Below are 56045 nucleotides of genomic sequence, written 5' to 3' on the forward strand. Positions count from 1 at the left end.
GTCGGCGTAGGTGTCGGTCATCGGCGACATCGCGACCCGGCTGCGCTCGGCTTGGGCCAGCGCGGCGGCGAGCTCGGCACGCACGTTGTCGGACAGCATTCGTGAATTCCCCTAACTTCATGGACCGGCGCAGTTGTCCACAGGCCGGGCAATTCTATAACGTGTTCTACATGACTGGACAGGAGTACGACGTTGTCGTCGTCGGCAGCGGTGCAGCCGGTATGGTCGCCGCCCTCACCGCAGCCCATCAGGGCCTTTCGACAGTAGTCGTTGAAAAGGCCCCACACTATGGAGGTTCCACTGCGCGGTCAGGTGGCGGCGTCTGGATCCCGAACAATGAGATTTTGCAGCGTGCGGGGGTAAAAGACACCCCGGAAGCGGCCCGCACCTACCTGCACAAGATCGTCGGCGACGTGGTGCCCGCAGAGAAGATCGACACCTACCTGCAGCGCGGCCCAGAGATGCTGTCGTTCGTCCTGAAGAACTCGCCGCTGAAGCTGTGCTGGGTACCGAACTACTCCGACTACTACCCCGAGGTCGAGGGCGGCCGCGCCGGCGGACGTTCCGTCGAGCCCAAGCCGTTCAACGCCAAGAAGCTCGGCGCCGACATGGACGGCCTGGAGCCGGCCTACGGCAAGGTGCCGCTGAACATGGTTGTGATGCAACAGGATTACGTCCGGCTCAACCAGCTCAAGCGCCACCCGCGCGGCGTGCTGCGCAGCCTCAAGGTCGGCATCCGCGCCACCTGGGCCGGCCTCACGGGCAAGAACCTGGTCGGCATGGGCCGCGCCCTGATCGCCCCGCTGCGCATCGGCCTGCAGCAGGCCGGCGTCCCGGTGCAGCTGAACACCGCGCTGACCGACCTGTACTACGAGAACGGCCGGGTTGCGGGCATCTATGTCCGTGACACCAACGCTCCGGAAAGCGCTGAGCCGCAACTGATCCTGGCCCGTCGTGCGGTGATCCTCGGCAGCGGTGGCTTCGAGAAGAACCAAGAGATGCGCACCAAGTACCAGCGCCAGCCGATCACCACCGACTGGACCGTCGGCGCCAAGGCCAACACCGGCGACGGCATCCTGGCCGCCGAAAAGCTCGGCGCCGCACTGGAAATCATGGAAGACGCCTGGTGGGGCCCGACGGTGCCGCTGCCCGACAACCCGTGGTTCGCCCTGTCCGAGCGCAACTCCCCCGGCTCCATCATCGTGAACATGAACGGCAAGCGGTTCATGAACGAATCCATGCCGTATGTCGAGGCCTGCCACCACATGTATGGCGGCCAGTACGGCCAGGGCGAGGGCCCCGGCGAAAACGTGCCGGCGTGGCTGCTCTTCGACCAGCAGTACCGCAACCGCTACATCTTCGCGGGTCTGCAGCCGGGACAACGCATTCCGAAGAAGTGGACCGAGGCCGGCGTCGTCGTCAAGGCCGACACCATCGAGGAACTGGCAGAGCTCACCAACCTGCCCGTCGACGAACTCAAGGCCACCATCGAACGCTTCAACGGCTTCGCGCGCAGCGGTGTCGACGAGGACTTCGGTCGCGGCAACAGCGCGTACGACCGGTACTACGGCGACCCGACCAACAAGCCGAACCCCAACCTGGGCGAGATCAAGCACGGCCCGTTCTATGCGGCCAAGATGGTGCCCGGCGATCTCGGCACCAAGGGCGGCATCGTCACCGACATCCACGGCCGCGCGCTGCGCGAGGACGGCTCGGTGATCGAGGGCCTGTACGCGTCTGGCAATGTCAGTGGTCCGGTGATGGGCCACACCTACCCCGGCCCCGGCGGGACCATCGGCCCCGCCATGACCTTCGGATACCTCGCGGCACTGCACGTGGCAGGAAAGGGCTGACATGCCGATCAATCTCGACGAGGCCATCGGGGCCGAACTCGCACCCGTCGAATTCTCGTGGAGCAGTAGCGATGTGCAGCTGTATCACCTCGGTCTGGGCGCCGGCGCCGATCCGATGAGCGAGCGCGAGCTGCGCTACCTGATCGACGACAAGCCGCAGGTGCTGCCGACCTTCGGCAACGTGGCGCAGAGCTTCCACGAGACCAAGGCGCCGACCGTCAAGTTCCCCGGCATCGACATCGAGCTGAGCCGGGTGCTGCACGCCAGCGAGGCCATCTACACCGACGCTCCCATCCCGCCGTCGGGCACGGGCCGCGCCGTCACCAAGTTCACCGAGATCTGGGACAAGGGCAAGGCCGCGGTCATCTGGTCGGAGACCACCGTGACCACCCTCGACGGCGCTCCGCTGTGGAAGCAGAAGCGGTCCATCTTCGCCCGCGGCGAGGGCGGCTTCGGCGGCGATCGTGGCCCGTCGACCTCGGCGGCCGAGCCCGACCGGGCACCGGACCTGCAGATCTCGCTGCCGACGCTGCCGCAGCAGGCTCTGCTGTACCGGCTCTGCGGTGACCGCAACCCGCTGCACTCGGACCCGGCATTCGCCAAGGCCGCCGGCTTCGACCGCCCGATCCTGCATGGCCTGTGCACCTACGGCATCGGCTGCAAGGCCATCGTCGACAACGTGCTCGACGGCGACGCCGGCCGCGTCCGGTCCTACGGCGCGCGCTTCGCGGGCACCGTGATCCCGGGTGAAACCTTGCAGGCCAACCTTTGGCGTGACGGTGAACGAATCACCGGCGTGCTGACGGCGCCGAGCCGAGACAACGTCGTCGTGCTTGCTGGAATCGAGCTCACCGCGTCCTGACCAGGACGTATTCGGAATCGGCCGCCTATTCGGCGGCCGATTCCGGCAAACCAGGGCCGGCGGTCGGGTCGCCGACGGCGCGTCAACCTCTATCCACAGCTGACGCTTAACCTGCTAGCTTTCGTAGTAGTCAGTAATTATCCAATTACTCGTGACTCAACTTCCGTGGGGGAAGCCGCCCGTCGGACGACTTGGAGACAAAGGAGCCACATCATCATGAGTACCCGCAAGATCACCATCGCCATCGGCGCAGCCGCCGCATTCGGCCTGATCGCGACACCGTTCGCAGTGGCCGACCCCGCCCAGCCCGCAGGGGTGACGTCCGCCCCCACCACGGTGGCGTTCGGCTCGGACGGCAAGCTCGTCGACGGGAACACCGTCGCGGAATGGCAGATCAGCAACCTCAAGCCCAGCACCGATGTGCTCTCGCAGCACCTCAACGGCACGCTGTGGGAAGCGACAGCGGAGTACAAGGCCGAGCGCGGCAACTCGCAGCCGTTCGTGCCGAACCTGAACGCCCGCACCGCGACCGGCGAGAACTACCGCGTGCTGTGGGGCGCTGCCACTCCGCAGGGCATCAACCCCGCCGGCCTCGCCGAAGGGCAAGAGTCCAAGGGCAAGATCTACTTCGACGTGACGGGCGCCGCCCCGACCAGCGTCGTGTACACCGACGGGGACCGCGAAGTGATCAAGTGGCAGGGCACTGAACCCGCCACCGGTACCGCGCCGGCCGCCGCCCCCGCTCGTGGCACTGCGCCGGTGACCACGCCGGCCCCGGCTGCCGCCCCCGCCGCCACTCCTGCTGCCGCCCCGGCGGCTGCTCCCGCCGGTCTCGGCAGCGCCGTGCCCGGCGCCACCCCGGCCGGTGCTGTTCCGGCCGCCACCGGCACGCAGCCTCCGGCCGGCACCACCACCGGTGCGGTCCCGGCGGCGACGCCGAACGGTGAGACGCCTGCCGCCACCCCGGCCGGCACCCCGGCTCCGGCTGGTACTCCGGCGGTTGCTCCGGCGCCGGCCGGCACCCCGGGCGCCGACGCTCCGGCTCCGGCCGGCGCCCAGGTTCCGGCGGGCACCCCGGCCGGTACCCCCGCGGGCACCCCGGCGACGGCTCCGGCCGCCGGCCCGGCTCCCGAGGCGGCTCCGGTTCCCACCGCCGCCGAAAGCGGCCCGGGCACCGCTGCCACCGCCGGTGGCGCCGTCTCGCAGGCTCCGCTGACCCCGGCGCCGGCTCCGGCACCGAGCCAGGCCATCGCCGGCCAGCCCGCCTCCAGCGCGGGTCAGGGCACCGCCACCCCGGCCGGTAACCAGCAGGCCGCTCCGGCTGCTCCTGCTGCGCCGGTCACCCCGACCCCGGCCCCGGCACCGGCCTCCTGACGGTCAACCATTGAATTGGGGCCAGTCGCGATCATCGCGACTGGCCCCAATTTCGTTGTCCGGCTCGTTATTTCAGCAACTACATCTGACGGCCGACGTCGCCGCCGCGCTGCGGCGGCGGAGCCACGGGGGCGACGGGCGCCGGCCCCGCGGTGTGCGAACCCGCGCTGGGACCGGCCACCGGCGGCGCCGCCGGAGCCGGAGCGGACGTGTGCCGACGGGAGTCGCGGGCGTCCTGCTGGGCCTCCCGGCGATCCTGCTGGGACTGCCGGTTGTCCTGCTGTTGCTGGCGCGCGTCCTGCTGGGATTGCCGGTCATTCTGCTGGTTCTCCCGGGCGTCCTGCTGCGCCTGACGCTGTTCGGGCGACATGGGGGCACCGCCGCCGGCCGGCCCCCCGGGCTGAGCCTCCGGGGGTTCCCCGCCGGGCATGCCGCCTTCCTTGCCGCCGCCCTTGCCCATGGCCTGCTGGATCATCTGACCGAACTGGCCCGCCTGCTGGCCCATCTGGCCCAGACCGCCACCCTGGCCGGCCATCTGGCCTGCCTGCTGACCCATCTGCCCGAGCTGGCCGAGCATCTGACCCATCTGGCCGACGCCCTCCCCGCCCTTGCTGTCGGCGTTGTCGTAAGCCGACTGGGCCATGCCGACCTTGCCGGAGAACATGCCCTCCTTGGCCTGCAACGAGGCCACATTGGCGGTCATGTCGGCTGCCATGGCCGGCAGGATCGCGGCGATGGTCGCGCTCATGGCGTCCTCGCCGGGCTGGATCATCGGCATGTCAGGCAGCTCGACGGAAGCCGTGTTCCAGCTGATGTTGTCCGGTGTCTGCATCATCGACATCAGATATCCCCCCTACTCACCAGTCGTCGTCGATGTCTTCGTCATAGGAACCGTGGTCCAGTGCCTCGGGTACCGCCAGCTGGGTGATGCGACCCCCGCCGCCACCTTCACGGTGCCCCATGCCGCCCATGGCGCCCATCGCGCCACCGGCACCTGCGGCGGCTGCGACCGGAGCCAAGCCACCGGCGCCCATGCCGCCCGCGGCACTGGCCGGCATCACGCCGGGCCCAGCCGGGCCGGGGCCGACCATCTTGGCCAGCAGCGGCGTCTGTACGGAGGCCGCACCCACACCGCCGCCGCCACCGCCGGGCATGCCGCCCTTCATCAGGCCCGCGCCATGAGCCGCGCCGGAACCGCCGGCCAGCGGATGGTTCGAGAACGCACCGAACGGCGAGGCGCCGAGGCCGGCCTTGCCCTGCCCGCCGCCCTGGAACAGGGACGTCAACTGCTGCAGTGGCTGCGAAAGTTGTTGCAGCGGTTGCATTGCCTGCTGCGGCAGCTGCCCGAGCATCTGCGGGAGCTGACCGGCCATCTGCATCATCTGGCCCATCATCTGGCCCATCTGGTCGCCGCCCTTGCCCGCCGACTCGGCGGTCTTCTGCGCGGTCTGCGCCACCTGCGGCGGCACGCCGGCCGTCGGGATGCTCGGCGGTGCGCCGACGAAGTTGGCCACCTCGGTGGCACTGGCCGTCACCGCGGCGATGTTCTGCGACAGGCCCATCTTGATGCGGCTCTGGATCAGCTCCTGCACGTTGGGGAACGGCGCCGCCGACAGGGCCATGCACTCCGCCTGCACTTCCTCGGCGGTGGCGTTGACCAGGTTCTTGGTCTTGATGACCGCGGCCACCATGGACTGCAGCTTGGCGGCGATGGCCGCCGCCTGCGCGCCGTTGGCCTCATGACCGCCGATGATGGTGCCGGCCTCACCCGCGGCCGCCAGCGACGCCGCGCCCTGCCACTGATCGGTCAGATTCATCAGCTGGCTGGTCTGCTGCGGCACCACGGATCCGCTGATCTTGGTGGCCAGCTTCGTGTAATGGGCGGCCGCTTCTTCGAGCTGTTCCTCATTGACGTTGGGCCACCCCGGCCCCGTGACCGTCTGCGATCCGAACGGACTGCTGTCCGGCTGAATCCCCATAGACACGGCCCCCTTCCCCAGACATACCGCGTCGGTTCGAGCCTACCGCCCCGACGGCTACCCACCCGACGCGAACTGACGGTCCGGATTCGGCTGATCCTGCCGGGCGAGCAACCGGGCATAGCCGGTTCCCATGGCCAGCAGCACCAGGCCCACGACGATGAACACCGCCACCCGGAACATGCCGTTCAGGGTCCCGAGATCGAACAGGAACAGCTTGGCCATCGCCGCGGCCACCAGCGCCAGGCCGCCGCCGATGGGCAGTGATCGCTGCGTCTTCGGCCGGCGGGCCGCGTACCCGAACAATGCCGCCGCGACCGCGATCCAGCCGATGGTCGCGACCATGTGACCCGCGAAGAACCCGCCCTTGACGCCGCCGATCAGCACGCCGGCGGTGACGGTCGCCGTGGTGGACGCGTAGGCGGCGACCACGACCGCGCCTGCCCACATCAGCCGCACCTCGTCGTCGTCACGCCTGCCGGTCCACGACCACACGACGGCCACCGCACTGGCCATCGCAAGGATGCTGGAGATGACGGTGGACACCGCGCTGTGGGTGTTCAGCTCCACCGCGCGGAACAGCAGGTCCGGCGGAGAGTAGCTGAGGTAGACGGCACCACCCACGGCACCGAATCCGGCAGCGACCCAGCGGGCGATCGCGTCACGACGCCCGGCGACGGCCACCACGACGGACATCGCGAGCAGCACCGCGCCGCCGGTCCTACCGTCGAAGGCCACCAATACCGCGACCAGCGCGCAGACGGCCGATGTCGCCGCCCAGATCCGCCGCACCACATCAGCGACGCCGGGCAGACGGTTGCCGGCCAGCACGACGGCCAGGAACAGGGCCGCCACCGCGGCGATGATCGACGCGGCGACCACCGGACGGACCACCGCCGAGATGAACAGCACCGGCACCGCGCCGCCCGCCGTGGCCAGGGCCAGCAGCGAGCGGTTGGCGGTCTTGGGCAACAGGGTCAACGCGCCCCCGACGGCCAGCACGGCTGCCGCCGCGCAGGCACCGGCGAGACCCGGATTCCGGTGGGTGCCGAATGACGCCGAGGCCAGTGCCACCAACAACGGAAAGGTGCAGACGGCGGTCCGGGCCACGAACATCGCGACCCAATCCTTGCCGATTTGCACCGGCAGCGACGCCGCGGACAGCGCCAGCATGAACCCGATCAGCAGCAGCGAGACGCCGTCGGCCACCACGGGCGCCAGCACGGCCAGCGGCACCAGCACCAACAGCGCGAGTTGCTGCGAATCCCAGCGCCGCGCCAGGGTCAGCCCGCCGCCGCCGATCACCGCCGCGAGCACCAAACCGACCGGCGCAGAAAGCCATTCGTAAATCGTGGTGACCGCGACGACGTCGATGTACGCCGCGGCGATGCCGGTGGCGGCCAGGGCGACCGCGCCCACCGTGCCGCCGGGCCGCGTCTTCAGGCGAGTCGCCCCGACCACCAGACCGGCCGCCAGGACCGCCCCTGCGCCGACCCGGAACTCGGGCCGCAACAGCCCGGCCTGCGCGGCGAGCACCAGCAGCAGGGCGACGCCGATCAACGTCACCGCGACGCCGGCGGCCGCCAGCGCCTTGCCGATCCAGCTGTCCGAGCGCTCGGGCCGCGGCGGCTGCTGCTGGGGCTGCGGCGGCGCGGCCTGAGCCGGCTGCCAATACTGCTGCGGCGCGGCGTATCCGACGGGCTGCGCGGCCGGCTGCTGGTACGCCATCGACCGATCGAGCTCGGTGAGGCAGGCCGAGACCCATGCCAGGTGATGGGAGATCGCTGCGACATCCTGCGAGAGCCGGGCAACCATCGCCCGCTGCGGTTCGGTCATGCAGGTCATCATCGCGCCGAGCCACGCGAGTTCGGATGAGTAGGACTACCCCTATTGACGCAGAACTGCCCCTCTCCTGTCGAAAAGGGGCAGTTCGCGAGCGGGGTGATTCAGCCCAGGATCAGGCCTGACGTCGGAACACCGGTGCCGGCGGTGACGAGCACGTGCTCGACATCGGGCACCTGGTTGACCGACGTGCCGCGCAGCTGGCGGACGCCCTCGGCGATGCCGTTCATGCCGTGGATGTAGGCCTCACCGAGCTGACCACCGTGCGTGTTGATCGGCAGCTTGCCACCGAGCTCGATCGCACCGTTCGCGATGAAGTCCTTCGCCTCACCCTTGCCGCAGAAACCGAGCTCCTCGAGCTGGATCAGCGTGTACGGGGTGAAGTGGTCGTAGATCACCGCGGTCTGAATGTCATTGGGCGTCAAGCCACTCTGACCCCACAACTGCTTGCCGACCAGGCCCATCTCGGGCAGACCGAGCTCGTCACGGTAGTACGAGTACATGGTGAACTGATCCTCACCAGCAGCCTGTGCCGCCGCCTCGACGACGACCGGGCGCTGCTTGAGGTCCTTGGCGCGCTCGGGCGTGGTGACGACGATCGCCACGCCGCCGTCGGTCTCCTGGCAGCAGTCCAGCAGGCGCAGCGGCTCGGCGATCCACCGCGAGTTCTGGTGGTCCTCGATGGTGATCGGCTTGCCGTAGAAGTGCGCCTTCGGATTGGTCGCCGCGTGCTTGCGGTCGGCCACCGACACAGCACCGAAATCGGCACTCGTGGCGCCGTATTCGTGCATGTAGCGCTGCGCGACCATGGCCACCGAGGCGGCCGGCGTGCTCAGCCCGTGCGGGTAGGACCAGCTGTACTCGACACCGCGGGAGTCGGCGTTGACGGTCAGACCCGTCATCACCTGGCCGAAGCGGAACTCCGAACGCTCGTTGAAAGCGCGGTATGCCACAACGACTTCGGCGATACCGGACGCCACCGCCAGCACGGCCTGCTGCACGGTCGCCGCCGCGGCGCCGCCGCCGTAGCCGATCTGGCTGAAGAACTTCAGCTCCCCGATGCCGGTGGAGCGGGCCACCGCGGTCTCCAGGTTGGAGTCCATGGTGAAGGTCACCAGACCGTCGACGTCCTCGGGCGACAGGCCCGCATCGTTCAGTGCGTCGGTGACCGCCTCGGCGGCCAGCCGCAGTTCACTGCGGCCGGAGTTCTTGGAGAAGTCCGTCGCGCCGATACCGGCGATGACGGCCTTGCCGGAGATGCTCACTGCGCGGCTCCCATCGTCAGCGCGGAGGTGGCGATGACGTGATCACCAAGGCTGTTGCTGCCCACCACTTTCAGCGTCACCAGGTCGCCTTCGACAGCGGTCACCTCACCACGGAAGGTGATGGTGTCGTAGGCGTACCACGGCACCCCGAGGCGCAGCTTGATCGACTTGATGATGGCGTTCGGGCCCGCCCAGTCGGTGACGTAACGCCCCACCAGACCGGTGTCGGTCAGGATGTTGACGAAGATGTCCTTGGAGCCCTTGGCCTGCGCCTTGTCCCGGTCGTGGTGCACGTCCTGGTAGTCCCGCGTGGCGATCGCCGTCGAGACGATGAACGTCGGGTCGCCGTAGATCGAGAGTTCGGGCAGCTTGGTGCCCACGGCGGTGTTCACAGCGGCGGCGGTCACTTGGCGGCCTCCCAGGCGTACAGACTCCAGGCCGGACTGACATCGCTGTCCGGGAAGTCGAGGAACGTTGCGCTGACCGGCATTCCGATCTTCACGTCGTCATGCTCGACGCCGCGCAGCTCACCGAGCATGCGCACACCCTCTTCGAGTTCGACGAGCGCGATGATGAACGGCAGGCTGCGGCCGGGCACCTTCGGCGCGTGGTGCACGACGTAGCTGAACACCGTGCCCCGGCCCGACGAGACGACATAGTCGATCGGGGCATCCTTGTCCTGCCAGATCGCGGGCACCGGCGGGTGCTGCAGCGAGCCGTCGGGCCGCTTCTGAATCCGCAGTTCGTGCGCATTGACGCCGTCCCAGAAGAACTGGGTGTCGCGCGACGACGACGGGCGCATCAGCTTGTCGGGGTCCAGATCGGCTGGGATGGAACCAGTTTCGGCTGCTTCTTTACCTTGCTTGTTGGCCGGCAGGAACTTCATGATGCGCCAGTCCATGTCGGCGACTTCCTCGTCACCGACATGCCAGCGGATCTTCTGGTTCACGAAGTAGCCCTCGCCCAGCGCCGTCTGCTTCGGACCGACCACGTCGGTGACCTCGGCACTGATGCTGACGCGTTCGCCTGGCTGCAGGTAGCGGTGATAGGTCTGGTCGCAGTTGGTGGCGACGACGCCGACGTACCCGGCGTCGTCGAACAACTTCATGATCCGGGCCAGCGGATCGTCGTCGGACCGGGTGCGGCCCAGGCCCATCATGGTCCAGACCTGGATCATGGCGGGCGGCGCCACGATGCCGGGGTGCCCGGCGGCCTTGGCGGCCTCCTCGTCGACGTAGATCGGGTTCTTGTCGCCGATCGCGTCGACCCAGTGGTGAATCATGGGCTGGTTCACCGGATCCCGGCTCAGGGTCGGCTTGCTGCGCCCGGATGCGACGATCTCGTCGATACCGGCCTGAAGATCAGTCATCGATCGCCCTCCTACCGCGAGACCCGCGGCACCTTGAGGCCCGATGCGGCGATCATCTCGCGCATGACCTCGTTGACCCCGCCACCGAACGTGATGACCAAGTTGCGCTTGGCCATGGTGTCCAGCCACTGCAGCACCTTGGCGGTGTGCTGGTCGGCAGGGTTGCCGAAGCGTCCCACGACCTCTTCCGCCAGCCGGCTCACTTCCTGAATGCGCTCGGTGGAAAAGACTTTCGTCGCGGCCGCATCGGCGACGGCGATGTTCTCACCGGACGAGGCGACCTGCCAGTTGAGCAGTTCGTTGAGCCGCATGATCGTCTTGATCTGCCCCAGCAGCCGCTTGGCCTCCGGATTGTCCAGCGGGACAACGCCATCGGAGCCGGGCTGGGAGGCCCAGCCGTGCACCTGCTCGTAGATGCCCGCCACGCGACCGGCCGGTCCCAGGCCGACACGCTCGTGGTTGAGCTGAGTGGTGATGAGCTTCCAGCCACCGTTCTCCTCGCCGACCAGCATGTCGGCGGGCACCCGCACATCGTTGTAGTACGTCGTGTTGGTGTGGTGGGCGCCGTCGGACAGGATGATCGGGGTCCAGGAGTAGCCCGGGTCCTTGGTGTCGACGATCAGGATCGAGATGCCCTTGTGCTTCGCCGCGGTCGGGTCGGTGCGACAGGCCAGCCACACGTAGTCGGCGTCGTGGGCACCGGTGGTCCACATCTTCTGGCCGTTGACGATGTACTCGTCACCGTGCCGCACGGCGGTGGTCCGCAGCGATGCGAGGTCGGTGCCGGCCTCGGGCTCGGAGTAACCGATCGCGAAATGCACCTCGCCGGAGAGGATTCCGGGCAGGAACTTCTTCTTCTGTTCCTCGGTGCCCAGCAGCTGCAGGGTGGGTCCCACGGTCTGCAGCGTGACCATCGGCAGTGGGATGTCGGCGCGGTTGGCCTCGTTGATGAAGATCTGCTGCTCGATGGGCCCGAAGCCCAGGCCGCCGTACTCCTTGGGCCAGCCCACACCGAGCTTGCCGTCGCTGCCCATGCGCTTGATGACGGCGCGGTAGGCCTCGTTGTGCCGGTCGGTCTCCATCGCCGCCGCCTCTTCGGGCGTGATCAGCGTCGAAAAGTACTCGCGCAGTTCGGATTGCAGCTTGCGCTGTTCCGCGGTCAGGTCGATAAACATCAGGCTCCCACCAGATCGAGACGGTGCGACGGACCACCGAGCAGGCGGTTCAGGTCCTTGATCGAGGAGTAGTAGCGGTCCATCGGGTAGGTGATGTCCATGCCCATGCCGCCGTGCAGGTGATGGCACAGCCGCATGGCCGGCGGGGCCTGCGAGGTCAGCCAGTAGCCCAGGATCGCCAGGTCCTCGGATGCGTCGAGTCCCTCGGACAACCGCCACACCACCGAGGTGGAGACGAGATCGATTGTCCGCGAGGCGATGTAGACCTCGGACAGCTGCGCTGCCACCGTCTGGAAGGTGGACAGCGGCCGGCCGAACTGCTCGCGCGTCGCGGTGTAGTCGGCGGTCAGCCGCAGTGCACCGGCGACCAGACCGGCGCCGAACGCGCCGATCATGGCCAGCGCCAGCTCGTTCACCCGCGCCACCGTGGCGCCGGCCAGCACGTCGTCGTCGGCCACTGCCACGTCGGTGAAGGTGACGACGTATTCGTCCGAACCGTTGGCGGTCGGGGTCTTCTCGACCGTCACACCGGCGGCCTTCGGCGACACGACGACCACACCGCTGTCGGTGGTGACGAGCAGCCACTGCGCCGTCTCTGCATACGGCACACCGATTTTGGTGCCGTTGAGCTTGCCGCCGGCGTAGCTGGTCGACGGCTTCTCCGGCAGCTGGTTGCCGGCTTCGTTCAGGGCGGCAGACAACACCGCGCCCTGCGCGACACCCGCGAGGTACCGGTCCTGCTGCGCTTCGGTGGCCAGGTCGACCAGCGGGACCAGGGCGAGCCCGATGGTGGCGAGGGCCGGCCCCGTGGTGCCGCGCCGACCGATCTCGGTCAGTGCGGTGGCCGCCTCCGGCAGCCCCAGCCCGTCACCGCCCAAGCGGTCCGGCACCGCGAGTGCCACGACGCCACCGGAAACCAGTGCTTCCCAAGTGTTTTCCCGCTCGAGCACAGATGTCACCACATCGGCGACAGCCTGCTGCTCAGGGCTCGGTGTGAAATCCACCCGAATCCTCCTTGATTCGTGTTACCGGACTACTGCAGTCAGTCGCCGTCAGTGCTGGACGGGGCACTTACCCGTGTAGTCAACCTGCCAGTGCTTGATGCCGTTGAGCCAGCCCGACATGAGCCGCTCGGGCTCGCCGATCGAGGTCAGGTCCGGCATGTGGTCGGCGATGGCGTTGAACATCAGGTTGATGGTCATGCGCGCCAGGTTCGCGCCGATGCAGTAGTGCGCGCCGGTGCCGCCGAAGCCGACGTGCTGGTTCGGCGACCGCATGATGTTGAAGGTGTGCGGGTCCTCGAACACCTCTTCGTCGAAGTTGGCCGAACGGTAGGACATGACGACCCGCTCGCCCTTCTTGATCTTCACGCCACCGAGCTCGGTGTCCTCCAGAGCGGTGCGCTGGAACGCGGTGACCGGCGTGGCCCAACGGACGATCTCGTCGGCGGCCGACTCCGGGCGCTCCTTCTTGTAGAGCTCCCACTGATCGGGGTTCTGGGAGAAGGCGATCATGCCGTGCGTGATCGAGTTGCGGGTGGTCTCGTTACCGGCGACGGCCAGCATCACCACGAAGAAGCCGAACTCGTCGTCGGACAGCTTCTCGCCGTCGATGTCGGCTTCGATCAGCTGCGTGACGATGTCGTCGGTCGGGTTCTTGGCCCGCTCGGCGGCCATGTTCATGGCGTAGGTGATCAGCTCGAACGAGGATGCGGCCGGGTCGATGTGGGCGTACTCCGGGTCCTCGCCGGCGGTCATCTCGTTGGACCAGTTGAAGAGCTTGTCGCGGTCTTCCTGCGGCACGCCGAGCAGTCCGGCGATGGCCTGCAGCGGCAGCTCGCAGGACACCTGCTCGACGAAGTCACCGGTGCCCGACGCGGCGGCGGTCTCGGCGATCTTCTGTGCCCGCTCGTTCAGCTCGGCCTGCAGTCGGCCGATGGCACGCGGGGTGAAACCACGGGAGATGATCTTGCGCAGGCGGGTGTGCTGCGGGGCGTCCATGTTCAGCAGCACCGCGCGCTGCACGTCGACGGCCTCACGCGTCATGGCCTGCGGCCACACCGGAATCGCGCCATCGGGTGCGCTGCCGAAGATATCGTTGCGCTTCGACACCTCTTTGACGTCGTCGTAGCGGGTGACGATCCAGTAGCCCTTGTCACCGAAGCCGCCGGTGCCGCCGGGCACGTCCACCCAGTGGATGGGCTCCGACTTGCGCAGCGCGGCGAGTTCCTCGACAGGCAGCCGCTCCAGGTTGAGGTTCGCGTCCAACAGGTCCAGATCGGACGGGATGGGGCAGGGCATGGTGTCTCCTTGGGGAATCCAACGCCTCAGAACAGGGTTCCGAGACAAATCCTTCTAGTTCGGCGTTGCGACCATTGAAACACGCCTTCACCGCAGATAAAAGGCACGTCCCGATGATTGCTTGTCAGAGTAATGAAACGTGTTCTAGCCTGAGCTCATGGGTAATCCTGTCATCGTTGAAGCCACTCGCAGCCCCATCGGCAAGCGGGGAGGCTGGCTGTCCGGCCTGCATGCGACCGAACTTCTGGGCGCCACGCAGAAGGCTCTCGTCGAGAAGGCCGGGCTGGATGCCGGCGACGTCGAGCAGCTCATCGGCGGCTGCGTCACGCAGTACGGCGAGCAGGGCAACAACATCACCCGCCAGTCCTGGCTGGTCGCCGGATTGCCCGAGCACGTCGGCGCCACCACCATCGACTGCCAGTGCGGCAGTGCCCAGCAGGCCAACCACCTCATCGCGGGTCTGATCGCCACCGGCGCCATCGACATCGGCATCGCCTGCGGCATCGAGGCCATGAGCCGGGTGCCCCTGGGCGCCAACGGCGGTGGCGCGCGCGCCGCATCGTGGGACATCGACCTGCCCAACCAGTTCGAGGCCGCCGAGCGCATCGCCAAGCGCCGTGGCATCACGCGCGACGACATCGACGCGCTGGGCTTCGCCTCGCAGGCCAAGGCCAAGCAGGCCTGGGCCGAGGGCCGCTTCGACCGCGAGATTTCGCCCATCGAGGCGCCGGTCATCGACGAGAACAAGCAGCCGACCGCCGAGCTGAACCTGGTCAGCCGGGACCAGGGCCTGCGCGACACCACCCTGGAGGGCCTGGCCGCGCTGAAGCCGGTCATCGAAGGCGGCATCCACACCGCCGGCACCTCGTCGCAGATTTCCGACGGTGCCGCCGCGGTGCTCTGGATGGACGAGGACAAGGCCAAGGCCCTCGGCTTCAAGCCCCGCGCCCGGATCATCGCGCAGGCCAACGTCGGCGCCGAGACCTACTACCACCTGGACGGCCCGGTGCAGTCCACCGCCAAGGTGCTCGAGAAGGCGCGCATGTCGATGGCCGACATCGACCTGGTCGAGATCAACGAGGCGTTCGCATCCGTCGTGCTGTCCTGGGCTCAGGTGCACAAAGCCGACATGGATAGGGTCAACGTCAACGGCGGCGCCATCGCGCTGGGCCACCCGGTCGGTTCCACCGGCTCGCGGCTCATCACGACGGCGCTGCACGAGCTGGAACGGACCGGCAAGTCGACGGCGCTGATCACGATGTGCGCCGGCGGTGCGCTGTCCACCGGCACGATCATCGAGCGCATCTAGAGCGAGGAGCAGGGTCGCCACCATGGCCGACGGGGAAATGAGCGACAGGCAGCTGAAGATCCTGAATTCCAAGGGAATGCAGGTCGGCTTCAAGTGGATGTCGCGGATCAACACCTGGGCATTCCGGGCCACCGACGGCCGGATCGGCGCCAAGTGGCGGCTGGGCTCCAAGCCCGTCGCCACGCCCCCGCCCGTCGGGATCCTGACCACGATCGGCCGCAAATCCGGCGAGCCGCGCGACAGCCCGCTGCTGTACCTGCGTGAAGGCGACCGGATCGTCGTCGTCGCCTCGCAGGGCGGTCGCGACACCCATCCGATGTGGTACCTGAACCTGGTCGCCAACCCGAAGGTGACGTTCCAGGTGCGCGGCGAGAAGCTGCAGCGGATCGCCCGTGAGGCCACCGATGCCGAACGCGACGAGTACTGGCCCAAGCTCGACGCCATGTACCCGGACTTCGTCGACTACCGCTCGCACACCGACCGGAAGATTCCGATCATCCTGCTCGATCCGGCCTGAGCACCGACCGAAGAACTCCCCTGGACGCCCGTTGTCCAGGGGAGTTTTTCGTGGGCGGTGAACCGATCAGGCCCGGCGATCGCGCCAGCAAAGTTCTTCAGTTAATTGACGGAACGGACTAGACAGATTCATAGATGTGTACATAGTGTGGCCCTGCACACATCCAGGGCAACACTATGGAGCCGTCTATGTCATCAATGTTCCGTCGGGGGCTGTCGCACAGCCGGACATTCAAACGCGGAGCACGAGGCGCGGCCGTCCTGGTCGCGGCCGTGTTCATGTTCCTCACCTCGGCCTTCTCGGCCTGGGCCGCAACCAACATCACCATCACGTTCGTCCGGCACGGCGAATCGGCGGGCAACGCCTCGGGCCTCATCGACACCAAGATTCCGGGCCCCGACCTGACGGCGACGGGCCAGACACAGGCCCAGACCGTCGCCGGCGTCCTCGCCAACGACGGCCTGGCGCACGACGCCATCTTCGCCTCGGACATGGTGCGCACCCAGCAGACCGCCGCGCCGTACGCCACCGCGACCGGCATGCCGGTGACGGTGCTCAGCGGTCTCCATGAAGTGCAGGCCGGCATCTTCGAAGGCCAGTCGCAGGACTCCGGCTTCGCCCGCATCCTCTACGCGCTGATCCCGCTGTCGTGGGCCACCGGCAACCTCCTGATGCCGATGCCCGGTTCGCCCGACGCCAACGGCATGGTCTTCCAGGACCGATTCAACGGCGCGGTCGACGACATCTACAACAGCGGCGCACAGAACCCGGTGGCCTTCGCGCACGGCATGTCGATCATGGCGTGGACGCTGATGAACGTCGAGAACCCCGACCTCACGCTGATGCTGAAGCACCCGCTGGGCAACACCGAGATCGTCACCGTGACCGGCAACCCCGAAGACGGCTGGACCCTGGAGAACTGGGGCGGTATCGCCGTCACGCAGAACCCGGCGCTGCCCACCAAGCTGTTCGTCAACGTCCGCGACGCCGTCAAGGTGCCGCAGATGGCGCTCTACAACGTGGCGAAGGCGCTGCGGACCGGCAACATCTCCAACATCGCCAACGCCATTCGCGACGGCGTGTTCGATACCGCCAAGGCCGTCGTGAACCTCCCCGTCAACATGGTCAAGAGCGTCGTGAAGTCCGTCCAGACCGGCACCGTCTTCAAGGCGGCACCGCCGCCTTCGTCGGTGCAGGCCGTCACCCCGAATGCGGCCGCGGCCAAGGAATCCGACAGCACCGACAAGCCTGCGGTGACGCCGACGCTCGCCAAGCAGGTCTCCGCCCTGAAGCCGGCCACCACTGGCGCCAAGGACAAGACCGTCAAGACCACCAAGGTCGACGACACCCCGGCCGACACCACCAAGGCTGACGACGTCAAGGCCGGCGACACCAAGGCCGACGACGCGACCGCGGGCGGCACCAAAGCCGACGACAAGGGCACCGAAGGTCAGGGCACCAAGGTCAAGAAGGACAAGTCGAAGAAGGACAAGGCCACCAAGGCCGAGGCCGCCAAGTAGCAACAGCAAAGAGGCTCCCCCAGAACGAGTTTCGTTCTGGGGGAGTTTTTCTTTCCGAGACGGAATGAGTGGCTCGGCCGCGGTCGTTGTCGTTGATATGCCAACCGGAGTTGTGCTGGACCCCGACCGTAGTTCCCCCAATCATGTCGCTGCCGCGATCGATCAGGCCCGCCGCGCCTACAACGCCGGCGTGGGCCAGGTGTGGATCGCCCAGCAGTTCGACCACGACGCCATCTCGCTCGCCGGATACGTCGGCGCCGCGGTACCCGGCCTTGCCGTCGGCACCTTCGTCGTACCGATCAATCCGCGCCACCCGCTGACGCTCGCCTCGCAGGCCCTGACCGCCCAAGCGGCCACCGGCGGGAACTTCAGCCTCGGCCTGGGTTTGGGAGCGCACGGCCCCGAACAGGTGGCTTTCGGCACCGCATGGCCCAACACCATCGGCCGGCTGCGCGAACACCTGCAGGTGCTCCGGTCGATCATCGACACCGGCACCGTCGACTTCCACGGCGACGAATTCACCGCCGCCCCAGAGTTTCCGGTGACGGTCGCCGGCGGCACGCCCCTGCCGGTCTACGTCGCGGCCATGGGACCCAAGGCATTACGTGTGACAGGAGAATTGGCGGACGGCACGCTGCCCTATCTGGCCGGGCCGCGCACCATCGAGGAATTCATCGTGCCGACCATCTCCGAAGCGGCCAGCGCAGCCGGAAGGCCCGCGCCCAAAGTGATTGCCGCGGTACCCGTCCTGGTGACCGACGACGTCGACGAAGGCCGGACCACCGCCGCGGAGGCCCTCGAGTTCTACGCGACCATCCCGTCGTACGCGAAGGTGATCGAACGCGAAGGCGTCGACTCGGTCATCGATCTCGCGGCCGTCGGTACTGCCGCGCAGGTGTCGACTCAACTCCGCCGCTACTTCGCGGCAGGGGCGACCGATGTCGTGCTCAGTCCCCTCGTCCGCACGGGCATCGCAGCGCTCGAACCGATCTGGGATGTCGCCGCCGCGCTGTGAAGCAGACCAAAAAAGCGTCCCCGCAACATGATTGGTTGCGGGGACGCTTCAGCAATCGTGGCGGTTACGAGCCGTAGACCGGCACCGCGGGACGTGCCTTGGCCAGCAGATCCGCGACGACGGGGCCCAGCTCGGCCGGGTCCCACTTGGCACCCTTGTCGATCTCAGGGCCGTGCGCCCAGCCCTCGGCGATGCGAATCTTGCCGCCTTCGAGCTCGAACACCTTGCCCGTGACGTCACGCGACTCGACACTGCCCAGCCACACCACCAAGGGCGAGATGTTTTCGGGCGCCATGGCATCGAAGGCCTGGTCCTGAGTGGCCATCATGTCGGCGAAGACCGTCTCGGTCATGCGGGTCCGGGCCGACGGCGCGATGGCGTTGGCGGTGACGCCGTAGCGACCCATCTCGGTCGCGGCGACCAGCGTGAGTGCCGCGATGCCGGCCTTGGAGGCGCTGTAGGTGGCCTGGCCGACGCTGCCCTGCAGGCCGGCGCCCGAGCTGGTGTTGATGATGCGGGCATCGACGGTCTCGCCGGCCTTGGACTTGGCCCGCCAGTACGCGGCGGCGTGCTTCATGGTGGCGAAATGCCCCTTGAGGTGCACCGCGGTGACGGCGTCGAATTCGTCTTCGGTGGCGTTGGCGAGCATGCGGTCGCGGACGATGCCGGCGTTGTTCACCAGCACATCGAGCGTGCCGTACGTGTCGACGGCCTGCTGGATCAGGGCCTCGGCCTCCGCCCAGTTCGCGACGTTCGAGCCGTTGGCGACGGCCTCGCCGCCGGCGGCGACGATCTCGTCGACCACGTTCTGTGCGGCGCTGCCGCCACCGGCGGGCGAACCATCCAGGCCGACACCGATGTCGTTGACCACGACGCGGGCACCTTCCGCGGCGAACGCGAGCGCGTGCTCACGCCCGATTCCGCCACCGGCACCCGTCACGATGACCACGCGGCCGTCGAGCAATCCCATTTGATCTCTCCCTTTACTTGTTGGCGCTTGACGCTTCGAGGTAGTGCGGCGGCTCGCCGCCGCCGTGGACCTGCAGGGACGCGCCGCTGACGTACGACGCGGCCTCGGAGGCCAAAAATGCTGCGGCCCAGCCGATGTCGGTGGGCTTGGCCAGCCGCTTCAGCGGCACCGTCGCGGCCACGGCGGCGACCGACTCGGCGTCGCCGTAGAACAGCTCGGACTGCTCGGTCTCGACCATGCCGACGATGACGGAATTCACCCGGACCTTGGGCGACCATTCGACGGCGAGCGTCGTGGTCAGGCTGTCGATGCCGGCCTTGGCGGCACCGTACGCACCGGTGCCCGGAGTTGGTCGGTGGGCGCTGACGCTGGAGATGTTGACGATCACGCCGCCGGCGTCCTGCTGCTGCATCACCGCGTTGGCGTGCGTCGAAACCAGCAGCGGCGCAATCAGGTTGAGCTCGATGATCTTGGTGCTGAACTTGGCCGACGCGTCGGCGGCCAGCGCGAACGGCGAGCCACCGGCGTTGTTGACGACGACGTCCAGCCGGCCGTGCTTGGCGACGATGGCGTCGATCATGGCCTTGACCGCCGCGTCGTCACGAACGTCGCAGGCGTGGAACTCGTAGGGCAAGCCCTCGACCTCGCGCCGCGCGCAGGTGATCACGGTGGCGCCCTGCTCGGCGAACACCGCGCTGATGCCGGCGCCGACGCCGCGCACACCGCCGGTGACCAGCACCACGCGACCGGCCAATTGCAGATTGATTCCAGCAGTCACTGTGCTAGCGTACCAAGCAAGTGCTTGCTTAGGTACCCGTCCCCCAGGAAGTGACTGATGACCATCACCACCAAGACAGTCGAACCGGGCATCGTCTCGGTCACCGTGAACTACCCCCCGGTCAACGCCATCCCGTCGGCCGGTTGGTTCGAGCTGGCCGACCAGATCACCGCCGCCGGGCGCGACAAGAGCACCCACGTGGTGATCCTGCGGGCCGAGGGGCGCGGCTTCAACGCCGGCGTCGACATCAAGGAAATGCAGAACACCGAGGGCTTCGGCGCGCTGATCGACGCCAACCGCGGCTGCTACGAGGCGTTCCGCGCGGTGTACGAATGCCAGGTCCCGGTCGTCGCGGCCGTCAACGGCTTCTGCGTCGGTGGCGGCATCGGCCTGGTCGGCAACGCCGACGTCATCGTCGCGTCCGACGATGCGAAGTTCGGTCTCCCCGAGGTCGAGCGCGGCGCCCTGGGCGCGGCGACCCACCTGTCGCGCCTGGTCCCCCAGCACATGATGCGCCGGCTGTTCTTCACCGCCGCGACCGTGCCCGCCTCGACGCTGCAGCACTTCGGTTCGGTGCACGAGGTCGTCCCGCGCGAAGAACTCGACGAGGCCGCGCTGCGCGTCGCCCGCGACATCGCGAGCAAGGACACCCGCGTCATCCGCGCCGCCAAGGAGGCACTGAACTTCATCGACGTGCAGCCCGTCAACGCGCGCTACCGCATGGAGCAGGGCTTCACCTTCGAACTGAATCTGTCCGGCGTGTCCGACGAGCACCGCGACGAGTTCGCGGGGACCAACAAGGGGTCGAAATAATATGGCAGACAAGACAACAACTCTCGATGCGGCCGTAGCCGAGATCGAAAGCGGCATGACCATCGGCATCGGTGGCTGGGGTTCGCGCCGCAAGCCGATGGCGTTCGTGCGGGCGCTGCTGCGCACCGACGTGACCGACCTGACCGTCGTCACCTACGGCGGCCCGGATCTCGGATTGCTCTGTGCCGCAGGCAAGGTCAAGCGCGTCTACTACGGCTTCGTGTCGCTGGACTCGCCGCCGTTCTATGACCCGTGGTTCGCGCGCCGCCGCACCGAAGGCGCCATCGAGGCCCGCGAGATGGACGAGGGCATGCTGCGCTGTGGCCTGCAGGCTGCCGCACAACGTCTTCCGTTCCTGCCGATCCGTGCCGGCCTGGGCAGCGACGTCCGCGCCTTCTGGGGTGACGAACTCAAGACCGTCACCTCGCCGTACGAGACCGACGGTGCCCACGAGGAACTCATCGCCATGCCGGCGCTGAACCTCGACGCCGCCTTCGTGCACATGAACCTCGGTGACGTGAAGGGCAATGCCGCCTACACCGGCATCGATCCCTACTTCGACGACCTGTTCCTGATGTCGGCCAAGCGCCGCCACCTGTCGGTCGAGAAGATCGTCTCCACCGAAGAACTGGTGAAATCGGTTGTGCCGCAGCAGCAGATCATCAACCGCATGATGGTCGACACCGTGGTCGAGGCCCCCAATGGCGCCCACTTCACCACCAACGAGCCCGACTACCGGCGCGACGAGAAGTTCCAGCGCCACTACGCCGAGGCCGCCGGCTCGGACGAGACGTGGGCCGAGTTCGTGAAGACCTACCTGTCCGGAACCGAGGCCGACTACCAGGCCGCGGTCCGTAAGTTCGCCGAGGCCCAAGCAGCCCAGAAGGAGGCCGCCAAGTGAGTGACGCAACCCGCGCCGAGGTCTGTGCCGTCGCCTGTGCCGAATTGTTCCGTGACGCAGGGGAAATCATGGCCAGTCCCATGACGACCGTCGTGCAGATCGGCGCCCGCCTGGCCCGGCTGACCTTCTCCCCCGACATCGTGATCACCGACGGTGAGGCCCGCATGCTGGCCGACACCCCGGCGATCGGCGCCCCGTTCGCCGTCGAGGGCTGGATGCCGTTCAACCGCGTCTTCGAGACGCTGGCCTGGGGCCGTCGCCATGTGGTCATGGGCGCCAACCAGATCGACCGCTACGGCAACCAGAACCTGTCGGCCTTCGGCCCGATCCAGCAGCCGACGCGCCAGATGTTCGGTGTCCGCGGCGCGCCCGGCAACAGCATCAACCACGCCACGAGCTACTTCGTGGGTAACCACACCAAGCGCGTGTTCGCCGAGTCCGTCGACATCGTCTCCGGAATCGGCTGGGACAAGGTCGATCCGGCCAACCCGGCATACCGCTTCCTGAACGTATACCAGGTGGTCTCCAACCTGGGTGTGTTCGACTTCAACGGACCCGAGCACCAGATGCGCGCCGTGTCGCTGCACCCGGGTGTGACGGCCGACGAGGTCGCCGACAACACCTCGTTCGAGGTGCACGGCCTCGACGCCGCCGGCGAGACCCGCCTGCCGACCGCCGAGGAACTGCAGCTGCTGCGTGAGGTCATCGACCCGAAGTCGTTGCGGGACAAAGAGGTCAAGGCCTAAGTCATGGGCAAGCTCAGGACACCGCTGACCGAACTGGTCGGCATCGAGTACCCGATCGTGCAGACCGGCATGGGCTGGGTGGCCGGCGCGCGACTGGTCGCGGCCACCTCCAACGCCGGCGGGCTCGGCATTCTGGCGTCGGCGACGATGACGCTGGAAGAGCTGCAGACCGCCGTCACCAAGGTCAGGGCGGCCACCGACAAGCCCTTCGGCATCAACATGCGTGCCGACGCCGGCGATGCGGATGCCCGCTGCGACCTCCTGATCCGCGAAGGAGTCAAAGTCGCCTCCTTCGCCCTGGCCCCCAAGCCCGAGCTGATCGCCAAGCTGAAAGATGCGGGCGTCGTGGTGATCCCGTCGGTCGGCCTGGCCAAGCACGCCAAGAAGGTGGCGAGCTGGGGTGCCGACGCGGTGATCGTGCAGGGCGGCGAAGGCGGTGGCCACACCGGCCCGATCGCCACCACGCTGCTGCTGCCGTCGGTGCTCGACGCCGTCAAGGACACCGGTATGCCGGTGATCGCCGCGGGCGGTTTCTTCGACGGTCGTGGCCTGGCGGCCGCGCTGTCCTACGGCGCCGCCGGCGTCGCGATGGGCACGCGGTTCCTGCTGACCTCGGACTCGACCGTGCCGGACGCCGTCAAGCAGCGCTACCTGGAAGCCGCACTGGACGGCACCGTGGTGTCGACCCGCGTCGACGGCATGCCGCACCGGGTGCTGCGCACGGGTCTGGTCGAGAAGCTCGAAAGTGGTTCTCCGGTGCGCGGTTTCGTCGCCGCAGTCGGCAACGCGCAGAAGTTCAAGAAGATGTCGGGCATGACCTGGCGGTCGATGATCAAGGACGGCCTGGCCATGCGCCACGGCAAGGACCTGACCTGGTCACAGGTCGTCATGGCCGCCAACACCCCGATGCTGCTGAAAGCCGGTCTGGTGGAAGGCAACACCGAGGCGGGCGTGCTGGCCTCGGGCCAGGTGGCCGGCATCATCGACAGTCTGCCGTCGTGCGCCGAGCTGGTGCCGCGGATCGCCGACGAGGCCATCGCCCACCTGCAGGCTGCGACGAGCTACATCGTCTAACTACTGCACGACCAGTCGTAAGCCCCCAGATCTTTGTGGATTTGGGGGCTTACGCCTGTGCGCGGCAGCGAGGTTCGCGTCGAGGGTGCGTACAGATCGTCAGGTCCACTCTTGAGACGCGCTGGCGGCACAGTCGCGAGCCTCTGCCTGCTCGGCACTCGACAAGCAAATGCCTAGTGGCGTCGAGCGTGCGCTCACGCAGACAAAGTTCGAGTAGCGAGGATCCTGGGCGCACGATCAACGCGAGCAGCAACATTCGCCCGGCCTGTCAACCCGGGCCGTGGACGTTGGCTTCTCGCGACAACATATCGCCGGATCCGTGCCGAATCTTCGGCTGCCGGGGATGTCGAAACCCCTCCCCGAGCTCCGTAGCGTAGCCATCGACCCCAGCGGCAAGGTTCCTACCTGCTATAACAGGCTCGACAAACCGCACCAGAGAGGTAACCGGTCGAATGACTGCCATCGGTGGTGTGGCCTACATCGTCGTCACCTTGCTCCCCGTTCTGACCCTTGCCGCGATCAACGCCATAGTCCGCGCGATCGGTAGGCGCCGCGGACGGCCAGACCCCGCAAACGAGGACTCATGACCACGCTGACCGCCGCCCCGCCCGCCGTCCCCAACCCGACGTTCATGCGGTACGTCCAGAACCCGATCTGGAACTTCCTGTGCGACCACTACTTCCGGCTCGAGATCGACGGCTGGCACAAGGTGCCCTACGAGCCGTCGCTGCTGATCGGCATCCACTCCGGCGGCTCCCTGACCATGGACGCCTGGACCCTGGTGCACTCCTGGTACCGGCATTTCGACGGGCAGCGCATCCTGCACGGCACCGCGCACGACGTGCTGATGGGTGCCCCCGGCCTCGGTGACTACTTCCGTGCCGTCGGCGTCATACCCGCGTCGCGCGACGGGGTGACCAACGCGCTGGCTGCGGGCCGCGACGTCGTGGTGTGGCCGGGCGGTGAGCTCGACGCGATGCGCGCCTGGCGCGACCGCGACAAGGCGATCCTTGCCGGCCGCAAAGGCTTTGTGAAGCAGGCGATCCGGTCCGGTGTGCCGATCGTCCCCGTGGCCACCATCGGTGGGCACGACACCGTCTTCGTGCTGAACGAAGGCAAGTTCCTGGCCAAGTGGAGCGGCCTCGGAAAGCGGTTGCGCGGCGCCAACATGCCGATCATCGCCGGCTTCCCGTTCCCGCTGGCCGTCGAGGTGCTGCCGATGCACCTGCCGCTGCCCGCGAAAATCCGCACCGAGCTGCTCGACCCCATCTACGTCGACACCGACCCGGAGCGCGCGAACGATGCCGCCTACGTCGACAAGGTGTACGACGAGGTGCAGTTCGCCATCCAGTCCGGCATGGACCGGCTGGCCAAGCGCCGCAGCTTCCCTGTGCTGGGCTGACGCAGTGCGGCGGCGTCCTCGATAGGCGCCGCCGATCACGTGCTCGGAACTTCCACTTTGACGGCCGTTCCCCGCTGCGGAAACCTTATTGGGGCTGACATCGTCATCGATCGGAGTGGGCCCATGCGCACCGTCTACCTGCGCGTGCGCCGGGCCATGACCCCACCGACGGAAGACCACCGGCCCGCGTTACGGGTCGCGCTCGGGTTGGCCATCCCGGGTGTCGCGCTGCTGGCCGCGGGACGCCCCGACCTGATCATCTACGCGGTGTTCGGTGCGATCACCGGCATGTACGGCCGCACGGAAAGTCGCGGCCGGCGGTTCGCGCATCAGACCCAGGGTGGCGTGATCCTGGTCCTCGGCGTGGCCATCGGCGTGGCACTCGCCAATTCCCATGTGCCACCGGCGGTCCTGGTCATCGCCGCCGTGGCATTCGCATCCATCGGCTCGGTGGTGACCGACTACCTCGCGCTCAAGCCAGAGGGGCCGTTCTACGGTGTCTTCGCGCTGGGTGCCATTGCCACGGTGCCCGCGGGCCGCGTCGCGCCTTCGTCGGCGATATTGCTCTGTGCCGCAACGGCTTTGTTGTGCGTCCTGCTGGGTGTACTCGACGCGCCGCGAGCCGTGACGCCACCCGCCCGGCTTTCCCTGCCGAACCGGCGCGATGTGCTGATCCACTCCGGCCGCTACGCGCTCGCCATCACCGCCGCCGGTACCGCCGGCCTGGCGCTGGGCGTCGACCACGCCAACTGGGCCATCGCGGCCGCGGCCGGACCGTTGGCGGCCGCCGACGCCAGTGGTCGCATCAGGCGCGGAATCCACCGCCTGGGTGGCACTTTCATCGGCCTGGCCGTGGCGGCCGCACTGCTCGTGCCGGGGCCCAGCGAGTATGTGCTGGCGATCTGCGTCATGGTCCTGTTGTTCCCAACCGAACTGTTCATGGCGCACCACCACGCGGTCGCGCTGGGCTTCTTCACGCCGCTGATCATGCTGATGACCGACCTTGCCGCGCCCACCGAACCGCTGGTGTTGCTGACCGCTCGTGGCATCGACACGATCATCGGCGTCACCGCCGCGATCGCGGTGGCGATGCTGTTGCCGGGTGCCCGCGAGTAGCGCGAACCTGAGCTTGTGTGCCAGTCCCGCGGGGAATCTGGCACACAAGCTCAGGTTCGACTAGGCAGACTTCGTCACCGTCACCTTGACGTTCTTCATGATGGGCTGGTCGCTCTGCGAGCTGAAATCGCCGATGGCACAGAGCACATTCATCTCCGGCATGTAGCCGGCCGCGTTGCCGCGCGGGATGCCGTAGGGCACGGCCTTGTAGCGGCGCAGTGAGCGGACGCTGCCGTCGCGCGCGGTGGCGACGATGTCGACGTCGTCGAACTCCTTGATGCCGCGGTCGGCCATGTCGCGCTCGTTCATGAAGATGAGCGTGCGCAGGTTCTTGATGCCGCGGTACCGGTCGTTGTCGGAGTACACGGTGGTGTTCCACTGGTCGTGCGAGCGCAGCGTCGCCAGGATGAGCGTGCCTTCGCTGACAGTGTCGTCGGGCAGCTCGACGGCCGAGAACTCCGCGCGGCCCGACGGCGTCAGGAAGATCAGTTCCCGTGCGGGCTGCTTGATCCGGAAGCCGAGCGGCAACCGGACCCGGCGGTTGAAGTCCTCGAAACCGTTGAGCACCTTGGCCATCGTGTCGCGGATGCGGTCGTAGTCCTCGACGTACCAGTGCCACGGCGTCTGGCTGTTCGGCAGCGCGGCCGCGGCGATACCGGCGATGATCGCCGGCTCGGACAGCAGGTGCGGTGACGCCGGCTTCTTCATGCCGACCGACAGGTGCACCATGCTCATCGAGTCCTCGACCGACGTGGACTGGATGCCCTCCTTCTGCTGGTCCTTCTCGGTGCGGCCGAGGCACGGCAGGATCAGGGCCTGACGGCCGTGAATCACGTGGCTGCGGTTGAGTTTGGTGCTGACCTGGACGGTGAGGTCGCACTTCTGCAGGCCCTCGAAGGTGTACGCGGTATCCGGTGCGGCACTGGCGAAATTGCCGCCCATACCGATGAACACCTTGACGTCACCGCTGTGCATGCCCTCGATGGTGTGGACGGTGTCGAGCCCGTGCGCACGGGGCGGGTCGATGCCGCAGACCTCGGCCAGCCGGTCCAGGAACTCCTCGGTCGGCCGGTGGTCGATACCGCACGTGCGGTTGCCCTGCACGTTGCTGTGCCCGCGCACCGGCGACGGTCCGGCGCCCTCACGGCCCAGATTGCCTCGCAGCAGAAGCAGATTCACGATTTCCCGGACGCTGTCGACGCCGTGTTCGTGCTGGGTGACGCCGAGGCACCAGCTGATGATGCTGCGGTCCGCGTCGCGGTAAATCTTGGCGGCCCTGCGGATATCGCGCTGCGACACCCCGGACTTGTAGACGATCTCGTCCCACGACGTCGCCTCGACCGCGGCCCGATAGGCCTCGAACCCGGTGGTGTACCGCTCGATGAACTCGATGTCGAGCGCCTTCGGATCCGTTTCTGCTTGTTCCAGAACAGCTTTGGCGATGCCACGGATGAGGGCCATGTCGCCGCCGATCCGGGGCTGCAGGTTCAGCGTGCTCGTCTTGGTGGACTTGAAGGTCGCCATCCGCAGGAAGTCATGCGGGATGATGGTCTTGGTGGCGCCGGCCTCGACCAGCGGGTTGATGTGCACGATCTGCGCGCCGCGGCGATAGGCCTCCGACAGCGCGGTGAGCATGCGGGGCGCATTGGAGGCGGCGTTGACGCCGATGACGAACAGCGCGTCGGCGGTCTCCCAGTCCTCGAGGTCGACGGTGCCCTTGCCGGTGCCGAGGGCCGCCTGCATGGCGCGGCCACTGGCCTCGTGGCACATGTTGGAGCAGTCGGGCAGATTGTTGGTGCCCAGCTCGCGGGCCATCAGTTGATAGAGGAACGTCGCCTCGTTACCGAGCCGGCCCGACGTGTAGTACGACGCCTGGTTCGGGTCGTCGAGTTCCGCCAGCGCCCGGCCGACGAGGTCGAAGGCGTCGCGCCAGCTGATGGGCTTGTAGCGGTCGGTCTCGGCGTCGTACACCATCGGTTCGGTGAGTCGGCCGGTGTCTTCGAGCGCGAAGTCACTCCACCCCGCCAGTTCCGAAACCGTGTGCTGGGCAAAGAACTCCGGCCCGCAGCGCTTGTGCGTCATCTCCCACGTGACGTGCTTGATGCCGTTCTCGCAGATGTCGAGCTTGAGGCCCTTCATGTCGTCGGGCCAGGCGCAGCCCGGGCAGTCGAAGCCACCGTCCTCGTGGTTCATCTTCATGATCGCGTGCGGTCCGCTGATGGGTTCGCGCTCGCGGGCCAGGAACTTCGTGACGCTGATCGCCGCGCCCCAGCCGGCCGCGGGATGGTGGTAGGGATGGAACTCGGGCTCGCCGTGTCCCTCGGTATCGACTCGCTGCTCAATGCTCCGGTCGGTCATGCGATAAGTCTGCTCGGAAACCGACGCCTGAGTCCAAGGGCAATTTCCGTGAGCCTGATAGGCATCGCCTATCGACCGTGGTCGAATAGTCCATGCTGTTTCGCCAGCTCGAATACTTCGTGGCGCTCGCCCGCGAGAAGCACTTCGCGCGCGCCGCTGCCGCCTGCTACGTCTCGCAGCCGGCATTGTCCGAGGCCATCCGCAAGCTCGAGAACGAACTCAAGGTCCCACTGGTGCGGCGCGGGCAGAGCTTCGAGGGCCTCACGCCCGAAGGTGAACGGCTGGTGTTGTGGGCGCGCCGGATCCTGGCCGATCACGATGCCCTCATCCACGAGGTCACCGCGTTGCAGACGGGTCTGACGGGCGAGCTGCGGCTCGGCGTCATCCCGGCCGCGTCGGGCACGGTGGCCCTGCTGACCGATCCGTTCTGCCTCGAACACCCCTTGGTACGAGTGCAATTGGAGAGCAGCCTGCGCTCGGCGGGCATCGTCGAGCGCATCCGCCGCTTCGAACTCGACGCGGGCATCATCTACCCCGACGGCGTCGACACCACAGGCCTGACCGTCACACCGCTCTACGAAGAACGGCAGGTGCTGATCGCGGGCGCCGAACTGCTTGCCAGCCAGCCGAATCCGCTGACCTGGTCCGACGCCCTGGAACTCCCGCTGTGCCTGCTGAACACGGGGATGCGGGGCCGGCAGCTGCTCGACGATGTCCTGGCGGCGCACAGCCTGACGGCCACACCGCGGCTCGAAGCCGACTCGGTGGTGTCCCTGCTGGCGCAGGTCAGCGGTGGCCGCTGGGCGAGCATCGTCCCCCAGACCTGGCTGCACACGTTGCGCCCGCCGGACGGCGTGCGAGTGGTGCCGCTGGAGGAACCTCAGGTGACGGCGACGGTCGCGCTGGTCACCAGCGCTGCCGAACCCGGTTCGGTGCTGGCGCGAGCATTGGTCGCGACGGCGCACCGCGCGCCGATGAAGCCCGACTAGCGATACCACCCGGGAAGCTCGCTGGGCCGCAGATCGGTGGTGTCCCCCGGCCGGGTCAGCGTCAGCACGGCCCGCACGATCTCGGGGCGCGCGGCCAACGCGTCGGCGATGGCGTTGAGCCGTGCGGCGACGTTCGATTCGGCCGCGTCACCGACGAGGTCGACGGCGGCGACGAGGTAGATCCGGTTCGCCCCAACCCATTCCATGTGCAGATAGCTGACCCGCTCGATGTCGTGATGGTCCAGCAGGGCCAGCAGCGCGTTGTTGCGCGCAAGCGGCGTGACCGTCTCCCCCGTCAGGAAATCCATGTTGCGCTCGATGAGGAACAGCGCCACGCCCCCGAGCAGCAGACCGACCAGGATCGAGCCGATGGCGTCCCAGACCGCGTTGCCGGTGAGCTGGTGCGCCAAGATGCCGCACGTCGCGAGCACGATGCCGATGAGGGCCGAGAGGTCCTCGGCGAAGACGGCCCGCAGCATGGGGTTCGACGTGACGCGGATATAGCGCAACGGATGGATCCGCCGTTCGAGAGCGCCGGACTTCGTCTGCGAAAACGCTTGCAGGAAAGACGATCCCTCCAACAGGAACGAAACCGCGAGCACCGCATAGGCCCAGCCGTAGGACGTCGCCTCGGCTTCGCCTTTGAGGGACTGGATGCCGTGCCAGATCGACACCACGGCGCCGACGGTGAACAGGCCGAAAGCCGCGAACATCGACCAGATGTAGCCCGCGCGGCCGTAACCCAGCCGATGTTGGGCATCGGCCGGCTTGTCCGACTGGCGGGTGCCGATGAGCAGGAACACCTCATTACCGGTGTCCGCCCAGGAATGCGCGGACTCGGCGAGCATCGACGCGCTGCCCGTGACGACGGCGGCGACGGTCTTGGCCACCGCGATCAGGGCGTTGGCACCGAGTGCGACGACCACCGTGAGGAAGCTGTTGTCGTCCGATCCACTCATGCCCTGAACACTAGAGCCCGTCAGTAGGCGTCGCCGGGTTGCACGATGCGGACCGGTCCACGCCGCGGCGCCGGGGGTTGCGGCTCCTGCACCCATTCGGCGCCACTGGCCGCCATCAGCCGGCCGATCTCATCGATGTGCATGTCGGCCAGGTCCCACACGTCGGGCACCAGCTCGCGGTCGACGATGAAGCCGAAGTCCAGCCGGTCCAGATAGCTCACCACGGTGATGTTCAGTCCCTGTCCTTCGGTGACGATCGACACCGGGAACTGATGGACCAGCTGCGCGCCTGCGAAGTACAGCGGCTTGCGCGGACCGGGCACGTTCGAGATCACCAGGTTGAACGGCGTGGCCGCGATCCGGTGCGCCAGCCCGAAGCGGGACGCCAGCCGCATGGCGGACGTCGACAGCACCGGTGCCGACACCTGCGCCATGTCGCCGAGTTGGCTGGCGGGCACCAGGTCCAGCAGACGCTTGGCGTCGAGCATGGCCTCGCGGCAGCGGGCCACGCGCTCGAGCGGGTCCGCGCAGTCGGTCGGCAGTTCGGGGAAGATCGCGGACACCCGGTTGGTCCACGGGTCCTCCTCGTCGCCGGTACGGATCGACACCGGCACCATGGCGCGCAGCGGACCGTCGGGCAGCGCGTCGTGGGCGAGCAGGTAGCTGCGCAGGCCGCCGGCGCAGATCGCCATGACGATGTCGTTGACCGTGCCGCCGGTTGCGGTCTTGAGTTGCTTGACGTTTTCCAGCGACGCGGTGCGCATGGCGAACCGGCGATGCCCGGTGATGGGCTTGTTCCACGGCGTCGGCGGCGCCGCCGAGGTGGGCAGCGGAATCTTCGGGCCGTCTTCTTTGCCAAGGCGCGCAATGGCTTTGATGGCCGAACCGGCCTTGCTGGCGGCGCTGCCGATGCTGTCGATGCCGGCCGCGTCGGCGAGCTGGCCGACCAGCCGGGTCTGGAACCGCAATGCCTTGACCGGATGGCCTGCCAGGTTGATGACGGCGCGGCGGAGCAGATCGATATCGCTGGGTAGCGGCTCGGCTTCCCACGCCCGGCCGGGAGCGGGCGGCGTGGCGTTCGGATCGGTGTCGGTCAGGATGTTGAGCATCAACTGCCCGGCGGCGCCGTCGATGGTGGCGTGGTGATACTTCGTCAGCATCGCCCAGTTCCCGTCGTCCAGGCCATCGATGACGTAGACCTCCCACAGCGGCCGGCTCCGGTCCATCGGGCGGCCGACGATGCGCGACACCTGATCGGCCAGCTGATCGACCATTCCCGGTCGGGCCAAATGGATTTCGCGGATGTGGAAGTCCAGATCGAAGTTCGGGTCGTCCACCCAGTAGGGATGGTCGAGACCCAGCGGCACCTCGACCAGTCGCCGCCGCAGTGGTTCGAGCTCACCGATGAGCGACGCGTACTTGGCGTGCACGGCCGCGTAGGGGTCGAACTCCTCGCTGGGCCGCTCGAAGATCATCAGCCCGGTGACGTGACCGAACGTCGTCGGCGTCTCCAGGTAGAGGAAGGTGGCGTCCATGCCGCTGAGCTGCTTCACGAGTGTTCTTCTCCTTGTTGGGTTTCCAGCTCAGCTGGTGAGCAAGCCACCCTCGACGGGCAGGGTGATTCCGGTGACGTAGCTGCTGGCGTCGCTGGCCAGGAAGATCAGTGCGGCGCTGAGTTCCTCTGTGCGCCCGAGCCTTCCGGCCAGGGTCCGGGGCAGGACGGTGGTTTCGAAGTAGCCGTCCGCATACTGATCGGTCATCTCAGAGGCGAAGAATCCCGGCGCCAGGGCATTGACGCGGATGCCCTTGCGTCCCGTCCACTGCTGGGCGAGGTCGCGCGTCAGGCCGATCAGGCCCGCCTTCGATGACGCGTAGGCCGCCTGCGGGAGGCCCGCGGTGGTCAGGCCGAGAATGCTGCTGACGTTGATGATCGAGCTGCCCGGCTGCATGTGGGCGGCACATGCTTGCGCCATCCAGTAACACCCGTTCAGGTTCAGGTCGATGACGGACCGGAACTGCTCGGGCGTTTCGCGCGTCGCCGGGACGGCCGTGCCCACTCCCGCATTGTTCACCAGAATGTCGACCCGTCCGAAGGATTCGACCGCGGCTTGTACGAGGGCCTTGCAGTCGTCCGGATTGGTGACGTCGGTGCGCACGGCGACGGCCCGGCGACCAGCGGCTTCCACCAGCGCCTTGGTCTCGGCCAGCCGGTCTTCGCGGCGCGCACCGAGCACGACGTCGGCGCCGGCCTGCGCCAATGCCTGCGCGAATCCGACGCCGAGGCCGCTCGAGGCGCCGGTGACGACCGCGACGCGGCCATCGAGACGGAAGAGATCAAGGATCGAAGCTGCGTCGCTCTGGGTCACTCGTGCATCATATCCAGATATGTTGCACAGACGAGACTGATCGAGATATATCTCACTCAGACATCAGCCGCTACCATGATGCGGAGACGGCGAGATGAACAGGAGGTGTGCCATCAGCGAGACACCGTTGGGTCGCATGCTCGCGTCGACAGACCGGCGCCCCGACCCACTCGAGGCGTTCCGCATCGCGCGCCGCTGGTTCATCGAGGGTCGCCGCATCGAAATGCAGGAACTGGCAACCGAACTCGGCATCAACCGGGCCACGCTGTTCCGCTGGGTCGGCGGGCGTGACGAACTGATCGCGGAAATCCTGTGGTCGCTGGCCGAGCCCACACTCCAGGCGTCTATCGACGCGGCACCCGGGCACGGCGCCGCGCACATCGCGCGGGCCGTCGGCCACTTCGCCACCGTGATCGACGAGGCCGGCTTCTTCCAGGCGTTCCTGCGGCGCGAACCCGAACGCGCCCTGCGGATTCTGGCCACCCGTGCCGGGACATTGCAGGGCCGCCTCGTCGGCGCGATCGAAGAGCTACTCAACGACGAGATCGCGACGGGTCAACTGGACCCGCCGCTGCCCCCGCGCGACCTCGCGTTCCTCATCGTCCGCATCGTGGAGTCGTTCCTCTACGCCGACATCATCACCGGCGAACCGCTGGAGGTCGGCAAGGCCGAGCAGGCCATCGGCGCGCTGCTGGGCCACCGACCCGGGTAATCCCTACCGGCCGGGGCCCATGGGCCCGGGCACAGCCGGCACCGGCGGTGGATTGGGAATCGTCACGCTGGGCGGCGGCACCGTGACGGTGACGGTGCTGGTGCTGGCCCGCGTCGACGGGGTCGTCGGCGGCGTCGACGGACCGACCGGAACTCCCGGGATGATCTCCGTCGAAGTCACCGTCGTGCTCGTGCTGGAGGTGGGCTGCGACGGCGGTGGCGACTCGTCCGAACAGGCGCTTGCACCGAGAGCAACTGCTGCCACGGACACGACGACGATGGACCTCAACATGATTGCCGAATGCCCGTTCATTCGAACCGGTAAACCCGGACAGACACAAAACTGCCCCCTCCCGGAGGAAAGGGGCAGCTTCGTCGTGCGTGATATCAGAGGCGCTCGATGATGGTGACGTTGGCGGTGCCGCCGCCCTCGCACATCGTCTGCAGGCCGTAGCGGCCGCCCGTGCGCTCCAGCTCGTTGAGCATGGTGGCGAACAGCTTGGCACCGGTGGCGCCGAGCGGGTGGCCCAGCGCGATGCCGCCGCCGTTGGGGTTCACCTTCGCCAGGTCGACGTTGAGCTCCTTGGCCCACGCCAGTACGACGGATGCGAACGCCTCGTTGATCTCGACGACGTCGATGTCGTCCATGGTCAGGCCGGTCTTCTCCAGCGCGTACTTGGTCGCGGGGATCGGGCCGGTCAGCATCTTCACCGGGTCGTCGCCGCGGCAGCTGATGTGGTGGATGCGGGCCCGCGGCTTGAGGCCGTGCGCCTTGACCGCTGCCTCGGAGGCCAGCAGCGTTGCCGACGCGCCATCCGAAATCTGGCTGGCCAGCGCGGCGGTCAGCCGGCCGCCCTCGACCAGGACCTTCAGCGAGGCCAGCTTCTCGCGGGTGCTCTCGCGCGGGCCCTCGTCGACCTTGAAGCCGTCGACCGGGATGATCTCGTTGTCGAAGCGGCCCTCACGGATCGCGGTGAACGCCCGCTGGTGGCTGTTGAATGCGAACTCTTCCATGTCTTCGCGGGAGATGTCCCACTGCTCGGCGATCATCTCGGCGCCGCGGAACTGCGAAATCTCCTGGTCGCCATAGCGTTCCACCCAGCGCTTCGACTCGTTGGTCGGCGAGGTGAAGCCGAACTGCTCACCGACGATCATCGCCGAGCTGATCGGAATCTGGCTCATGTTCTGGATGCCGGCGGCCAAGATCAGGTCGGCGGTGCCGGACATGATGGCCTGCGCGCCAAAGGAAATGGCCTGCTGCGAGGAACCACACTGCCGGTCGACCGTGGTGCCGGGCACGCCCTCGTCGTAGCCGGCGGCGAGCCAGGTCAGGCGGCCGATGTTGCCGGCCTGCCCACCGATGGCGTCGACGCAGCCCACGATGACGTCGTCGAACGCGGCGGGGTCGACGTCGTTGCGCGCGAAGATCCCGCGGTACACCTCCACGCCGAGATCGATCGGGTGGTAACCGGAGAGGCCACCACCCTTCTTGCCGACGGCGGTGCGCACAGCGTCGATGACGTACGCCTCAGATGCGGCCATTTCTCATCTCCTTCTTTGGGTGAAACTCATTTGGCGGCAAGGCGTTATGGGGCTACCGCGACGCCGCCGAGCACGATGGTCAGGTAGTGCTGCCCGACGTCTTCCGCGGTCAACTTGCCGCCCGGCTGGTACCAGCGCACCGAGACCCAGGTGGTGTCACGGATGAAGCGGTAGACCAGATCGACGTTGAGGTCGGACCGGAAGACGCCTTCGGCCATGCCCTGCTTCAGAACGTCGACCCACATCTTGCGCTGCTGGCGGTTGCGTTCGTCGACGAAGGCGAACTGCGGCAGGACCCCGAGCCGCTTGGCCTCGTCCTGATAGATGACGACCTGCGCGTGCCGGTGCTCGATGGCATCGAACGACGCCATGAACAAACCCTTGAAACGCGCCAGCGGATCGGGCTCGGTGGCGATGATGTGCTCGTACCGGGTGAACAGCCAATCGAGGAAGTCACGCATGACCTCTTCGACCATCTGTTCCTTCGATTTGAAGTGATGGTAGAGACTGCCTGACAGGATTCCTGCCGAGTCTGCGATGTCCCGGACAGTGGTTGCCTTCAGCCCACGCTCAGCGAACATCGCCGCGGCGAGCTCGAGAAGCTCGTCGCGCCTGCTGGCCTGTGGGCTGGGCAATTCAGACACCATCGGGACAGCATAGCAACCAAGCGCTTGTTAGGTCGATATCCGCCCTGCTGGCGGCTCGATTCGCGGGCTCGCCCGCCCCTCGTGGGAGCGTAGACGGCGAACACGGTCTATACGCGACCCCGCCCGCGGTCGATATCATCTTGTCCGCTGCCACTGAAGGCGTTGACCCCTCGGGAGGAGAAATGACCGGTCAATCGAGTCCAGCGGGCGACAACCCGGGCGACCTGGCGCCGCCGGCATGCACCATCGAGCACCATCGCAGCGGGCAGGTCGCCGTGGTGGCGGTGACGGGAACCGTCGACATGCTCACCGCACCGCAGCTTGCCGCAGCGATCCGATCTGCAGCCCAGGACGACAGCCCCGCCGCCCTCCTTGTCGACTTGACCGAGGTGGGTTTCCTGGCCTCCGCCGGCATGGGAGCGCTGGCGGCCGCCAACGAAGAACTGGCGCCCGGTATCCGGTTCGTGCTGGTTGCGGACGGCCCCGCCACCCGCCGCCCCCTCGAGCTCGTCGGAATTGCCGAGATCGTCGAGCTTTTCGCCACCCGCGACGAAGCTCTCGCGGCTGTAGCGACATAAAGCCTTGCGCCAGTGGGTACTGACCAGTCCGACATGATCGATGCACAGCAGCCGGCGACCAGCTTCGCCAAGACCGGTATCGGCGCGGACCCCGCCAACGCCGCGCTGCTCCGCGACGAATTCGCAGCCTGGCTGGCCCGTACCTTCGACCTGGACCCGACCAAGAGGAACGACATCCTCCTGGCCGTCTACGAGGCGATGGCCAACGCGGCCGAGTCCGCGTACAGCGGCGCTCCCGCGCCCGGGGCCATGCACGTTCACGCCGGCTACGACCCCGCCCTGGCGACGCTGACCGTCGAGGTGAGCGACGACGGCGCCTGGCGAGCTCCCGATCCACAACTGCGCGGCGCGGCCCACGGGCGCGGCATTCCCCTGATTCATGCGCTCACCGACCGCGCCGAGATCACGGCCACCCCGACCGGAACCCGGGTGCTCCTGCTTTGGCACCTCGAGGCACCGGGTTAGTCCCGTGCGGACTCCGTCGCCGACGACGCGGGCTCGACCGAAACCAGTTCGGTGAGGCCACTGACCCGGAACACGCCCATCAGATGGGGGTGGGCGATGATCTCGATGCGGTCGGCGCGGCTGAACAACGCGGATATGGCCGTGCTGTCCAGGTACTGCACGGCGCTGAGGTCGACGGTCAACCGCCGGCCGCCGTCGCAGTCCGCGATGGCGGCCGTGAGACCGTCGTCGAACGCCCCGACATTGCTCATGTCGATTTCTCCGGCCACAGCCAGAACGGATGTCCCGTCATTGCTGCGTGTGCTGGTCAGCGTGAGCGCCGTGGACATCAAGTGATCCTCATGGTCAGGTGCACTGTCGTTCCGGCAGTGTTGCGGGTGATGACAAGGTCGTCCATGAGCTCGCGCATGAGTGCGATGCCCCGACCGCGATTGGTACCTACCGCAGCCGGCGCGGACTTCCACCGTCCGCTGTCGGCGACGGCGACCTGAACCTGATCGGCCGACGCCGTTGCGGACAGTCGAATCGTGCCGTCGGAACCGCGGCAATACCCGTGCTCGATGCCGTTGGTGATGGCTTCCCCGGCAGCGACGAGCACGTTCATGGCCTGCTGGGCGTCTATCCCGGCTCGAGAGAGCCAGTCGCGCAAGGTGGTACGAGCTTCGGCCAGATGGGCAGCATCGGCCGGGAACTCCAGTTCCAGGGCGGCCGGCTGGCGGTAGAGCAGGAGAACGACGTCATCCTGATAACCGTCGGGCGGCGCGAGGTTGGCCATCACGTGGTCTGCCAAATCGTCCAGCGTGGACCCTTGGGCGTCGCGAATGAGGCCACCAACAGTGCAAATCCCGTGCTCCAAAGGATGATTGCGACGTTCGACCAGCCCATCGGTGTAGAACGCCAGGGTGGCCCTCGCCGGCACAGTGATCGTCGCTTCGGGACGCTGCCAGTTGTGCCGGAGCCCGAGCGCGATGGTGTGGCCGCCATCGAGTGTTCGCTGCGCACCATCGGGCTCGATCAACACGGGCGGCGGATGCCCGGCACTGGAATAGACCAACTCCCCGGTATCCGGGTTGAGCACCGCGCACACCGCTGTCGTGCACTGGGCACCGGGCAGTCGAGCCGCGAAGCGGTCCAGGCCCGCCAACGCGACAGCGGGGCTGGGATTCTCGAACAGCAGTGCGCGGCAGGCACTGCGAATCTGTCCCATCACCGTGGCGGCGGCCAAACCATGACCGACACAGTCACCCACCACCATCGCAATGCGTCCGTCATCGAGCCTGAAGACGTCGTACCAATCACCGCCCACTTGCAGCGGCCGGCTCGCCGCCTGATAGCGGACCGCGAAACCCTTTGGCAGATCAGCGGGTCCGAGAATGGCATGCTGCAGCGCCAACGCCGTTTCGCGTTGTTGATCGACTCGATGCACGCGCTGCAAACCTTGGCCCAGGCGCCCCGCACGCACCGTCAACAGGGTCTGGTCCTCGAGCGTGAACGGTCGCTCTTCACTGAGCTCGATCCAGACGACAAGCACCCCGTCGGGGTGCTGCAACGCGATACCTGCCGAACCCGGCAGCGCAGCGTTCGGCGTCAAGAAATCCCCGTCGCGCAGTGACACGAGAATCTGACGGGTTTCAGTTGGCAGGTCTGACCACCGGGTGGAGTCACCGGCCGCCAAGATGTGCGGCTCACCGTAGGCGGTCCCCGCCGACGAACTGTAAGTCGGGAAGGTCACCGTCAGCACCCGACGTGCCCGCCACAGCCGGCGCAGTTCCTCCGCCGCGGCAAGCAGCGCTCCGTCGACGGTGTCCGCTTGCGCCAGTTCTCGGTTGAGCGCGTGCTCGCGACCGGCGGCCAGCGCGAGGGCGATGGCCGCGTGGCGGGCAAAGTCGTTGACCAGATCCAGGTAAACCTCGTCGAATGCCGGCTGATGCGGTCGGCGTGCCACCGCGATCACTCCGAGCACCGCATCGTCGGCGATCAGCGGCATGACGATCGCCGACCGTTCACCGACATCGGTGAACCCCTCGATCGGATACTGGAATGAGTCAGTGATCAGCGGCAGCCCCCGACGCGCAACACTTCCTGTCGTAGAGCCGTCCATCGGGACCTGCCGGCCGATCACCTCCGACGAGTACCGCCCCGCCGTAGCGGCGACGACCAAGGTGTCGGCGCCGCTGGTGGGGAGATCGGATTCGTTCGGCACCAGCAGGATCGCCTGCTCGGCGTCGGCCAGCTCGAGTGCGCGGTTCACGATGAGCTGCAGCGGCCTCGTCTGCGGATTACCGGACAGCAGCGCGGCGGTGATCTCGCGACTGGCTTTCATCCATTTGGCGGATTCACGTTCCCGCTCGAAAAGCCTGGCGTTGTCGATAGCGGCTGCCGCGGCCATCGCCAGCGCGCGGACGGCCGCCTCCTGGGACGGCGCGAACACCCGGTCAGGCCGGTCGTCGATCAGGTACAGGCTGCCGAAATCGCTGTCCCGAACGCGGATCGGCAGTCCCAACAGTGCGTGCATCGGCGGGTCGTGCGCCGGCAGCCGGGCAGCCAGCGGATGGGCTTGCAGATCGTCGATACGCAGACCTTCACCGACAGGGAGATCGGCCAGCTCGCGCGCCGTGTCAGCGTCGATGCCCGCGCCGACGAAAACGCCCAGGGTTCCGTCGGCGGCACGGGTCCCGAGTGCCCCGTACTTCGCTTCGGTGAGTTCCAAGGCGGCACTGACGATCCGCCGCAGTGTCACATCCAGATCCAGGTCGGAGCCCACGTCCACGATGAGCCGCACCAGTTGCTCCATGCGGTCCCGGGCGGCCACCAGTTCGTCGAGCTCGGCGTGGACGCGGCCCACAAGCTCGCGCCAACCTTCTCCGCTGAACGCCGCTTCGTCCTTACCGACCACGAGTATCAAGCTATCGGTACCGCGTCGCCGGCAATCCACTTCGGCCCGTCGGCGCGGCCATAGTCTGTCGGCGTGGGGGAAACAGGTTTCGGGATCGCCTTGCTCGGGCTTGTCGCCATGGCCGTCGCCGCGTTCCGTGACGATCCAGCCACGGCCGCCCGCATTTATTGGACCGGTGCGGCGATCACCACGGCGGCGGCAACCCTCATCGGCATCCCGCGCGGCTGGTCAGGAGCGCTCGAGGGGCTTCTCCTCTCCGTGTGCTTGATCCTGTTGTGCACGTACGTCCGGACGCCGTATCTCAAGGTCGGAGGGAAGACCCGAACCCTATTCAGCGCCGAGCCCGAGCCCTACGGCATGAACCTCAGCACGCCGAAGACGTGGTGGCTGCTCGTGGTCGTGGCGATGGTTTTCATATACCCGGTGCTCGCCCTCATCGACGACGGTGTGCGCGATTGGAAATTGGTCGCCTATGTCGCAGGCACGGTCCTCGTCGGCATGCGGTTCGGCTACCTCGACCGACTCCTCGGAAACCCGATTACGGCCGGTCAGTACATCCAGTTCGCTCTGATATCAATCCTGACGGTCGGCGTCTTCCCCGTCGGCTATCTGGCGATGTACTACGGCGGACGGCGCCTAATCGCAAAAAGTGTTGGCTACGGCCAACATTCGCGTCGACGAACATGAGCTTGTGTGCCACGAATCGGCGATTCTTCGCACACAAGCTCAGGTTCGGCGGTCTGTTAGTAGCGGTACGTCCCGTACTGCGAGCAGTAGTCGGGCAGGTCGGTGCCTACCGGCCGGTCCGCGTTCGAGCGGGACAGGTTGAACAGGTACCACGGGTCGTCATGCGGGTAGTTCGCGCGGACGCACGCGCGGACACGCTCAGGTAGCCGATGCAGCGCCGGGTCGATGTCCGACGACAGCCGGGACAGGTACTCCGCATCGAGTTGGCCGGTCTGCTCGAAGCGGTCGATGTTGCGATCGGCGACGAGGCGCTCGGGATTGAGTGCCGCCAGCCCCAAGAGCGCCACTACCCCGGCCGCCAGCACGGCGTGCGGCAGCCAACGCCCCGACATCCGCACACCCGCCACCGCGACGAGGAGGAACACCGCACCCAACCAGAGTTCGATGGTGATCACCATCAGCCGGTCGGTGCTGAAGCCGTACGCCTGCTGATAGAGCCACATGCGGTGGATCGCGGAGATGACGACGACAACTGAAGTGGCACAGAGGATTCCGGCGAGCACTCGAAGTACACGGCGGTCACCCGCAGAGACACGCCCCGCCACCCGGATCACGCCGCTCAGCACCAACAGCGTCAGCGCCGACACCCATAGCAACTGCCAGAAGCCCTGCCGCGCGTACTCAGCGTAGGTCAGCCCCTCGGTTTCCAGCACGTGGGTGTGACCACCGAACAACACCGCTGCCTGCACCGCGACGAACGCGATGAACAGCGCATCCAGTACGCCCAGCGGGACGGCCCACTCCCAGCGCGGCACCGGCTTCATCGGCTTGGGCGCGAGGACATCCAACCGCGGCGCGAACCGGGTCAGGTAAGCACCACCGAGGACGAACGCGGCGACCATGCCGAAGACGACGACACGGGCGACGACATCGACACCGTCAAAGCGCGGCACCAGCTTGCCCACCAGATGCGCGAAAGCCGCGTCCGCCGAGGCGAACAACGCGCCGAACACCAGAGTCAGCAGCACCGTGAGACCGACCACGGCCGCGACGCGAATCGGATTGGCGATACCCACCCGACCCGACAGCCCACGCCGCGTCCAACCGAGCACGCGGGCCGGCAGCGCCCACGCCAGGAACGGCGCGGTCAGGACCGCCGTCCAGGTACGTCCGCCGAACAGCGTGCACCACCCGACGATCCAGGCCGCCATGATGCACAGCACGCCCAGCCAGTCGGCGGCGAGTAAGGCGGGAACTGCCAGCAGCGCCAACGTCAGTGCGATACCGGCCCATTCGGTGCGCGTCGGTCGGCGCTCGGCGGTGCCGTAGACGACGGCGAAGACCACCACCCCGACGACCACGTAGCCGACGCTCAAAGACGACGGCCGCCACAGCGCAGTACCGAGCAGACCGGCCACCACGGCGAGCACAACCACACGGTGCGGCGCAGTCGCCAGCGGACTGATCGGCCACACCCGTCGCGGCAACATCGTCCAGCCGGGCTCACCGCGGCGCGGCAGTGCCGGCCCGATCAGCGGCGGGACCACCGGCGGCCCTGGATATCCCATCAACATCGTCATGCGGACCGCTCCTCTGATTCCGGAATGCTCACCCTGAAGCGGCATCCCACCGTCGTCTCCACCACATCGATGACCCCGCCGTGCAACTCGACGGCCCAGCGGGCGATCGCCAGTCCCAGACCGGTGCCGCCATCAGACGTGGCGCCGCGGGTGAACCGTTCGAATACCCGCTCGCGTTCAGCCGGCGCGATACCCGGACCCTGATCGGCCACCTCGAGCCGCAAGCCCGTCGCGTCGCGCGTCGCCCGCACCGTCACGCTGCCGCCGGGCGGGCTGTGCCGAATCGCGTTGTCCACCAGGTTGACAACCACCTGCCGCAGCCGCGCTGGATCAGCCAGCGCCGTCAGCCCGCGCGGTGACACCTCGACCGTGACCGACACGTCATCGGCGGAAACCGAGACGTGCTCGACGGCGGCACGTAGGAAGGCCTCGACGTCGAACCGGTTGATCCGCAAGGGAATTGCCCCGCCTTCGAGGCGCGACAGGTCCAGCAGATCGGTAACCAACTCACCGAGCCGTTCGGTCTGCGACAGTGCCAACCGCATCGTCTGCGCGTCCGGCTCGACCACACCGTCGACCACGTTCTCCAGGACCGCCTGCAACGCGGTGATGGGCGTGCGCAGTTCGTGGGATACGTTGCCGATCAGTCCGCGCCGATATTCGTCCGCAGCACCGAGGTCGGCTGCCATCTGATTGAACGCCGTTGCCAGCTGACCGATTTCGTCACGCGAGGTGGCACGGACACGAATGCTGTAGTCGCCCTTGGCCATCGCGCGGGCCGCGGCGGTCATCTGCCGCAGCGGCGACGTCATGCCGTGGGCCATGAACTGGGTGAAGAGCAGTGAGGTCAGCAGAGCGGACAACAGTGCGTACCGGAACTGCCAACTCGCGCCGATCCAGAAGGTGAACGAGGCCAACAGGATTGCCCCGCCCACCAGGAGTCCCATCTTGATCTTGAAGGACGCGAACGGGTCGAGGGGCCTGGGCAGCCGATCCCACAGTTCGCCAAGCGCGCTCACCGCGGCACCTCGAGGGCATAGCCGACCCCGTGCACGGTCCGGATCAGTTCCGCACCGAGCTTGCGGCGCAACGCCTTGACGTGGCTGTCGACCGTACGGGTCTCGGCTCCAGAGCCCCAGCCCCAGACGTGTTCCAGCAGCGTCTCGCGGGTCACCGCGGCGCGGGGCCGTCCGGCGAGAAAGGCCAGCAGGTCGAATTCGGTTCGGGTGAGATGGATTTCGATATCACCCTGGTGCACGCGGCGCTCGGCGAAATCGACGCGGTACTCCCCCACCGACACTGGCTGGTCCGCGGTCGCACGTTCGACGCGACGCAGCAACACCCGCACCCGCGCAACCAGCTCGCGCATGCTGAACGGTTTGGTGAGATAGTCGTCGGCGCCGATCCCCAGACCGATCAGCATGTCGGTCTCGTCGGTGCGGGCGGTCAACATCAGCACCGGCACTGGACGCTCGGCCTGGATGCGCCGGCAGACTTCCAACCCGTCGAAGCCGGGCAGCATGACGTCCAGCACCACCAGGTCGGGCTGTGTCGCTGCCGCCGCGGCCACTGCCGAAGGCCCGTCGACGGCCGTCTCCACATGGAACGACTCAGCCCGCAGCCGGGTCGCGACCGAGGACAGGATGGTCGGCTCGTCGTCGACCACCAGGATTCGCTTCACGCTTTCCGACTGTAAGCGCGGTTTGTGGGGCTTTCCGGCAGCGATTGTGAAGAAACTGTGGAGACTTGCCGAGATCGGCGCCAATTAGGATTGTGGTCGTGAAGGAAAGTCGCGTACCGCGTTCCGCTGTCAGATTGTCGCTGGCTGTGCTGGGTTTGGCCGTCACCACATGCCTTGCGGGCTGCGGGCAGACGGGCGGGAAGGCGGTTCCGGCAGCATCAACTTCAGCCTCATCCACGTCGGTGTCGTCGACATCAACCACATCGTCAGCAGCCCCGTCATCGTCGGTCGCGCCGGCATCGTCTCCGTTCCAATCGGAGAACGGCTTCGTGTGGATCACCGCCGCGTGCGGTAGTCCCGCGACCATTCCGAGTGACGGCAAGAACACGCTGCTGCCCAGCGCAACTGATTGGGCCATCTGTATGGGCGGTCCGGGCCTTCAGCCGACTTTGGTCGGGGTATACACAGCACCGTCTAGTCTCACGCACGACACATCGCAGCTGACCGCTGGCAAATATCGGTTCGCCACGCATACCGATGGAGAGTTGACGTGGATATTTCTCGTCGAAAGCACCGACCCGGCATCACTGCGGCCACTCGAACGGCACGGCTTTGTCGTCCACTGACCCCGCAAACTTGTGTCGTTTGCGTCTGTGAATACACGGTAGGCTGGCTGTAGGACAAAAAAAGGGGGGCCTTATGTTTGTCGATCCTGCGCTGCTCCGCATGGGCGCAGCCTTCGCCCAGAGCGCTGGCGCTATCGCACATGAAGGGGCGAGCCGTTTTGCTGACGCCTCGATATCAGCGGGCATCTTCGGGGATTTCGATGACGCCCACGACTTCCACCGATCACTCGTCGACTGCCACGAAACCCATGCGACCACTCTGAGTGGCTTCCGTACGCATCTGGATTCGCTGGCGGAACGCACCAACTCAGCCGCAACGATTTTTGAGGCCCAGGATGCAGCGGGGGCAGGCTCGATCAATGCGGCCGCCGATTCGATCTAGCCCGCATGTCGATTGAACTAAAACATCTCAGCATCCAAGAATTGGTCAGTGCCGCCGGCGGTGACCCATGGCAAATGAACAGTGCCATCCAAAGCGGCGCACCCGGTGAAATCGACGAGTTGGCAACAGCATTCCGAAATGCGAGTGGATGTATCACCGAAACCGAACACGATTTCACCATCGCCAAACAGCGCTTCGGATCAGCGTGGGACCGCCAGGACGGTGGCGGTCACCCGATCAACGACGCCGCCGAAGTCGTTCGTGTCACGGATAGTCTCCACCTCAGCAAATTGCAGATCTCTAAGCTCGCGGTCAGCCTCGAGAGCATTGCTGCCGCACTAGCACAGTCCCAGCGCAGCTCCGCCACATCGATTTCTCTCTTGGAAGGCGCGCTGAAGTCCTACGACCTTCAGATCGATGCGCGGATCGCGGAAGCGTCGAGGGCAGGCGAGAACGCGGACTGGGACGATCTCAAACGTGCTGCCGAAAGTCGCACTCGCACCGCGGTCGACGAAGCCAAGGCAATCCGTACGGCCTACACGGACGAACTCAGCAAGGCCCGGAACGCAATGGTCGCCGAAGGCTACGCAGCCGACCCCACCAAGGGTGCCGACGGCATCGGCGCTGGGCCGGCGCCGTCGGCGCCCGACAAGTACGGCTCCAGCCAACGTGCTGCCGACGACGCTCTCGTAAATGCACCCGGGCCGTGGACCCCTGAAAAACAGGCCGCGTCAAACCGACTGCGCGACTTTGCAACCGCCAACAATCCAAACGCCTCACCGGAAGCGAAGCGCTACGCAAGCGAACGACTCGACGATTTCACGATGGCCCAAACCGTGGGCCCATTGCCTACCGATCCAGTACTGGGCGGCGATGCTCGCACGCGTGCTCGCGCTCGGTTGGAGATGCAGCAAAGGCTGGAGCAAGGCTTGCTCGGCAAGGCTGGGGTGACTCCCGATAAAGCCACAGCCACACTGGACCAGTCCGAGGCACAGGCCCGAACCATGGTAATTGCCCGAGTACAGGAACAGTTGCAACAAGCTGGCATGTCAGCGCAAGGGGCAGCCCAAGTTGCTGCGGGCATGTCGCACGGCCAGATTCCAAAAGAACTGGTCGACAGCGCGTCGCTTGCGGGGAAAGGCATATCCGGTTCAGAAGCGTCTGTGAACCAGACGGTCAAATCAATGCAACCTGGTCATCCTTGGAACACGTCAGGCCAGATATTTGACGCGGCTGATATCAAAGCCCTCGAGAAGATCGGCTCCCGAGTTGGCTATGTCGGCAATGTGCTGGATCTTGGTGTCGCCATGTACGAGATCACGCACGGAATGCCGGCCGGCCAATCGCTGTCCAAGATGGGCGGCGGCATGGCAGGCGCATGGGTGATGGGTTCAGTCGGTGCGGAAGTCGGCGCTGTGGCGGGACCCCCAGGAGTAGTAATAGGCGGGTTCATCGGCGGCACCGTGGGCTCATTCATCGGAGAGTCTGGCGCGGAGGCTCTCTACAAGAAAGTCTTTGGGTGACCGCGGGCGACATGGCGCTTGCCGTAGGTCTACTCGGGCTGGCGGTGATAGCCATCGCCGGCTTCAATCAAGAAGCTGAGTATGCGCGCAGACTGTACTGGGGCGGGGCAGTGACCATGGCGACGGCCACGTCCTTCGCGGTATTACCTCAAGGACGGATGTCCGCACTCAGCGCGGGGGCCGGAATGGCTAGCATGTGCATTCTCGCCGCATACGCCCGAACGCCATTTCTCCGTTTTCGGGGAAAAACACGTCGATTGTTCAGCGACGGCCCCGAGGCGTACGGGTGGGGCCTCAGCACGCCGAAGACGTGGTGGCTGCTTGTTCTCGCGGCGATACTGTTCGCGTACCCGGTGTACGACTTTGCCAACCAGCGCTACCCCGTTTTCACGCTGAGCATCTATGTCGCGTTCATGCTGTTGGTCGGCGCACGCTTCGGTTACGCCGACCTACTACTTGCCCACTCATTCGCGGCACGACAATACGTCCAGTTCGCGCTCGTCTCGATCTTGACGCTCGGACTATTCCCCGCGGGTTACTTGGCGATGTACTTCGGCTGCCGGCACTGGATCACGAAAACTGCAGCGTACGAACGACAATCGCGCCGTCGAATGTGAGCCTGTGTGCGAAGAATCGCAGATTTTTCGCACACAGGCTCATTTTCGGCGAAAACGAACTGGGGCCGACGCATACCGCGCCGACCCCAGTTGCCGAAAGCTGAAACTAAGCGCGCTGGCTGGACACCGAGATAATCTCGCCGGTCAGGTAGCTGGAGTAGTCGCTGGCCAGGAATGCGATGGTCGACGCGATCTCCCACGGCTCGGTGGCGATGATTTCTTCGTACCGGCTGAACAACCAATCAAGGAAGTCCCGCGTGACCTCCTCGACCATCTGTTCCTTCGATTTGAAGTGCTGGTAGCGACTGCCTGACAGGGTGCCGGCCGAGTCTGTGATGTCCCGGACAGTGGTTGCCTTCAGCCCACGCTCAGCGAACATCGCCGCGGCGAGCTCAAGAAGCTCGTCGCGCCTGCTCGCGGGTTGACTGGGCGATTCAGACGCCATCGCAACAGCATGGAAACCAAGCGCTTGCTAGGGTAGGTCGGGCCGGTGTTGACTTGGCCACTACGTACACAAAGAACGAGTGCTCACAGGGGTCGCGCGCGTTGAGGCGATCGCGGCTCTGAGAGCGGGCGAGGTCACAAGCGCGGTCCTCGACCGCGACCGATAGATGGGGTGCGTAAAGCGTCGGGCGCTTCGATTTCGAGCCCTATGCTTGCGCGCAGCACGACTTGAAATGGATGAGTAGCAGGAGATCATGAGCACGACACAGCGTGCCCTGGAGGGTATCCGGGTCATCGACATGACCCGCGTCTTCGCCGGCCCGATCAGCGCGCAGATACTGGGCGACCTCGGCGCTGACGTCATCAAGGTGGAGCGACCGGGCAGCGGTGACGAAGGGCGCGGTTACGGTCTTGCCTCGGTCGAGGGCAAGGACGGCAAGGACCTTCGCCAGTCCGGCTTCTTCACCGCGTCGAACCGCAACAAGCGGTCGATCACGGTCAACCACTCCAAGCCGGAGGGGCAAGACATCCTGCGTGCCCTGGTCAAGACCGCGGACATCCTGGTCGAGAATTACAAGGTCGGCGACCTCAAGCGGTTCGGGCTGGACTACGAGAGCCTGAAGGCGATCAATCCCCGCCTCATCTACTGCTCGATCACCGGCTTTGGCCAGACCGGGCCAATGGCGGCGCGCGCGGGCTACGACGGGTTGTTCCAGGCGAGCGGCGGCATGATGGCCGTGACCGGCATCCCCGAAGGCCAGCCCGGCGCGGGGCCAGTGAAAGCCGGTCCCAGCCTGGTCGATTTCGTGACCGGCCACAACAGCGCCATCGCGATCCTCGCCGCGCTGAACCATCGCAACAACACCGGCGAGGGCCAATACATCGACATGGCGCTGCTCGACAGTTCCGTGGCGATGGTCTGCCACATCATGCAGGACTATCTGATCAGCGGCGTCCAGGCGGAGCGTCTGGGCAATGGTGGCAACGGCGGCGGCCCCGCAGACCTCATCCATGCGCGCGACGGCATGACGTACATCACGGCCGGCAGCGACGCTCACTGGCGGCGCATGTCGGAGTTGATGGGCCAGCCCGAGCTCTACGACGACCCGCGCTTCGACACCAACGCCAAGCGGGCCAAGATCAATCGCGCGGAGTTGATCGACATCATCAACGAGTGGAGCCGGCAGTTCACGACGGAGGAGCTCCAGGCAAAGTTCGACAGCGTGGGCATCCCGGCCGCGCGCTATAACGATCTGGCGGAGGTCTGGGAAGATCCGCAGGTGCAGCACCGGGGCCTGCGCGCGACGACGCCGCATGCATGGGCCGCGGCCGGATCGGTCGATCTGATCGGCAGCCCGCTGGCGGGTATGGGTGCCACGCCAGCGACGATCCGCCTCGCCCCGCCAGTGATCGGCGAGCACAACGCGGAGATACTCGAAGAACTGGGCTACGACGCGGCGCAGATCGCGGAATTGCAGGAGCAGGCGATCATCTGATCGAGAGGGTCCGCCACCAGGTCAGGCTTACGAGATCGCGAGCCAGCCACACATGAAAATGCCCGCCTGATTGCGACAACGTTGTCGCAATCAGGCGGGCAGGTGCACATATCCGAACCTCGCGGCCGGATGAAAACTACGCCCGCTGGCTCGACACCGAAATGATCTCGCCGGTCAGGTAGCTGGAGTAGTCGCTGGCCAGGAAGGCGATGGTCGACGCGATCTCCCACGGCTCGGCGGCGCGGCCGAAGGCCTCGTCCGAGGACAGCCGGTCCAGCAGATCCGCGGACGCCGACTTCTCCAAGAACTTGTGCCGCGCGATGCTCGGCGACACCGCGTTGATGCGGACGCCGTACTCGACGGCTTCGATTGCGCTGCAACGGGTCAGCGCCATGACGCCGGCCTTGGCGGCGGCGTAGTGCGACTGCGAGTGCTGCGCGCGCCAGCCCAGAACGCTGGCGTTGTTGACGATCACACCGCCGTGCTCGACGCCGCGGAAGTACCGCAGGGCGGCGCGGGTCGCGCGCATCACCGAGTTCAGAGTGACGTTGAGGACGCGGTCCCACTCGTCGTCGGTCATGTCGACCAGCGGGGTCTCGCCGCCCAGGCCGGCGTTGTTGACCAGCACGTCCAGCCGGCCCATCTTCTCGACGGCCGCGGTGATCAGGGCGTCCACGGCCTCGGTCGAGGTGACGTCGCAGACGACGGCCTCGACCTTGCCCAGGCCGAGAGCGGCCAGCTGGTCACGCGTTTCGCCCAGGCGACGCTCGTGGTAGTCGGACACCACGACGTCGGCGCCTTCCAGCAGCGCCCGACGGGCGGTGGACGAGCCGATGCCGGTGCCGGCGGCTGCCGTGACGAGGACGACCTTGCCCTTCAGCAGGCCGTGGCCTTCAACCTCGGTAGGAGCAACTGAAAGATCCATCAGCCCTTGGCCTCTCGGGGTAGGCCGAGCACGCGCTCGGCGATGATGTTGCGCTGAATTTCGTTGGACCCGCCGTAGATGGTGTCCGAACGCGAGAACAGGTAGAGGCGTTGCCACTCGTCGAACTCGCCGCCGGGCAGCGTCAGCCCGGCCATGCCCTGCACGTCCATGGCGATCTCACCGAGCTCGCGATGCCAGTTGGCCCACAACAGCTTTGACACGTTGTCCTGGCCGGGCTGCTCGACGTCCATGGTCGCCATGGCGTAGGACCGCATGGCTTGCAGGCCGGTCCACGACTCGGTCAGCTTGTGCCGGATCAGCGGATCGTCGATGGCGCCGGTGGTCTTGGCGACACCGATCAGGCCTTCGAGCTCGCGCTTGTAACGGATCTGCTGGCCCAGTGTGGAAACGCCGCGCTCGAACGTGAGCGTCGCCATCGCGACGCCCCAGCCCTGCCCGGGCTCACCGACGACGAGCGACGCCTCGGTGCGGGCGTCGTCGAAGAACACCTCGTTGAATTCGGAGTCGCCGGTCAGCTGGACGATCGGGCGGATCTCGACGCCCGGCTGGTCCAGCGGCACCAACAGGTAGGAGAGGCCGTGGTGACGCTTGGAGCCCTTCTCGGTGCGGGCCACCACGAAGCACCACTGCGCCCAGTGCGCCAGCGAGGTCCAGACCTTCTGACCGTTGATGACCCACTCGTCGCCGACGAGTTCGGCCGACGTCGAGACGTTGGCCAGGTCGCTGCCGGCGCCGGGCTCGGAGTAGCCCTGAGCCCACAGCTCGGTGACGTTGAGGATGTTCGGCAGGAAGCGCTTCTTCTGCTCTTCGGTGCCGTACGCGATGAGCGTCGGCCCGAGCAGTTCCTCACCGAGGTGGTTGACCTTGTCCGGGGCGTCCGCCTTGGCGTACTCCTCGTAGAAGGCGACGCGGTGCGCGACCGACAACCCGCGGCCACCGTGCTCCTCCGGCCAGCCCAGGCAGGTCAGGCCTGCCGCGGCCAGGTGCTGGTTCCACGCGCGTCGTTCTTCGTATGCCTCGTGCTCACGGCCGGGGCCACCAAGACCTTTGAGAGCTGCGAATTCACCGACGAGATTGTCTGCGAGCCATTGCCGGACCTCCGCCCGGAACGTCTGGACCTCTATCACCCTTATAGGCTAACCTACCAAGCACTTGCTTTGTTAGAGGGAGTTCCAATGAGTGGGTCCGACGGCACCCAGCAGCCCGGTCGGCAGACCCCACCGCAGACCTACACCAAAGAACATTTGGCTAACTTCAAGACGCAGCGTTCGGTGGCGTTCCTCGAGACGCTGCCACGCAACCCTGGGGGCAAAGTGGTCAAACCACAACTGCGAGAGATGAATCGGTAAATGGATCTGACATTCGACGACGAAACCGAGGAGTTCCGGGCCGAGGTCCGCGACTTCCTGGCGGCCAACAGGGACAAGTTCCCCACCAAGTCCTACGACACCCTCGAGGGCTTCGAGCAGCACCGCGTCTGGGACAAGGTGCTTTTCGACGCCGGCCTGTCGGTCATCGCGTGGCCCAAGGAGTACGGCGGCCGCGACGCCACCATGCTGCAGTGGGTGGTGTACGAGGAGGAGTACTTCAAGTCCGGCGCCCCCGGCCGGGCTTCGGCCAACGGCACCGCGATGCTGGCGCCGACGCTGTTCGCGCACGGCACCAAGGAGCAGCTGCAGCGCGTGCTGCCGAAAATGGCCTCCGGCGAAGAGATCTGGGCCCAGGCCTGGTCCGAGCCCGAGTCGGGTAGCGACCTGGCGTCCCTGCGCTCGACCGCGACCAAGGTCGACGGCGGCTGGAAGCTCAACGGCCAGAAAATCTGGAGCTCGCGCGCCCCGTTCGGCGAGCGCGGCTTCGGCCTGTTCCGCTCCGACCCGGAAGCGCAGCGCCACAAGGGTCTGACGTACTTCATGTTCGACCTCAAGGCCGAGGGCATCACCGTCCGGCCCATCGCCCAGCTGGGTGGTGAGACCGGCTTCGGCGAGATCTTCCTCGACGACGTGTTCGTGCCCGACGAGGACGTCATCGGTCAGGTGCATGGCGGCTGGACCGCCGCCATGAGCACGTCGAGCAACGAGCGCGGCATGTCGCTGCGCAGCCCGGCCCGCTTCGTCGCCCCGGCCGAACGCCTTGTCGCGCAATGGAAGACCGACAAGAACCCGGCCTACGCCGAGCGCGTCGCCGACGCCTGGATCAAGGCCCAGGCCTACCGCCTGCACACCTTCGGCACCGTCACCCGGTTGTCCAACGGCGGCGAGCTGGGCGCCGAGTCCTCGGTGACCAAGGTGTTCTGGTCCGACCTCGACGTCGCCCTGCACCAGACCGCACTGGACCTGCGCGGCCCCGACGCCGAGCTGTACGACCACTGGACCGAAGGATTGCTGTTCGCCCTGGGCGGCCCAATCTACGCCGGTACCAACGAAATTCAGCGCAACATCATCGCCGAGCGCCTGCTGGGCCTGCCCCGCAAATAAGAGGGATTGTTCACGTGTTCTTTGAATTGGACGAATCGCAGCGCGATTTCGCTGCGAGCATCGACGCCGCGCTGGGTGCGGCAGACGTGCCCGCCGCCGTTCGGGCGTGGGGCGGGGTAGAGAAGGCGGCCGACGCCGCACCCGGCCGCAAGGTGTGGTCGACCCTGGCCGACCTGGGCGTCACCGCACTGAACGTGCCGGAAGAGTTCGACGGCATCGGCGCGCATCCGGTGGATCTGGTTGTCGCCCTTGAGCGTCTGGGCTACTGGGCCGTGCCGGGTCCGGTCACCGAATCCATTGCCGTGGCCCCGGTGCTGCTCGCCTCGGATAAGCGTGCGGAAGGCCTGGCCTCGGGCGAGCTCATCGCCACCGTCGCCCTGCCGCCGCTGGCCCCGCGGGCCGTCGACGCCGACACCGCCGGCCTGATCCTGCTGGCCTCGGATGCAGAAGGCGGCCAGGTGCAGGACGCGACCGCGGGTACCGAGCACCAGTCCGTCGACCCGGCCCGTCACCTGTTCGACGTAACCGCCACCGGCGAGGCCCAATCGGCCGACACGGCAAAGGCTTTCGAGTTCGGCGCGCTGGCCACCGCAGCGCAGCTGGTCGGCGCCGGCCAGGCGATGCTCGACATGGCCGTCGCGTACGCCAAGCAGCGCACGCAGTTCGGCACCGTGATCGGCTCGTACCAGGCCATCAAGCACAAGCTGGCCGACGTGCACATCGCCGTCGAGTTGGCCCGTCCGCTGCTCTACGGCGCGGCCCTGGCCCTGGCCGACGGGTCGCCCACGCTGGCCCGCGACGTCAGCGCCGCCAAGGTGGCCGCCAACGAAGCCGCGCTGCTGGCCGCCCGGTCGTCGCTGCAGACGCACGGCGCCATCGGTTTCACGCAAGAACATGATCTGTCCCTGTTGCTGCTGCGCACGCAGGCGCTGCGCTCGGCGTGGGGCGACTCGACGTGGCACCGGACCCGCGTACTGGAAGGGCTGTGAGCATGAGCGAAGAACGGGAGATGCTGCGCGCCACCGTCGCAGCGCTGGTCGAGAAGCACGCAGGCCCTGAGGCCGTGCGCGCCGCCATCGAGTCCGAAAAGGGCTACGACGAGAAGCTCTGGCAGATGCTGTGCGAGCAGGTCGGCGCCGCGGCGCTGGTCGTGCCCGAGGAGCTTGGCGGTGCCGGCGGCGAATTGGGTGACGCCGCAGTCGTTCTCGAGGAACTGGCCAAGGGCCTGGTCCCGACACCGCTGCTCGGCACCACGCTGGCCGAACTGGCGCTGCTCGCCGTCGGTGCGGAAGAGCCGCTGGAGGGCCTGGCCGAGGGCACGTCCATCGGCACCGTCGTTTTCGATGCCGGCTATGTCATCAACGGCGACGTCGCCGATGTGGTGATCGCCGCGCAGGACGGTCAGCTGACCCGCTGGACCGACAACACCGTCGCCCCGGCCACCACCATGGACCCGACGCGTCGCCTCGCGGCCGTCAGCCCGGGCAGCACCACCGCCCTCGGCGCCGACCCCGGCCTGGCGGACACCGCGGCCATCCTGATGGCCGTCGAGCAGGTCGCCGCCGCGAGCCGCTGCCTGGACCTGACCGTCGCGTACTCGAAGGACCGCGTGCAGTTCGGCCGGCCGATCGGCAGCTTCCAGGCGCTCAAGCACCGCATGTCGGACCTGTACGTCAAGGTTTCGGCCGCCCGCTCGATCGTCAACGACGCCCTCGCCGACCCGACCCCGACGAATGCGTCGCTGGCCCGCTACATGGCCACCGAGGCATTCAATGCCGTTGCCGGCGAAGCGATCCAGATGCACGGCGGCATCGCGATCACCTGGGAGAGCGACATCCAGTTCTACTTCAAGCGCGCGCACGGCAGTGCGCAGCTGCTCGGGTCGTCGCGGGAGCACCTGCGTCGCCTCGAAGCCGAAGTTCTGGCCTAACGTCGAGGTATGACCAATCCGGTAGCGCTGCGCGCAGGCATCCCACCGTTCTATGTGATGGACGTGTGGCTGGCCGCGGCCGAGCGCCAGCGCAGCCACGGCGACCTGGTGAACCTGTCGGCGGGACAACCCGCCGCACAGGCACCGGCGCCCATCCGGGCCGCCGCCGCCGAGGCGCTGGCCAATGACAACCTCGGATACACCGTCGCGCTGGGCATTCCCGAGCTGCGGGAGGCCATCGCCAAGTCGTATCTCGACCGGTACGGCGTCGAGGTGGAGCCGGACGCCGTCGTCATCACCACCGGGTCCACCGGCGGATTCCTGCTCGCGTTCCTGTCGTGCTTCGACATCGGCGACCGCGTCGCGGTCGCCAGCCCCGGCTATCCCTGCTATCGGAACATCCTGTCGGCGCTCGGTTGCGAGGTCGTCGAAATACCGTGTGGTCCCGAAACCCGTTTCCACCCAACCATTTCCATGTTGGAGCAGCTGGACCCGCCAGTGAAGGGTCTGATCATCGCCAGCCCCAACAACCCGACGGGGACGGTGCTGCCGGCCGAGGATCTGGCCGCCATCGCCACCTGGTGCGACGACAACTCGGTGCAGCTCATCAGCGACGAGCTGTACCACGGGCTCATCTACGACGACGCGCCCGCGACCAGCTGCGCCTGGGAGACCTCGCGCAACGCCATTGTGGTGAACAGCTTTTCGAAGTACTTCGCCATGACCGGCTGGCGGCTGGGCTGGCTGCTGGTGCCCGAGCCGCTGCGCCGGGCCGTCGACTGCCTGACCGGCAACTTCTCCATCTGCCCTCCCACACTCCCCCAGTACGCGGCCGTCGCGGCGTTCACGCCGGAGGCGATCGCCGAAGCCGATTCCCTCGTCCACCACTACGCCGAGAACCGCGCGCTGCTACTCGCCGGGCTGGCCGACGTGGGGCTCGACAAGTTGGCACCCGCCGACGGCGCGTTCTACGTCTACGCCGATATTTCGGCGTACTCGACGGACTCCCTGACCTTCTGCGAGAAGCTGCTGGCCGACACCGGCCTGGCGATCGCGCCGGGCGTGGATTTCGACACCCGGCACGGCGGATCGTTCGTTCGGTTGTCGTTCGCCGGACCGAAGTCCGACATCGAAGAAGCGCTGCGTCGCCTGGGTCCCTGGCTCGCCGCATACCGGCAGGGGTAGCTGTCGCGTTTGCCACACAAGGGGCGAGAACAATCGGCAGGCCGGTACCATCGGTCCGCAATGTCCCAGGAAACCGACAACCCAGAACCGGAAGTTACCGACGACTTACCGGTGAACCGCGAGGGCCTCGAACGGCACGGCATCAAGCTGTCCACGCCCATCGGTGAGATCGCCATCGCGATCTCGACGCCGCGCGGTGGTTTGGCGATCCCGAAGCGATTCGACCCGCTCGGCCTGGCCAACCGCGCCCTCGGCGTCGCTAAGTTCGGTTTCAAGCTTGCTGCTTGGGGTGGCGAGCAGATTGCGATCGCGACCAAGACCACCGTCGAGGCCATCGAGATGGCCCCCGAACGCACACCGGCTCCCGCCCCGCAGAAACAGCCGGCCAAGGAGTCCCTGCACGGCAAGCTCGGCGGCCTGCTGGACCGCGCCCTCGACCAGAGCACTGCCGACGGGAAGACCGAGCTCTACCACCGGCTGCTCGATCAGCTGGTTGCCGACGAGGCCCGCATCATCGGCGCGCTGTCCGACAACGAGTCGTCGCCGCTGGTGAACATCTACCCGCGGAACCGCAGCGTCGCGACGCTGGAGAACGCGTGCCTGATCGGCCGCACCGCCAACGTCGCGCTGCCGCAGATGGTGCCGCAATACGTCAGCCACCTGCTGGCGCTCGGGCTGGTCGAGACCGTTCCCGAGGACCCCGAGCTGAAGGCCGACTACGAGATTCTCAGCGCGGAGTCGATGGTGTTGAAGGCCATCAAGGACGCCTCGCGGGGCCCCTTC

Annotated in this window: 55 protein-coding genes and 2 pseudogenes (2 of these 57 only partly in view); 30 read left to right on the top strand and 27 right to left on the bottom strand. The window is 67.0% G+C overall.

The annotated features are described in order from the left end of the window. Positions 1-99: the start of a 2-keto-4-pentenoate hydratase gene (locus VXD91_RS18500; RefSeq protein WP_064861052.1), read on the bottom strand. It extends 687 nt beyond the left edge of the window; the window shows 99 of its 786 coding nt (coding positions 1-99); its start codon is at positions 97-99; its stop codon lies off the left edge, out of view. A 71-nt stretch (positions 100-170) separates the two neighbouring features. Here VXD91_RS18500 and kstD point away from each other — a divergent pair, with 71 nt between their 5' ends. The 3 genes from kstD to VXD91_RS18515 all read left to right on the top strand — a co-directional run bounded on the left by kstD (position 171) and on the right by VXD91_RS18515 (position 4089). Next, positions 171-1853 (top strand): 3-oxosteroid 1-dehydrogenase, encoded by a 1683-nt coding sequence (gene kstD / locus VXD91_RS18505; RefSeq protein ID WP_346416060.1) that lies wholly within the window; start codon positions 171-173, stop codon positions 1851-1853. Between the two features lies 1 nt (position 1854). Then, complete coding sequence (locus VXD91_RS18510; protein WP_064861051.1) at positions 1855-2715, top strand: MaoC family dehydratase; 861 nt, start codon at positions 1855-1857, stop codon at positions 2713-2715. 216 nt (positions 2716-2931) lie between these two features. Beyond that, entirely contained in the window at positions 2932-4089 is a 1158-nt protein-coding gene (locus VXD91_RS18515) for a DUF1942 domain-containing protein (RefSeq protein ID WP_064861050.1), read from the top strand. 79 nt (positions 4090-4168) lie between these two features. On the opposite strand, the gene VXD91_RS18520 is transcribed toward VXD91_RS18515, so the two are convergent. The 9 genes from VXD91_RS18520 to VXD91_RS18560 form a co-directional block, all read right to left on the bottom strand. Further along, the gene (locus VXD91_RS18520) at positions 4169-4930 is read right to left on the bottom strand and encodes a hypothetical protein (RefSeq protein WP_064861049.1); all 762 of its coding nucleotides are present in this window, start codon (positions 4928-4930) and stop codon (positions 4169-4171) included. A 16-nt stretch (positions 4931-4946) separates the two neighbouring features. Continuing rightward, positions 4947-6068, bottom strand: coding sequence for a hypothetical protein (locus tag VXD91_RS18525; RefSeq protein WP_064861048.1), 1122 nt, complete (start codon positions 6066-6068; stop codon positions 4947-4949). 57 nt (positions 6069-6125) lie between these two features. Then, entirely contained in the window at positions 6126-7904 is a 1779-nt protein-coding gene (locus tag VXD91_RS18530) for a DUF2339 domain-containing protein (protein WP_346416062.1), read from the bottom strand. A gap of 110 nt (positions 7905-8014) precedes the next feature. Continuing rightward, positions 8015-9169 carry a lipid-transfer protein gene (locus tag VXD91_RS18535; protein ID WP_318985495.1) on the bottom strand — a complete coding sequence of 385 codons (1155 nt, stop codon included), beginning with the start codon at positions 9167-9169 and terminating at the stop codon, positions 8015-8017. Between the two features lie 2 nt (positions 9170-9171). Next, positions 9172-9555, bottom strand: coding sequence for a MaoC family dehydratase (locus tag VXD91_RS18540; RefSeq protein ID WP_346416098.1), 384 nt, complete (start codon positions 9553-9555; stop codon positions 9172-9174). 23 nt (positions 9556-9578) lie between these two features. Then, the gene (locus VXD91_RS18545) at positions 9579-10544 is read right to left on the bottom strand and encodes a bifunctional MaoC family dehydratase N-terminal/OB-fold nucleic acid binding domain-containing protein (protein ID WP_346416063.1); all 966 of its coding nucleotides are present in this window, start codon (positions 10542-10544) and stop codon (positions 9579-9581) included. Positions 10545-10555: 11 nt separating this feature from the next. Then, complete coding sequence (gene fadE29 / locus VXD91_RS18550; RefSeq protein ID WP_318985446.1) at positions 10556-11719, bottom strand: acyl-CoA dehydrogenase FadE29; 1164 nt, start codon at positions 11717-11719, stop codon at positions 10556-10558. Further along, positions 11719-12723, bottom strand: a complete 1005-nt coding sequence (locus VXD91_RS18555) for an acyl-CoA dehydrogenase family protein (RefSeq protein WP_318985445.1) — start codon at positions 12721-12723, stop codon at positions 11719-11721. The genes fadE29 and VXD91_RS18555 overlap by 1 nt, the downstream gene beginning before the upstream one ends. 48 nt (positions 12724-12771) lie before the next feature. Further along, entirely contained in the window at positions 12772-14019 is a 1248-nt protein-coding gene (locus VXD91_RS18560) for a cytochrome P450 (protein ID WP_318985444.1), read from the bottom strand. Between the two features lie 157 nt (positions 14020-14176). Here VXD91_RS18560 and VXD91_RS18565 point away from each other — a divergent pair, with 157 nt between their 5' ends. The 4 genes from VXD91_RS18565 to VXD91_RS18580 all read left to right on the top strand — a co-directional run bounded on the left by VXD91_RS18565 (position 14177) and on the right by VXD91_RS18580 (position 18380). Continuing rightward, the gene (locus VXD91_RS18565) at positions 14177-15328 is read left to right on the top strand and encodes a steroid 3-ketoacyl-CoA thiolase (protein ID WP_212807224.1); all 1152 of its coding nucleotides are present in this window, start codon (positions 14177-14179) and stop codon (positions 15326-15328) included. Between the two features lie 22 nt (positions 15329-15350). Then, positions 15351-15845 carry a nitroreductase family deazaflavin-dependent oxidoreductase gene (locus VXD91_RS18570; protein WP_305798793.1) on the top strand — a complete coding sequence of 165 codons (495 nt, stop codon included), beginning with the start codon at positions 15351-15353 and terminating at the stop codon, positions 15843-15845. 188 nt (positions 15846-16033) lie between these two features. Beyond that, entirely contained in the window at positions 16034-17365 is a 1332-nt protein-coding gene (locus VXD91_RS18575; RefSeq protein ID WP_346416064.1) for a histidine phosphatase family protein, read from the top strand. A gap of 97 nt (positions 17366-17462) precedes the next feature. Beyond that, positions 17463-18380 (top strand): LLM class F420-dependent oxidoreductase, encoded by a 918-nt coding sequence (locus VXD91_RS18580; RefSeq protein WP_318985442.1) that lies wholly within the window; start codon positions 17463-17465, stop codon positions 18378-18380. Positions 18381-18444: 64 nt separating this feature from the next. On the opposite strand, the gene VXD91_RS18585 is transcribed toward VXD91_RS18580, so the two are convergent. Both VXD91_RS18585 and VXD91_RS18590 read right to left on the bottom strand, forming a co-directional pair. After that, a complete protein-coding gene (locus VXD91_RS18585; protein ID WP_318985441.1) occupies positions 18445-19350 on the bottom strand; it encodes an SDR family oxidoreductase in 906 nt (301 codons plus the stop codon). A 13-nt stretch (positions 19351-19363) separates the two neighbouring features. Continuing rightward, positions 19364-20128, bottom strand: a complete 765-nt coding sequence (locus tag VXD91_RS18590) for an SDR family oxidoreductase (RefSeq protein ID WP_226519803.1) — start codon at positions 20126-20128, stop codon at positions 19364-19366. 57 nt (positions 20129-20185) lie between these two features. On the opposite strand from VXD91_RS18590, the gene echA20 reads away from it, so the two are divergent. From echA20 to VXD91_RS18620, 6 genes are all read left to right on the top strand, one after another. After that, positions 20186-20941, top strand: a complete 756-nt coding sequence (echA20, locus tag VXD91_RS18595) for a (7aS)-7a-methyl-1,5-dioxo-2,3,5,6,7,7a-hexahydro-1H-indene-carboxyl-CoA hydrolase (RefSeq protein ID WP_212807227.1) — start codon at positions 20186-20188, stop codon at positions 20939-20941. Between the two features lies 1 nt (position 20942). Next, positions 20943-21842: a cholesterol ring-cleaving hydrolase subunit IpdA gene (gene ipdA / locus VXD91_RS18600; protein WP_212807228.1), complete on the top strand. Its 900-nt coding sequence runs from the start codon at positions 20943-20945 to the stop codon at positions 21840-21842. Beyond that, entirely contained in the window at positions 21839-22588 is a 750-nt protein-coding gene (gene ipdB, locus VXD91_RS18605; RefSeq protein WP_212807229.1) for a cholesterol ring-cleaving hydrolase subunit IpdB, read from the top strand. The genes ipdA and ipdB overlap by 4 nt, the downstream gene beginning before the upstream one ends. Positions 22589-22591: 3 nt before the next feature. Further along, positions 22592-23662 (top strand): (3aS,4S,5R,7aS)-5-hydroxy-7a-methyl-1-oxo-octahydro-1H-indene-4-carboxyl-CoA dehydrogenase, encoded by a 1071-nt coding sequence (gene ipdC, locus VXD91_RS18610; RefSeq protein ID WP_346416065.1) that lies wholly within the window; start codon positions 22592-22594, stop codon positions 23660-23662. A gap of 583 nt (positions 23663-24245) precedes the next feature. Further along, positions 24246-25064 (top strand): lysophospholipid acyltransferase family protein, encoded by an 819-nt coding sequence (locus VXD91_RS18615; protein WP_318985440.1) that lies wholly within the window; start codon positions 24246-24248, stop codon positions 25062-25064. Between the two features lie 123 nt (positions 25065-25187). Continuing rightward, a complete protein-coding gene (locus VXD91_RS18620; protein WP_318985439.1) occupies positions 25188-26180 on the top strand; it encodes an FUSC family protein in 993 nt (330 codons plus the stop codon). 60 nt (positions 26181-26240) lie between these two features. On the opposite strand, the gene VXD91_RS18625 is transcribed toward VXD91_RS18620, so the two are convergent. Next, positions 26241-28538 carry an FdhF/YdeP family oxidoreductase gene (locus tag VXD91_RS18625; protein WP_212807233.1) on the bottom strand — a complete coding sequence of 766 codons (2298 nt, stop codon included), beginning with the start codon at positions 28536-28538 and terminating at the stop codon, positions 26241-26243. 92 nt (positions 28539-28630) lie between these two features. Between VXD91_RS18625 and VXD91_RS18630 the strand changes: the two genes are divergently transcribed. After that, a complete protein-coding gene (locus VXD91_RS18630; RefSeq protein WP_318985438.1) occupies positions 28631-29527 on the top strand; it encodes a LysR family transcriptional regulator in 897 nt (298 codons plus the stop codon). On the opposite strand, the gene VXD91_RS18635 is transcribed toward VXD91_RS18630, so the two are convergent. Genes VXD91_RS18635 through VXD91_RS18645 form a run of 3 tightly spaced genes read right to left on the bottom strand, consistent with a single transcriptional unit; the run spans position 29524 to position 32852 of the window. Beyond that, positions 29524-30486, bottom strand: coding sequence for a cation transporter (locus tag VXD91_RS18635; RefSeq protein ID WP_346416066.1), 963 nt, complete (start codon positions 30484-30486; stop codon positions 29524-29526). The two genes, VXD91_RS18630 and VXD91_RS18635, sit on opposite strands and share 4 nt — an antisense overlap. Before the next feature lie 20 nt (positions 30487-30506). Continuing rightward, positions 30507-32039, bottom strand: coding sequence for a wax ester/triacylglycerol synthase family O-acyltransferase (locus tag VXD91_RS18640; RefSeq protein ID WP_318985436.1), 1533 nt, complete (start codon positions 32037-32039; stop codon positions 30507-30509). 30 nt (positions 32040-32069) lie between these two features. Continuing rightward, the gene (locus VXD91_RS18645; RefSeq protein WP_346416067.1) at positions 32070-32852 is read right to left on the bottom strand and encodes an SDR family oxidoreductase; all 783 of its coding nucleotides are present in this window, start codon (positions 32850-32852) and stop codon (positions 32070-32072) included. Between the two features lie 136 nt (positions 32853-32988). On the opposite strand from VXD91_RS18645, the gene VXD91_RS18650 reads away from it, so the two are divergent. Together VXD91_RS18650 and VXD91_RS18655 are read left to right on the top strand one after the other, a co-directional pair. Further along, positions 32989-33564, top strand: a complete 576-nt coding sequence (locus VXD91_RS18650; RefSeq protein WP_346416069.1) for a QsdR family transcriptional regulator — start codon at positions 32989-32991, stop codon at positions 33562-33564. A gap of 19 nt (positions 33565-33583) precedes the next feature. Then, complete coding sequence (locus VXD91_RS18655; RefSeq protein WP_346416070.1) at positions 33584-33967, top strand: hypothetical protein; 384 nt, start codon at positions 33584-33586, stop codon at positions 33965-33967. On the opposite strand, the gene VXD91_RS18660 is transcribed toward VXD91_RS18655, so the two are convergent. Both VXD91_RS18660 and VXD91_RS18665 read right to left on the bottom strand, forming a co-directional pair. Continuing rightward, positions 33951-35105 carry an acetyl-CoA C-acetyltransferase gene (locus VXD91_RS18660; RefSeq protein WP_346416072.1) on the bottom strand — a complete coding sequence of 385 codons (1155 nt, stop codon included), beginning with the start codon at positions 35103-35105 and terminating at the stop codon, positions 33951-33953. The two genes, VXD91_RS18655 and VXD91_RS18660, sit on opposite strands and share 17 nt — an antisense overlap. Before the next feature lie 44 nt (positions 35106-35149). After that, on the bottom strand, positions 35150-35752 hold the full coding sequence (locus tag VXD91_RS18665; RefSeq protein WP_346416073.1) for a TetR/AcrR family transcriptional regulator: 603 nt from the start codon (positions 35750-35752) through the stop codon (positions 35150-35152). A 182-nt stretch (positions 35753-35934) separates the two neighbouring features. Here VXD91_RS18665 and VXD91_RS18670 point away from each other — a divergent pair, with 182 nt between their 5' ends. Both VXD91_RS18670 and VXD91_RS18675 read left to right on the top strand, forming a co-directional pair. Then, positions 35935-36330, top strand: a complete 396-nt coding sequence (locus VXD91_RS18670; RefSeq protein WP_226519814.1) for an STAS domain-containing protein — start codon at positions 35935-35937, stop codon at positions 36328-36330. 33 nt (positions 36331-36363) lie between these two features. Then, positions 36364-36795: an ATP-binding protein gene (locus VXD91_RS18675; protein WP_226522272.1), complete on the top strand. Its 432-nt coding sequence runs from the start codon at positions 36364-36366 to the stop codon at positions 36793-36795. On the opposite strand, the gene VXD91_RS18680 is transcribed toward VXD91_RS18675, so the two are convergent. Continuing rightward, the gene (locus tag VXD91_RS18680; RefSeq protein ID WP_226519815.1) at positions 36792-37124 is read right to left on the bottom strand and encodes an STAS domain-containing protein; all 333 of its coding nucleotides are present in this window, start codon (positions 37122-37124) and stop codon (positions 36792-36794) included. The two genes, VXD91_RS18675 and VXD91_RS18680, sit on opposite strands and share 4 nt — an antisense overlap. Further along, positions 37124-39589 carry a SpoIIE family protein phosphatase gene (locus VXD91_RS18685; RefSeq protein ID WP_226522273.1) on the bottom strand — a complete coding sequence of 822 codons (2466 nt, stop codon included), beginning with the start codon at positions 39587-39589 and terminating at the stop codon, positions 37124-37126. The genes VXD91_RS18680 and VXD91_RS18685 overlap by 1 nt, the downstream gene beginning before the upstream one ends. Before the next feature lie 219 nt (positions 39590-39808). Between VXD91_RS18685 and VXD91_RS18690 the strand changes: the two genes are divergently transcribed. Continuing rightward, positions 39809-40378: a hypothetical protein gene (locus tag VXD91_RS18690; protein ID WP_346416074.1), complete on the top strand. Its 570-nt coding sequence runs from the start codon at positions 39809-39811 to the stop codon at positions 40376-40378. A gap of 56 nt (positions 40379-40434) precedes the next feature. On the opposite strand, the gene VXD91_RS18695 is transcribed toward VXD91_RS18690, so the two are convergent. From VXD91_RS18695 to VXD91_RS18705, 3 genes are read right to left on the bottom strand one after another with little or no spacing between them, the layout of a single operon-like run. Then, the gene (locus tag VXD91_RS18695; RefSeq protein ID WP_226519817.1) at positions 40435-41958 is read right to left on the bottom strand and encodes a DUF4173 domain-containing protein; all 1524 of its coding nucleotides are present in this window, start codon (positions 41956-41958) and stop codon (positions 40435-40437) included. Further along, positions 41955-42977, bottom strand: coding sequence for a HAMP domain-containing sensor histidine kinase (locus VXD91_RS18700; RefSeq protein ID WP_226519818.1), 1023 nt, complete (start codon positions 42975-42977; stop codon positions 41955-41957). Before VXD91_RS18700 ends, VXD91_RS18695 begins: the two co-directional genes overlap by 4 nt. Then, positions 42974-43639, bottom strand: coding sequence for a response regulator transcription factor (locus VXD91_RS18705; protein WP_226519819.1), 666 nt, complete (start codon positions 43637-43639; stop codon positions 42974-42976). Before VXD91_RS18705 ends, VXD91_RS18700 begins: the two co-directional genes overlap by 4 nt. Positions 43640-43808: 169 nt before the next feature. Between VXD91_RS18705 and VXD91_RS18710 the strand changes: the two genes are divergently transcribed. The 4 genes from VXD91_RS18710 (at position 43809) to VXD91_RS18725 (ending at position 46787) form a co-directional block, all read left to right on the top strand. Continuing rightward, on the top strand, positions 43809-43994 hold the full coding sequence (locus VXD91_RS18710) for a hypothetical protein (RefSeq protein WP_346416076.1): 186 nt from the start codon (positions 43809-43811) through the stop codon (positions 43992-43994). 344 nt (positions 43995-44338) lie between these two features. Next, positions 44339-44647 (top strand): DUF2563 family protein, encoded by a 309-nt coding sequence (locus VXD91_RS18715; RefSeq protein ID WP_226519821.1) that lies wholly within the window; start codon positions 44339-44341, stop codon positions 44645-44647. A gap of 5 nt (positions 44648-44652) precedes the next feature. After that, positions 44653-46170, top strand: coding sequence for a Con-6 family protein (locus VXD91_RS18720; RefSeq protein WP_226519822.1), 1518 nt, complete (start codon positions 44653-44655; stop codon positions 46168-46170). Next, positions 46167-46787: a hypothetical protein gene (locus VXD91_RS18725; protein ID WP_226519823.1), complete on the top strand. Its 621-nt coding sequence runs from the start codon at positions 46167-46169 to the stop codon at positions 46785-46787. Before VXD91_RS18720 ends, VXD91_RS18725 begins: the two co-directional genes overlap by 4 nt. Positions 46788-46893: 106 nt before the next feature. Here VXD91_RS18725 and VXD91_RS18730 read toward each other — a convergent pair. Continuing rightward, positions 46894-46998: pseudogene (locus VXD91_RS18730) on the bottom strand (short chain dehydrogenase); the annotation flags it as partial. Next, positions 46981-47232: pseudogene (locus VXD91_RS18735) on the bottom strand (helix-turn-helix domain-containing protein); the annotation flags it as partial. The pseudogenes VXD91_RS18735 and VXD91_RS18730, both read right to left, overlap by 18 nt. 253 nt (positions 47233-47485) lie before the next feature. On the opposite strand from VXD91_RS18735, the gene VXD91_RS18740 reads away from it, so the two are divergent. Next, positions 47486-48727, top strand: coding sequence for a CaiB/BaiF CoA-transferase family protein (locus VXD91_RS18740; protein WP_212807243.1), 1242 nt, complete (start codon positions 47486-47488; stop codon positions 48725-48727). A 136-nt stretch (positions 48728-48863) separates the two neighbouring features. Here VXD91_RS18740 and ipdF read toward each other — a convergent pair whose 3' ends face one another. Together ipdF and ipdE1 are read right to left on the bottom strand one after the other, a co-directional pair. Next, positions 48864-49652, bottom strand: coding sequence for a (5R,7aS)-5-hydroxy-7a-methyl-1-oxo-2,3,5,6,7,7a-hexahydro-1H-indene-carboxyl-CoA reductase (ipdF, locus tag VXD91_RS18745; protein ID WP_318985431.1), 789 nt, complete (start codon positions 49650-49652; stop codon positions 48864-48866). Further along, positions 49652-50800, bottom strand: a complete 1149-nt coding sequence (gene ipdE1, locus VXD91_RS18750) for an acyl-CoA dehydrogenase IpdE1 (protein WP_133426415.1) — start codon at positions 50798-50800, stop codon at positions 49652-49654. Before ipdE1 ends, ipdF begins: the two co-directional genes overlap by 1 nt. Before the next feature lie 48 nt (positions 50801-50848). Here ipdE1 and VXD91_RS18755 point away from each other — a divergent pair, with 48 nt between their 5' ends. The 6 genes in view from VXD91_RS18755 to VXD91_RS18780 are tightly spaced (at most 60 nt apart) and all read left to right on the top strand, a layout consistent with a single transcriptional unit that may run on beyond the window. Next, complete coding sequence (locus tag VXD91_RS18755; RefSeq protein WP_318985497.1) at positions 50849-51022, top strand: hypothetical protein; 174 nt, start codon at positions 50849-50851, stop codon at positions 51020-51022. Beyond that, positions 51023-52147: an acyl-CoA dehydrogenase family protein gene (locus tag VXD91_RS18760; RefSeq protein WP_346416079.1), complete on the top strand. Its 1125-nt coding sequence runs from the start codon at positions 51023-51025 to the stop codon at positions 52145-52147. It begins immediately after the preceding gene. Positions 52148-52161: 14 nt separating this feature from the next. Then, positions 52162-53136 (top strand): acyl-CoA dehydrogenase family protein, encoded by a 975-nt coding sequence (locus VXD91_RS18765; protein WP_346416081.1) that lies wholly within the window; start codon positions 52162-52164, stop codon positions 53134-53136. A gap of 2 nt (positions 53137-53138) precedes the next feature. After that, positions 53139-54077 carry an acyl-CoA dehydrogenase family protein gene (locus tag VXD91_RS18770; RefSeq protein ID WP_226519826.1) on the top strand — a complete coding sequence of 313 codons (939 nt, stop codon included), beginning with the start codon at positions 53139-53141 and terminating at the stop codon, positions 54075-54077. Positions 54078-54086: 9 nt separating this feature from the next. Continuing rightward, positions 54087-55262: a pyridoxal phosphate-dependent aminotransferase gene (locus VXD91_RS18775; protein ID WP_226519827.1), complete on the top strand. Its 1176-nt coding sequence runs from the start codon at positions 54087-54089 to the stop codon at positions 55260-55262. 60 nt (positions 55263-55322) lie between these two features. After that, positions 55323-56045 carry the 5' portion of an Abi-alpha family protein gene (locus VXD91_RS18780; RefSeq protein WP_133426410.1) on the top strand. It continues 84 nt past the right edge of the window, so only the first 723 of its 807 coding nucleotides appear in the window; the start codon lies at positions 55323-55325; the stop codon falls past the right edge of the window.

The sequence above is a fragment of the Mycobacterium sp. SM3041 genome (genome assembly GCF_039668335.1).
In the GTDB taxonomy this organism is placed as follows: Bacteria; Actinomycetota; Actinomycetes; order Mycobacteriales; family Mycobacteriaceae; genus Mycobacterium.

Excerpts from the sequence above, each read along its gene's own strand:
- VXD91_RS18565 (WP_212807224.1), top strand. The coding sequence starts at position 14,177 with ATGGGTAATCCTGTCATCGTTGAAGCCACTCGCAGCCCCATCGGCAAG.
- VXD91_RS18760 (WP_346416079.1), top strand. The coding sequence starts at position 51,023 with ATGGATCTGACATTCGACGACGAAACCGAGGAGTTCCGGGCCGAGGTC.
- kstD (WP_346416060.1), top strand. The coding sequence starts at position 171 with ATGACTGGACAGGAGTACGACGTTGTCGTCGTCGGCAGCGGTGCAGCC.
- VXD91_RS18580 (WP_318985442.1), top strand. The coding sequence starts at position 17,463 with ATGCCAACCGGAGTTGTGCTGGACCCCGACCGTAGTTCCCCCAATCAT.
- VXD91_RS18670 (WP_226519814.1), top strand. The coding sequence starts at position 35,935 with ATGACCGGTCAATCGAGTCCAGCGGGCGACAACCCGGGCGACCTGGCG.
- VXD91_RS18715 (WP_226519821.1), top strand. The coding sequence starts at position 44,339 with ATGTTTGTCGATCCTGCGCTGCTCCGCATGGGCGCAGCCTTCGCCCAG.
- VXD91_RS18615 (WP_318985440.1), top strand. The coding sequence starts at position 24,246 with ATGACCACGCTGACCGCCGCCCCGCCCGCCGTCCCCAACCCGACGTTC.
- VXD91_RS18570 (WP_305798793.1), top strand. The coding sequence starts at position 15,351 with ATGGCCGACGGGGAAATGAGCGACAGGCAGCTGAAGATCCTGAATTCC.
- VXD91_RS18650 (WP_346416069.1), top strand. The coding sequence starts at position 32,989 with ATGCTCGCGTCGACAGACCGGCGCCCCGACCCACTCGAGGCGTTCCGC.
- VXD91_RS18530 (WP_346416062.1), bottom strand. The coding sequence starts at position 7,904 with ATGACCGAACCGCAGCGGGCGATGGTTGCCCGGCTCTCGCAGGATGTC.
- VXD91_RS18770 (WP_226519826.1), top strand. The coding sequence starts at position 53,139 with ATGAGCGAAGAACGGGAGATGCTGCGCGCCACCGTCGCAGCGCTGGTC.
- VXD91_RS18560 (WP_318985444.1), bottom strand. The coding sequence starts at position 14,019 with ATGCCCTGCCCCATCCCGTCCGATCTGGACCTGTTGGACGCGAACCTC.
- VXD91_RS18720 (WP_226519822.1), top strand. The coding sequence starts at position 44,653 with ATGTCGATTGAACTAAAACATCTCAGCATCCAAGAATTGGTCAGTGCC.
- VXD91_RS18585 (WP_318985441.1), bottom strand. The coding sequence starts at position 19,350 with ATGGGATTGCTCGACGGCCGCGTGGTCATCGTGACGGGTGCCGGTGGC.
- VXD91_RS18630 (WP_318985438.1), top strand. The coding sequence starts at position 28,631 with ATGCTGTTTCGCCAGCTCGAATACTTCGTGGCGCTCGCCCGCGAGAAG.
- VXD91_RS18575 (WP_346416064.1), top strand. The coding sequence starts at position 16,034 with ATGTCATCAATGTTCCGTCGGGGGCTGTCGCACAGCCGGACATTCAAA.
- VXD91_RS18510 (WP_064861051.1), top strand. The coding sequence starts at position 1,855 with ATGCCGATCAATCTCGACGAGGCCATCGGGGCCGAACTCGCACCCGTC.
- VXD91_RS18515 (WP_064861050.1), top strand. The coding sequence starts at position 2,932 with ATGAGTACCCGCAAGATCACCATCGCCATCGGCGCAGCCGCCGCATTC.
- VXD91_RS18675 (WP_226522272.1), top strand. The coding sequence starts at position 36,364 with ATGATCGATGCACAGCAGCCGGCGACCAGCTTCGCCAAGACCGGTATC.
- VXD91_RS18740 (WP_212807243.1), top strand. The coding sequence starts at position 47,486 with ATGAGCACGACACAGCGTGCCCTGGAGGGTATCCGGGTCATCGACATG.
- ipdF (WP_318985431.1), bottom strand. The coding sequence starts at position 49,652 with ATGGATCTTTCAGTTGCTCCTACCGAGGTTGAAGGCCACGGCCTGCTG.
- VXD91_RS18680 (WP_226519815.1), bottom strand. The coding sequence starts at position 37,124 with ATGTCCACGGCGCTCACGCTGACCAGCACACGCAGCAATGACGGGACA.
- VXD91_RS18625 (WP_212807233.1), bottom strand. The coding sequence starts at position 28,538 with ATGACCGACCGGAGCATTGAGCAGCGAGTCGATACCGAGGGACACGGC.
- VXD91_RS18655 (WP_346416070.1), top strand. The coding sequence starts at position 33,584 with ATGGGCCCGGGCACAGCCGGCACCGGCGGTGGATTGGGAATCGTCACG.
- VXD91_RS18660 (WP_346416072.1), bottom strand. The coding sequence starts at position 35,105 with ATGGCCGCATCTGAGGCGTACGTCATCGACGCTGTGCGCACCGCCGTC.
- fadE29 (WP_318985446.1), bottom strand. The coding sequence starts at position 11,719 with ATGTTTATCGACCTGACCGCGGAACAGCGCAAGCTGCAATCCGAACTG.
- VXD91_RS18620 (WP_318985439.1), top strand. The coding sequence starts at position 25,188 with ATGCGCACCGTCTACCTGCGCGTGCGCCGGGCCATGACCCCACCGACG.
- VXD91_RS18635 (WP_346416066.1), bottom strand. The coding sequence starts at position 30,486 with ATGAGTGGATCGGACGACAACAGCTTCCTCACGGTGGTCGTCGCACTC.
- ipdC (WP_346416065.1), top strand. The coding sequence starts at position 22,592 with ATGGGCAAGCTCAGGACACCGCTGACCGAACTGGTCGGCATCGAGTAC.
- ipdA (WP_212807228.1), top strand. The coding sequence starts at position 20,943 with ATGGCAGACAAGACAACAACTCTCGATGCGGCCGTAGCCGAGATCGAA.
- VXD91_RS18695 (WP_226519817.1), bottom strand. The coding sequence starts at position 41,958 with ATGACGATGTTGATGGGATATCCAGGGCCGCCGGTGGTCCCGCCGCTG.
- VXD91_RS18755 (WP_318985497.1), top strand. The coding sequence starts at position 50,849 with ATGAGTGGGTCCGACGGCACCCAGCAGCCCGGTCGGCAGACCCCACCG.
- VXD91_RS18545 (WP_346416063.1), bottom strand. The coding sequence starts at position 10,544 with ATGACTGATCTTCAGGCCGGTATCGACGAGATCGTCGCATCCGGGCGC.
- VXD91_RS18685 (WP_226522273.1), bottom strand. The coding sequence starts at position 39,589 with ATGGAGCAACTGGTGCGGCTCATCGTGGACGTGGGCTCCGACCTGGAT.
- VXD91_RS18690 (WP_346416074.1), top strand. The coding sequence starts at position 39,809 with ATGGCCGTCGCCGCGTTCCGTGACGATCCAGCCACGGCCGCCCGCATT.
- VXD91_RS18775 (WP_226519827.1), top strand. The coding sequence starts at position 54,087 with ATGACCAATCCGGTAGCGCTGCGCGCAGGCATCCCACCGTTCTATGTG.
- VXD91_RS18525 (WP_064861048.1), bottom strand. The coding sequence starts at position 6,068 with ATGGGGATTCAGCCGGACAGCAGTCCGTTCGGATCGCAGACGGTCACG.
- VXD91_RS18710 (WP_346416076.1), top strand. The coding sequence starts at position 43,809 with ATGCCTTGCGGGCTGCGGGCAGACGGGCGGGAAGGCGGTTCCGGCAGC.
- VXD91_RS18665 (WP_346416073.1), bottom strand. The coding sequence starts at position 35,752 with ATGGTGTCTGAATTGCCCAGCCCACAGGCCAGCAGGCGCGACGAGCTT.
- VXD91_RS18520 (WP_064861049.1), bottom strand. The coding sequence starts at position 4,930 with ATGTCGATGATGCAGACACCGGACAACATCAGCTGGAACACGGCTTCC.
- echA20 (WP_212807227.1), top strand. The coding sequence starts at position 20,186 with ATGACCATCACCACCAAGACAGTCGAACCGGGCATCGTCTCGGTCACC.